Raw genomic sequence first — 57,671 nt, 5'->3', positions numbered from 1 at the left:
AATCTCCGTTTCAGCTACAATCGTTCCGGTGAATCTTGATAATGGGTATTTTACAAGCAACAAAATGAGCACAAAGCAGGCAGCCAACCCGATAACTGGTTTTAGGATTCGGATGATGGTTTTTCTGGTGCCGGGTTTCTCTTCCAATGCTGTGATCCGCGCATCGAGGCGGTCTTCGAATGTTTCGAAATAGCCAGTTGGAACGTCAAAAGGGGGCTTTTTACTTCCCTTCTGTTCCGGATTCCATATGTTGTTCGTGTCTTTCATCTATTCTTATTGACTTCAATTTTGACAAAAAGTTTAATTATCCCCGCAAATTCTATTCTAAGTTTTTTATGAACTCACTGATTTTTTTTACCGCATGGTGATAAGAGGCTTTCAACGCTCCTTCAGAGGTTTCTAAAATCTTTTCCATATCCTGATATTTAATATCGTCGTAGTAACGCATGTTGAAAACCAGTCGTTGCTTTTCAGGCAGGCGTGCGATTGCTGCCTGTAACTGTCGCTGCAATTCGTCGCCATTGAAGTAGGGATCGGCCTGAACGTTTTCAAGCAGATAGTCATTCAGGTCATCATCGGTTCCGTTGAACGTTTTTTTCTTTTTGTGGCTTAAGAAAGTCAGTGATTCGTTTGTCGCAATCCGATAAAGCCAGGTGTAAAGTCCCGATTCGGCGCGGAAGGAGTCGATGTTTCGCCATACTTTAATGAACACATTTTGCAGGATATCATCTGTGTCTTCGTGGTCGAGTACAATTTTACGGACATGCCAATATAGCCGTTCCTTATAGCAGCTAACTAAGGATCGGAATGCTGTTTGCTTAGTCGCATCGTGTTTTAAATCGGCTATAAGTTGCTGTTCGTCGATCATTCTTCCGGGCAAACGATTTTCAATTAAGACAGGTTTTTGTCCTTAAGGTTTAATATTCGGGCGATGAAATTAAGGGTTACATTCGGATAATTGGCTATTCAATTCGAAATTTTAATCCATCATTCTTAAGTTGATTGTAGACCTGTTCATCGAATCGGAAAAGTTTTGCTGCCCGGTGCGACACATTTTGTTGTTTTTCTCCGGTGTCGATCAACAATCCCATATTCGCAATTTTTTTGCGGAAGTTGCGTGTGTCCATTTTCTTGTCGAGGATAACTTCGTACAAGCTTTGGAATTCGGTTAAGGTGAACTTGTCGGGTAGGAGGTGAAAACCAACCGGATGGTATCGAACTTCCTGTCGTAAGTGTTCCAGTGCCTTGTTAATAATATACGGGTGGTCGAATACAAGTTTTGGGAGCCTATCCAGTTTAAACCACTTAAGATCATTTAGTTCGATCGACTTCTTTATGGTGTGGTGATTCGGATTAATCAGGGCGTAGTATCCAATTGTCAACACCCGATTATTAGGCACCCGGTCGGGCTTTCCAAAGCAATGAAACTGTTTCAGAAAAACATCGTTCATGCCTGTGGCCATATAAAGGAGCTCTTGGGCAAATTCATCCAGATCTTTCTCAACGGGTACGTGGGCTCCAAAAACATTCCAGGATTTCGGGTCAGTCAGCGACGGGTGATTTTCATACAGGTGTTTGATGTCTTCGAAGTCTTTCTGAGCTCTGATTGATTTTAGGGCATTTTCAGGGTTTTGCTGCGAAAGTAGTATGTTAAGCGAGATTCCGTCAAACCCAAAAATAACGCAGTCTATTGATACGGATTTTAAGATCATAGTTCGTTCGTTTTAATCGTGTGTGGTCGTTAGATTCAAAATCTTAGCGATGGTTTCCGACCTTCTAATAAATAAAGATAAGTCGAAAGACGTTTTGAGAAATTCAAAACTTGATATTGTCAACGGAATATAATCGTGTTCAATACCTGTATAGTCAAAAATAGGGAAAAAGGTTTAACTTTGCAGCGCAATTTTTAGAAACTAACAGAATGGCATTAAAGTGTGGTATTGTAGGGCTTCCAAACGTCGGGAAGTCAACGTTGTTTAATTGTTTGTCGAATGCGAAAGCGCAATCAGCAAACTTTCCGTTTTGCACCATCGAACCCAATGTGGGCGTGATTACAGTGCCGGACGAACGATTGAATAAGTTGTCCGAGTTTGTACACCCTGAGCGAATTGTTCCAACTACCGTTGAGATTGTAGATATCGCCGGGTTGGTTCGCGGTGCCAGCAAAGGTGAAGGATTGGGAAATAAGTTTTTGGGTAACATCCGCGAAACGGATGCCATTATTCATGTGTTGCGTTGTTTTGAAAACGATAATATTACCCATGTCGACACAACAATTAATCCGGTGCGCGACAAGGAAACCATTGACATCGAGTTGCAATTGAAAGACCTGGAGACGGTTGAGGCACGTCTTCAGAAAGTGGAAAAGCAGGCTAAAACCGGAAACGATCAGGAAGCAAAACGACTGGTGAAAATCTTGGTTGCCTACAAAGAGGCGTTGGTTCAAGGGAAATCTGCTCGAACAGTTGAAATTGATGACTTAGATATCAAATTGGCGAAAGATCTGCAATTGCTGACCAATAAGCCAATTTTATATGTCTGCAATGTAGACGAAGCTTCTGTACTTACAGGCAATGCATATGTTGATGCGGTAAAAGAAGCCGTTAAGGATGAAAGTGCAGAATTGCTGGTAATTGCTGCTGCAACCGAAGCCGATATAGCAGAGTTGGAAAGTTACGACGAACGTCAAATGTTTCTCGAAGATTTAGGCCTCAAGGAGTCAGGAGTGAACAAGTTGATTAAAACCGCCTATAAATTATTACAACTTGAAACCTACTTCACTGCGGGAGTCAAAGAGGTTCGTGCCTGGACCTATCATCGAGGATTTAAAGCCCCTCAGGCAGCCGGCGTGATTCATACCGACTTTGAAAAAGGTTTTATTCGTGCTGAAGTTATCAAATACAAGGATTTTATCAGCCTGGGGTCAGAGCAAGCCTGTAAAGAAGCAGGAAAAATGTCGGTTGAAGGGAAAGAATATGTGGTGCAGGATGGCGATATAATGCACTTCAGATTTAATGTATAGATACAATGTTTAATCATATTAATAGCAGTTTACTTTTAAACTGCTATTTTTTTTAGCAGTTTTATTTCAATCAGTAATTCATGCCGAACGAATAACCGAAAAGCATTTTTCCGGTTCGTGCCCCTTCTTTTGGGAGGGGTAGAGGTTGAAAAGTGGTTAATTTGGATGCAAGGCCACGATGAAGGAGGGGGTGGTTGGATGAAAATGAATTTCAAAAAGAAATCAAAAAATATCTAAATTAATTTATTTGCTTAAAATATGGAGGTATTGATAGAAAAGTGTCAGCTCTAGTTTTGAGATTAAAACAAATAGATTAATTTTGACGGTTACAATTTGTAGGCATAACACAATTAATTTTTGGCAATATGTGTGGAATAGTAGGCGTATTTGACTTAAAAGTTGATTCTCAGGAATTGAGAACTCAAGTATTAAAACAATCAAAAAGATTAAGACATCGCGGACCAGACTGGTCTGGAATTTACTGTGGCGAAAAAGCAATCATCGCGCACGAACGTTTGTCGATCGTTGACCCTGAATCAGGAGGTCAACCACTTTATAGCAAAGACAAAAAATTAATTCTCGGAGTCAATGGTGAAATTTATAATCATGCTGAAATCCGCGAGTTAACAAAAGATAAGTATGAATACCAAACCGGATCTGATTGTGAAGTTATTTTGGCTTTGTATCAGGAAAAAGGCGTCGATTTTCTCGACGATCTGAATGGTATATTCGGTTTTGTTTTATACGACGAAGAAAATGATTCCTATTTGGTTGGTCGCGACCATATTGGAATTATTCCGTTGTACATGGGCTGGGACGCGCGCGGACATTTTTATGTTGCTTCCGAGTTGAAAGCGCTGGAAGGTTACTGTACAAAAATTCAGGAGTTTCCACCCGCCAGTTATTTGTATAGCAAAGACGGCGAAATTAAACGCTGGTGGAACCGCGACTGGATGGATTACGAAAACGTAAAGGATAATACAACCAGTGTTGACGAACTTCGCGAAGCAATGGAAGCAGCAGTTCAGCGTCAGCTGATGTCTGATGTGCCTTACGGTGTATTGCTGTCCGGAGGATTGGATTCATCGGTAACTTCAGCATTGGCAAAAAAATTCTCCGGCAAACGTGTTGAAACGAATGGCGAACAAGATGCCTGGTGGCCTCAGTTGCACTCTTTCGTGATTGGCCTTGATGGATCGCCTGATTTAGCTGCAGCACGAAAAGTTGCCGATCATATCGGAACAATTCATCACGAAATTCACTATACGATTCAGGAAGGTTTGGATGCGATTCGCGATGTAATTTACCATATCGAAACGTACGACGTAACCACCATTCGTGCTTCCACTCCAATGTATTTGTTGTCGCGCGTTATTAAGTCGATGGGAATCAAAATGGTACTGACAGGCGAGGGAGCCGACGAAATCTTCGGTGGTTATCTGTATTTCCATAAAGCGCCGAATGCGGAAGAGTTTCATAAGGAAACGCTTCGCAAGATCAATAAACTGAACTTGTATGACTGCTTACGGGCGAATAAGTCGTTGGCAGCCTGGGGTGTTGAAGGTCGGGTGCCATTTCTGGACAAAGAATTTATGGATGTGGCCATGCGCTTGAATCCGGCAGATAAAATGGCTGGTAAAGGTAAAATTGAAAAGTATGTTGTTCGTAAAGCGTTCGAAGACATGTTGCCTGAAAGCGTTACCTGGCGCCAGAAAGAACAGTTCTCAGACGGAGTTGGCTATGGCTGGATTGATACATTGAAGCAAATAGCCACCGAAAAAGTAAGCGATGAAATGATGGCGAGTGCGCATTTCCGTTTCCCGGTGAATACGCCACGTTCAAAAGAAGAGTATTTGTACCGCTCAATCTTTGCCGAACATTTCCCATCCGATCAGGCGGCTGCTTGTGTGCCATCTGTTCCATCAATTGCTTGTAGTACTGCCGAAGCGTTGGCGTGGGATGCTTCCTTCCAGAATAACGTTGACCCATCGGGGCGCTCAATTTTGGGCGTTCACGAACACGATTTAGAGAAATAGGAGTTGGATTATAACCATTCAAGATAAAAAGACTGCACCGCAGTCAATCATTTTGCCAAAAATGAGTGTAAAACCAGTGTCGAAAGATGCTGGTTTTTTTTATTGGTTGTTTTGAGGAGCTTTTTACGTCTATTGAACCGACTGTAGTGCGTTCGGTTTATGGAGTTTACGTCCGGAGATTCGACTCAGCTGAAAGCAACTGGTTTAGCTATGGGCTGGAGAATTGAAGGATGATACAAAAAAAGACCGCTGGTGCGGCGGTCTTTTTAATCATGAGTAACAAAAAAAGTCGATTTTACTACTACGTGTATTGCCATTGACGGCAATAGCATCGAGTTTGAAAACATTACTTTGTTTGCTCTGTAAAGATAATTAATAACGGTTGCATATTGGTCATATCGCATTTTTTTTAGTCTGAACTATCTGTTCTGTAAAACACCACCACCTAAATCCTGTGACTTCGTCTTCCTGGCAAGTCTGAGGGAATACAAATAGCGCAATCCCTTTCTTTGCTTTTAAATGCTCCGATAAGTAGAGGGGATGGAGTGAGTCGGCTTTAGTAAATGCAGTTTGCATCGGGAAAATAGACGAGCATTGGAGATATTGTTTCCCGGCATTGGCGATTCAAACTAGTAAAATAGATTGCGGGATGGCAGGGTGCATGAGTAACATGTCTGACAAAACTTATTACTTTTGGTTCCACTAAAAGTGGATCAATCGCTTATTTATAGATTAACGCGCATGAATTATTTTGGAGAAATTGCAGCTTTGCTGACCGCCGTTTTCTGGACTGTTACCAGTATGGCATTCGAGTCGGCAGGGAAAAAAGTGGGCTCGCTGTCCGTAAATCTGATCAGGCTAATTATCGCCTTTGGCATTTATGCGATCTATACGCAGATTACCCGGGGAATGTGGTTTCCGTTTGATGCCGGAACCGAACGCTGGCTGTGGTTGGCCTTGTCGGGCATTGTCGGCTTTTTGATTGGTGATTTGCTCCTATTTCAGGCTTTTGTCGTGATCGGAGCGCGGGTTTCGATGCTGGTTATGGCAATGACACCGCCCTTTACCGCTTTCATTTCTTATTTCGTTTTGGATGAAGTGCTATCAGCCATGAATTGGGTCGGGATGGTTGTGACCTTAACCGGAATTAGTATGGTGATCCTGAAGCGCGGGAACAAGTCGATAGTGGGCGAGGAGAAGATCAGACGGAAGCTAAGTTCGGCCTACCCGGTTTACGGAGTTTTGTTGGCATTGGGTGGAGCCTTGGGGCAGGCTAGTGGCTTGGTGCTTAGTAAAAAAGGGATGGGCGACTATGATGCTTTTGCCGCGTCACAGATTCGTGTGTTTACCGGTTTGATAGGATTTACTATTCTGGTCATTTTTATGAAAAGATATCGGCGTTTATGGTCGGCAGTGACCGATTTATCCGCCATGAAGCGCATTGGTCTCGGCTCGTTTTTTGGCCCTTTTCTGGGCGTTGCTTTTTCGTTGTTGAGCATTCAGCATACGAAAGCCGGGGTTGCAGCTACGATTATGGCTATCGTGCCTGTAATGATTATTCCTCCGGCTATTTTAATTTTTAAAGAAAAAGTAAATACAAAAGAGGTTGTAGGCGCGTTTATAACTGTGGCGGGCGTTGGTATTTTTTTCCTGTAGATTGGGATCAAACTGAACTGAAAATTTTCATTGAAAGATAAAGCTTATGAATTCGCAATTAAAATCGTTAATCGCCCATTTTTCGTTGGTTGGTTGGGTGGTCGCTATAATTATGAATGACGCGGAGAAAGAGCCGCAATGCTCGTTTTACCTCAGGCAAACTCTTGGTATCTATCTTGTTGCGTTACTGGGTGCAATCGTTCCCGGTCTGCGGATTACGCTGGGGATTGTCGCAATTATTCTCTGGGTGGTTAGTTTGATCGGAGTCGTTCAGAATCGTGAAACTGAAATTCCGGTCTTAGGGGTTTACTTTCAGGAATGGTTTAAAGGGATTCGTTAGCAAGTGAAAAAAATAAAAGCCGCATTACGCGGCTTTATTTTTTTTATTTTAAGGTCGATTTAAGTAAGAAATATCCTCCGACTCCTGAAATCAATGAACCGATCAGGATTCCAATTTTTGAGGCATCAATGAAAAGCGGGTCTACAAATGCCAGGTTCGTTATGAACAGTGACATTGTGAATCCGACACCGCCAAGCAGTGCGGTGATGAATAACTGATTATAGCTGGTATTTGCCGGAAGACTAGCCAGATTTAGTTTGATCGCTACCCACGAGAACAAGCTAATACCAATTGTGTTACCGAAGACCAGAGCAGCAGCGATTACCATCGATAAATCGAATTGCGTAAAACTTTCCGCATTAATAAGTACTCCGGCGTTTGCAAAGGCGAAAATAGGCATAATCACATAGCCGACCCACCCGTGAAGTTTATGCTCGAGTGACTGGAGTGGCGATTGAACATGACTCGTCAACTCATCCATTCGGTTTACCGCGCCCATTTGGTCGTGCGTCAGAACATGTTTCGGGTTTTGTTTTCCATTAACCCGTTTGAATGATTGGATCGCCTCGTCCATGTTCTGCTGGAATTCTTTCAATTTAATTTTCTTGCCAATCGGGATGGCAAAAGCGACCAGCACTCCAGCCAACGTGGCATGTACTCCTGATTTGAGGAATAACACCCAGATAACTGCACTGACTACGAAGTACAAGTATTTGCTGTAAATTCCGAAATAATTTAGGGCAAGCAACACCAGGAACAGTCCAAGGGCGGCCATAATTAAGGTCATCTGGATGGAAGCGCTGTAGAAAACAGCGATAATGATAATCGCGCCCAAATCGTCGACAATCGCGAAGGCAGTTAAAAATACTTTCAATGCATAGGGGACACGTTTCCCCAGTAAATTCAAAATTCCCAAGGTAAAGGCAATGTCAGTTGCCATCGGAATAGCCCATCCGTGTGTGGTTTCCTTAGATGGATTAAGGAGCAAAAAAATAAGAACAGGGAATAGCATACCGCCTAAAGCGGCAAAGGCCGGAAGGCTTGCTTTTCGGACGCTGGAAAGCTCTCCGACAAGAACTTCGCGTTTGATTTCCAAGCCGATCAGAAAGAAGAAAACAGCCATCAACCCATCGTTGATCCAAAGAACCAGCGATTTTGACAACTCGAAGCTACCCATTGCAAAAGTTAATTTACTCTGAAGTAGTTCAAAATAGGGTTCGGCTAGCCCAACATTTACGGCCAGTAACGTTAGAACCGTAACTCCTAGCAGGACAATGCTTGACGAGCTTTCCTGTTTGATGAACCGGTCGAATGGTTCAGTAATGAATCTTTTAACTGGAGACATAAAGCTTATTGTTGTTATAATTTATCGGACCCACCAATATGAAGGTCTGACAAAATCAAGATTTACACAAAGTTCGCAAAATACATCGTTGGCCGGTAACTTTAAAATAAAAAAGATCGATTTAATGATTCCCTAACACTTCGCGAATCATTTGCGAGGCGAATTTTCCGCTAAAGTGCTGGTTTAATGAAGAAAGAGTTCTTCTGAATGAAAAACTCTTTCCGATAATCTATGTTTGTCGTGGCGTAAATTTTTAAGGCAACAGAACTTTGTCAATCACGTGAATGACACCGTTAGTAGCTTGAACATCAAGCAGCGTAGGAACAAGCCCCGATTCACGATTGTTAGCGTCCGTAATTTTCAGGGTCGAAGTATTTACGTTGAATGCTCCGTTCAGTGTTGTTACCGCTCCGGTGGTTAAATCAGAGCTAAATACACGACCGTCTACCACATGGTATAACAGCACTGCTTTCAATGTTGCGACATCAATGTCGTCCAGACTGTTGGCGTTTAACTCGGTCAACAAATTCGCAAATGCAGCGTTTGTAGGTGCAAAAACCGTAAACGGACCTCCGGTTTCAAGAGTCGTCTGCAAGTCGGCTTTAACAACAGCCTGCACTAATATCGAAAATTCAGGATCATAGCTTAAAGCGGTTTCAACCAGGTTCATCGACGGAGGTAACAGTACTTTGTCGATTATATGGATTACCCCATTCTTGGCACACAAATCGGCCAACATTACCATGGCGTTGTTAATCATTACATCACCGCTCAAGTCAACCATTAAGCCTGCACCGTTGATGGTGGACACGTAGCCATTCATTAGATCGGTAGACTTTACTTTGCCCGAAACAACGTGATAGAGTAAAATGGGCGTTAATTGGTCGGCTGTTAGGTCGTCGATACCATCAACTCCAAGAGTGGTAAACAGCATTTCGAACGCTTCATCGGTAGGTGCAAAAAGAGTAAGTTCTTCGGTTGCTACTGTAGTTGCTAAACCGGCTTTCACCACCGCTTGCGCCAGATGATTAAATTTTGGCATTTGGGCTTTGAGGACAGCGCTTTTCGCGTCATCGGTATAAAAATCACCAGGACTTGTTGTAATTTGTTCGAGTGAGGCTACAATATTGCCAGCTTCTTCCATCATGTCGTCCATGTCGTCATCGTCGTCGTCGCAACTCACTGTTCCAAAAGAAACAAATAGAACAGATAAGATCAGTAGGAAATAATTCCAATTCGATTGTTTTTTTACGATTGCTTTCATTGTGTTTTGTTTAAGTGTTTATAGGTAAAACGTAAACAAAACTAAATTGTTTAAGAAAAAACAATAAGAATTAAACAAAAATGAAAAATAAGAAGGAATTTTTGGCGAAATGATCGTTCCGTAAAAGCCAGACAGCCCGACAATAGGACTTTGTAGGCGATACGGAAAAAGAGAAATCTTTTATGAGATAATTAAGAAACTAATTGTTCGACAGTTGCATTACATATCCGAATCAGATCTTGGGGGTTCAGTTTTAATTGCGTGCCGCGTTTTCCGGCACTAACATAGATTGAGTTAAACTGCTGGCAGGAGTTGTGAATAAATACCGGGTAATTCTTTTTCATTCCGATAGGAGAGCACCCACCTCTGATGTAGCCCGTTAGAGGGAGAAGTTCTTTCATTGCGACCATTTCAGCCTTTTTGTTGCCCGAAGCTTTGGCCGCTAGTTTTAGGTCCAATTCTGTATCTCCCGGAATAACACAGACAAAAACTCCAGTGCTTGTTCCTCTTAATACCAGTGTTTTGAAAATCATCTTGATATTTTGTCCCATTTTTGCGGCTAAGGTTGTTGCACTCAGGTCTTGCTCGTCAACCTCATAGGTAATAAGTTCGTACTTTATTTTTTGCTTGTCGAGTAATCGTGATGCATTTGTTTTATCCGGGGTTTTCATTCAGAATTTTTTTGCAAAATTAAGAAACGAACACGTTGTTTTTAACACAAACACCAAATGAAAATAATTTTCAACAAGAAGTGAGTTCCATTTGGATTCAACAGAACGACAAATTTCACACGTAAGTAAATACAGCGAATGACCGGATCGTCAAAGCGCGTCAATATCGGGGGAGTTGATTCAGGGAGGAATGCTCTCTTTGTTCGGTGCTCAGGGCAATAGAGATTAAATGTCGAAATATTTGAGTATCTTTACGCATTAAGATTTGAAAATGGGTTTCCATCTGAGATGGTATTCGTTGATTCCCTCCTGTTGTCGTACTCTTTTTTGAATCCTTACATTGAATATTAACTTCGGGTTTTATTGGTTCGCCGATGGTCGCAAGATCATAATTTGAGCGAAGATATCCGGACTGTAACTTTTGGACCAAGTTCCTTACTTACTTCAAAGACAGGCCAAACCCGCCAAAAACGATAAATTATTTATGGGTAGATCACAAGAATCATTTCAAAAAAAAGAACTCCGTAACAAGAAAGAGAAAAAGAGAAAAGAAAAAGACGCAAAGCGATTAGCGCGTAAGGACAATGAAAAACCAAGCAGTCTGGATGATATGATTGCTTATGTTGATGAGAACGGCATGATTACAGATACTCCACCGGATCCGGATAAAAGGACTGAAATTAATGTGGAAGACATTGTCATTGGCGTTCCAAAAGAAGATCCAAATTTACAAGAAGATCCGATTCGAAAAGGTACGGTTACGTTCTTTAACGACGGCAAAGGGTTTGGTTTTATCCGTGATGGTGTAACACGTGAAAGTTTGTTTGTTCATGTCAACAACCTGATGGAACCAATCAAAGAAGGAAATGCCGTTTTGTACGAAATGGAAAGAGGCCCAAAAGGAATGGTCGCTGTTAACGTGAAAGTTGACCGAGGATAAAGAAGTTTAAAAGATACTAAATATAGGTCTTAAATTGAATTTAAGAAGGCAGGGCATTCGTTCTGCCTTTTTTGTTGCCTAAGGTTTTGTATACGTGAATGTTGGTTGTCGGCGATTTTTAACATGCCAATTTATGAGACAACGTTTTGCGTCGCTATTATTCGAATACTTTTCATCCTTTTCCAAGCCATTAAATTTCGTTTTTTATAAAACCATAGACAGCCCAGATCGAGCAAAAAGTAAAATAAACTGATGCCGCTGGGCGGGTTTGCACTCTTTAAAAATGGAATAACACCATAGGCCGTCTCTGGCCAACTCCAACATTTATAAGTTGTTCCTACTATTTCCAAAAAAGCAACCACCAAATACATGCTAAAGTAGAATAAACGTTCTCGCGGTTTATTCCGAAGAAGGTAGATCACGGCTAATGACATCAAAAAACCGAATACATCTTGCGCGAAAATCAAGAAAAGGGTGGAGTAAGCAACAATAAAAAAAGCGAGTATTTTTTCAAGTTGTTTACGATACGTTTTAACAATTGGTTTTTTGCAAAAATTCATCGTTGCGACTAGGACAATGGCATGTCCCAGAGGTACATAATGCGGCACATTGCCCAATCGGTAGGTGTACATCCCCAGAGCAATGGAAAACAAATATTCGCCCAGAAACCCGATAATTACCGCATAAAACATTTGCTCTCTGCTTCTTGAACCCGATCGGTAATATAAAAAGGCAAAAGCGAGTAGCATGACAATGGTTGCTAAATGCTGTTTGGGGACGTAAATATCTGGCATGAAATAGCTGTCCAAAAAAAGCCCGAACACAATAAATAGAAACAAATAACCCAGGGATTGAACGAAGGCTAAAAAAAGGCGTTTGGCTACAGAGATATCCATTTGGCAATAAAATACATGAATTTGCAATCTAGCAAAGCATAGGTGAGAGTTTACGAATCAACCTGAATGCTATAAAAGAGGCTACCCTTTCGGATAGCCTCTTCTGTGTTTTCGATGGAACAATTTACGCTTTTGCAATCCAGCCGGCGATCCAGTCGCCTACTTCCGATGTGCTATACGATTTTCCTTCAGCAATATCAACGGTAACAATTCCTTCAGCCATCGAAGCCGCAACAGCATCGCGAATTAGTTTTCCTTCGTCCATTAGGTTGAAGGCGTATTCAAACATCATAGCAGCAGAAAGGATTGTTGCAATAGGGTTCGCGATATTTTTACCTGCAGCTTGTGGGTAAGAACCGTGAATTGGTTCGAACACAGATGTGTGAATACCCATTGAAGCAGATGGTAACAAGCCTAGTGAACCCGTTATTACGCTGGCCTCGTCAGTCAGAATATCACCAAACATATTTTCGGTAACCATAACATCGAAGTTCTTCGGCCATTGAATAATCTGCATCGCGGCATTATCAACAAACATATATTCAGTGGTGATGTCCGGGTAGTTTGGCGCCATTTCCTGAGCTACTTCACGCCACAGGCGGGAGCTCTCCAAAACGTTGGCTTTGTCTACCACGGTTAATTTCTTGTTTCTTTTACCGGCGAATTCATATCCTAGTTTAAGAATACGTTCAACCTCTTCGCGCGTGTAGGTGCACGTGTCGAAAGCAGTATTGCCATTATCTTTCCGGCCTTTTTCTCCGAAGTAAATGCCACCGGTCAGCTCACGGATGGCCACAAAGTCAGCTCCTTCAACCAATTCGCGGCGCAGGGGTGATTTATGCAGCAATGACTCGAATGTTTCAACCGGACGAATGTTGGCATATAGGCCTAATTTCTTGCGCATCAACAAAAGTCCTTGTTCCGGACGAACGGTTGCTTTGGGATTATTGTCGAATTTAGGATCGCCAATTGCACCAAAAAGAACCGCGTCGGCTTTCATACAAACCTCGTGAGTCGTGTCAGGATATGGTTCACCAAGCTGATCGATTGCAGTTGCACCGGTTAGCGCAAACTCAAATTCCAATTCATGGTTGAATTTTTTAGCGATTGCTTTTACTGATTTCATGGCCTGATCAACAATCTCGGGGCCAATTCCGTCTCCGGGGAGAACAGCTAATTTTAACTTCATCTTTATCGGTGTTTCAAGTATATTTTTCGAATTATTCAACTTTATCGTTTACAGTATGCTCCAGTAAGTTGAGCATACGCATTGTTGCTTTGATAGCAGCCGCTGTTTGATCGGGTGCCAATCCGCGCGTTTTGAATTCCCGGTCTAACTCCCAAAGGATAACGGTTTCAACCAGAGCATCGGTATGCCCACCTGGGGGGATGGTGACCGAATAATCCAACAGGGTCGGGAACGGTTTCTTCAACTTTTTGTAGACACTTTTTACCGCTTTCATAAACGCGTCGTACAAACCATCGCCCGAGGAAAAGGCTTCGTATGATTTTCCGTTTATGTTGATACTAACCATTGCAGAGGGGCGCAGACCCATCGCATGCGTTAGGGCGTAGTTGTTAATGAAAATGCGTTGCTCAACGCTTTCCTGCAAAACATCGGCCACGATATAGGGGAGATCCTCTGCGGTAACAGTTTCTTTGTGGTCGGCCAGTTCAATAATGCGGTCTGTAACCTTTTTCAGCGCGTCCGGGCTTAGTTCAATTCCAAGGTCTTCAAGGTTTGCTTTTATGTTGGCTTTCCCCGAGGTTTTGCCCAGCGCATAACTGCGAATACGACCAAAACGTTCCGGAAGCAAGTCGTTGAAGTATAAGTTTTTCTTGTTGTCACCATCGGCATGGATGCCGCTGCATTGCGTGAACACAAACTCACCAATCAGCGGTTTGTTGGTTGGAATACGAATGCCTGAAAAGCTTTCCACTATTTTGGAGACACGATTCAGCATACTTTCGTTCACCTTGGTTTTCATGCCCATGTGATCCTTCACAGTCGCGATTACACTCGATAAGGGGGCATTCCCCGCGCGTTCGCCCAAGCCATTTACGGTGGTGTGCACGCAATCAATTCCGGCTTTAAGAGCGTGAAAGACGTTGGCAATAGCCAAATCGTAGTCGTTGTGCGCATGGAAATCAAATTTGACATCCGGGTAGGAGTCAATCATTTCTTTACAGAAGTCGTAAGTTTCGTCCGGATCCAGAATTCCAAGGGTGTCGGGCAGCATGATCCGCTGTATATTCATGTCTTTCAGTTTCGAAATCATGAAATGGACATACTCTCTGGAGTTACGCATTCCGTTTGACCAATCTTCCAGATAGACGTTGACCGTTATTCCCAGTTCAGTTGCGTAGTCAATTGATTTTTGAATATCGGCGATATGCTCTTCAGGAGTCTTTCGCAACTGGTGAGTCACGTGGTTTAACGACCCCTTGCACAATAGGTTGATTACTTTGCCTCCGGCCCGGTGAATCCAGTCCAGAGAGGTCTTCCCATCAACGAATCCCAGGATTTCGAGTCGGTTTAGATGACCTTTTTCCGCTCCCCATTGCATGATTCGTTGGGCTGCCTTGAATTCGCCTTCAGAAACCCTCGCTGAGGCAATTTCAATCCGGTCAACTTTCACGTCTTCCAATAGCACTTTGGCCACGCTGAGTTTCTCTGTATCGGAAAATGATACACCTGAAGTTTGCTCACCATCGCGCAAGGTGGTGTCCATAATCTGAAGTTGACGCTTGTCAATTGCGACTGATTTTACCATCGTGTTTGTGTGTTTTTCCGTTATGCCTTCAATTAACATTGTTCAAATTGGCGTGCCTAAAGCCAATTTGGAATAGAAAAGCAGAGATTGCCACAAGTTTAATGGGGGTATCTCTGCTTTTGGGAGCATTATTTTTCAAATGCAGTGATCTGGTCTTTCAGGCTGACAAGATAATCGATATCGTCGAGCCCGTTTTGCAGGCAATGCTTCTTGTAGGGGTTTATATCGAATGTTTCAGACTCTCCGGTTGCTTTAATCGTAAAGGTTTGGCTGGGGAGATCGACTTCGAATTCCGCTTTCGGATCCGCTTCGGTTGCTGCAAATATTTTTTCCAGAAAAGCAGGGCTAACCACGACCGGAAGTAGCCCGTTGTTGAGTGCATTTCCTTTGAAAATGTCGGCAAAAAAGCTGGAAACAACGACACGGAAGCCATAATCATAAATGGCCCAGGCAGCGTGTTCCCGACTCGATCCGCTTCCAAAGTTTTTTGCGCCAACCAAAATTTTGCCACGATACTTCGCATCGTTCAGCGGAAAATCTGCAATCGGTTGGTTGCTTTTGTCGTAACGCCAGTCGCGGAACAGGTTGTCACCAAATCCTTTGCGTTCAACAGCTTTAAGGAATCGTGCCGGAATAATCTGGTCAGTATCCACGTTTTCAATCGGCAGTGGAACAGCCGGAGATACTATTTTTGAAAATTTATCGTAAGCCATGTCTCAATATTAGAATGTTAGAATAAAAGACGATTAGGGTTTAGAATGATTTTTTATAAAACTCTAATCTTCTACAAAAATTCGCGTGGGTCGGTAATTACTCCGGTAATTGCTGCTGCTGCTGCAGTAAGCGGGCTTGCCAGCAAGGTGCGGGCTCCCGGTCCCTGGCGACCTTCGAAATTCCGGTTTGAAGTAGATACGGAGTATTTTCCTTCAGGAATTTTATCATCATTCATAGCCAAACAAGCTGAACATCCCGGTTGGCGTAAAGCCATTCCGGCTGCTTCGAAGATTTTATCCAATCCTTCAGCAATAATTTCTGATTCAACAGCTTTAGAACCCGGAACCAGCCAAACGATAACATTGTCAGCTTTTTGTTTGCCTTTCACGAATTCGGCGAAAGCGCGGAAGTCTTCGATACGACCATTCGTACAGCTTCCCAGGAAGACGTAGTCTACTTTTTTACCTTTCATCGCATCACCAGGGGTGAAATCCATATATTTCAATGATTTCAGGAAGGTTGTTTTGTCGGTTCCTTCCATATCGTTCCCGGTTGGGATGGTTTGGCTGATGCCAACGCCCATGCCCGGGTTTGTTCCATAGGTGATCATCGGTTCGATGTCGGCAGCATCAAATGTCATTTCGGTGTCGAATTTGGCACCTTCGTCCGATTTTAATGTTTCCCAGTATGCAACGGCTTTGTCCCACGCTTCGCCTTTTGGCGCAAACTGCCGTCCTTTTACGTAGTTGATGGTGGTCTCGTCCGGGGCGATCATACCGCCGCGGGCGCCACTTTCAATACTCAGGTTGCACAGCGTCATGCGGCCTTCCATGCTCAGGCTTGTAATCGCAGAGCCGGCGTATTCGATAAAGTGTCCGGTACCACCGCTGGTTGTAATTTTGGAGATAATATAAAGTGCAATGTCTTTAGCAGTTACCCCTTTGCTCAATGTTCCGTTAACGGTGATGCGCATTTTCTTAGGTTTTGGCTGCATAATACACTGGCTGGCTAATACCATTTCAACCTCGCTGGTGCCAATCCCGAAGGCAATAGCGCCGAAAGCACCATGAGTCGACGTGTGACTATCGCCGCAAACGATCGTCATTCCGGGTTGTGTTAAGCCCATTTCAGGCCCGATAATGTGCACAACGCCGTGACCATCGGTTCCGAGGCCGTAGTGTGTGATGCCACTTTCTTCGCAGTTTTTCTTCAGCATTTCAACCTGGTTGCGCGACAACTCATCTTTGATGCTCAAATTTTGATTGATAGTTGGTACGTTATGGTCGGGAGTTGCTGTGGTTTGATCCGGGCGGAACACTTTCAGTCCGCGGGTTTTTAGGCCCAAAAATGCGACAGGGCTGGTCACTTCATGGATAAAGTGACGGTCGATATATAATACATTTGGGCCACCTTCAACTTGCTTCACTACGTGAGCATCCCATATTTTATCAAATAATGTTTTAGCTTCCATAAAGTTATTTTTTCATCGTTGCTGCATCAGAAATGATGCAGCGCTCAAGAGTATTTATTTTTATTTGATGTAATTCTTACTTGACAACAATACTATACTTTCATCTTATTTACAGCATCTAAGAATGCTTCAACCGATGCAGTAATGATGTCAGTATGAGCTCCGAATCCGTAATATTTTACCCCATCGAAATCCAATTCCATATGAACTTTGCCGATATCGTCGCTTCCTTTGGTGATTGCCTGAATCAGAAATTCTTCCAAAACAACCTGACGTTTCACGATTTGCTTCACCGCGCTGATTGCAGCGTCAACCGGTCCGTTGCCGGAAGCAGTCGCGTCGAATTTTTCACCTGCGATATCCAGGCGTACTGAAGCCATTGGAGTTAAGGTTTTTCCGGTTACCACTTGTAAGAAATCCAGTTTAATTCGGCGGTCTTTTTTCTCGGTGTCGTCAATCAATAAGACAACATCGTCGTCGCGAATATCTTTTTTCTTGTCAGCCAGTTCCAAAAACTTCTCGTAAACTTCATCAAGTTTCTCTTTGTTCAGTTCGTATCCCAGCACTTCCATGCGGTGTTTCAGGGCTGCGCGTCCGCTACGGGCAGTCAGTACAATTGACGATTCGTTGATTCCAACCTCCACTGGGTCGATAATCTCGTAGTTTTCGCGGTTTTTCAAAACCCCGTCCTGGTGAATACCCGAAGAGTGCGCGAACGCGTTACGTCCAACAATCGCCTTGTTTGGCTGCACCGGCATATTCATCAGATTGGAAACCATGCGGCTGGTTTTGTATATGTTTTTCGTATTGATATTGGTGTCAATTCCCAATACTTTGTAGCGGCTTTTCAGAGTCATTACCACTTCTTCAAGCGACGTGTTTCCGGCACGTTCGCCAATACCGTTGATGGTAACTTCAGCCTGGCGGGCACCGTTAATAATTCCCGAAATCGTGTTGGCAGTAGCCATCCCCAAGTCGTTGTGACAGTGTGTAGCAATGATGGCGTTGTGAACTCCTTTCACATTGTCCATCAGGTATTTAATTTTTTCGCCGAACTCATAAGGCATGGTGTAGCCGGTCGTGTCCGGAATGTTCACAACAGTCGCTCCCGCTTTAATAACGGCTTCAACTACGCGGGCCAGATATTCGTTTTCAGTACGTCCCGCATCTTCAGCGTAAAACTCAACGTCTTCAACATATCTTTTGGCATATTTTACAGCACGAACAGCACGCTCAATAATTTCATCCTGATTGGAGTTGAGTTTGTGGTGAATGTGGTAGAATGAGGTTCCAATTCCGGTGTGAATACGACCTTTTTTGGCGTATTTGAGAGATTCGGCGGCAACATCAATATCTTTTTCTACTGCACGGGTTAGGGCGCAAATGGTTGGCCAGGTCACCGCTTTTGAAATTTCGACAACTGATTTGAAGTCTCCCGGGCTTGAAATCGGGAATCCAGCTTCAATCACGTCAACTCCTAATTCCTCCAACGCTCTGGCCACTTCAATCTTCTCAACTGTGTTTAACTGACACCCCGGGACTTGCTCCCCATCTCTTAATGTGGTATCAAAAATGTACAATCTGTCGCTCATGATGAAATGATTTGTTTTATAATCTGTTACTTATTTTTATACATCAAAAAAGCCACTCTCTGCTGAGAATGGCTCTATGTTATCTTTTATAATTAAATACACCCATACCATTCTCAATCGTGCATCCAGAGTAGAATACCGAGAAGAATACCGAGAATAGAAATGGTGCTAAATTTTGTCATCCTTGAAAAGATTTCGTGCAAATATGACAATTAAATTTTAAACTGAAAATATTTGCCTTGTTTATTTTATAATTCTAAAGAAAAAGATTCGAAAAACTTATGGCGCATAAACTGTTTGCGACCTGTAAATTTGCTAATCAGTTTGTATAAACGCTGGTGCCTGAAAAAAGTTTAATGCCGATCGAATCTTTTGTGACATTAATTTCTCAGGAAAGCCTTCAGTCTGTTAATTTTTCGGTTAAATACCATTGGAGCATCTATGTTCGGTATTGTGAATTTTATTTGAAGACCTTGTGTTCTGGCGTGGGTGAAAGTCCCCAGTTAACAGCCTTGCTTTGTTATATTGGCTAAGCTATAAAAGCAGCTGGTAAAACCGATATGTGGGTGGGACATCAAAAAAGCCCGCCAAAATATTGACGGGCTGAAGGATGTATTATATCGTGTGTCGCTTATTTAATTCCGTGCATCATTCGTTTCAGCCAAGGTGAAAGAATGACCAAAATAACCGCGATAACGGTAGATTGGATGGCAATTAGCCAGAATACCTGGATTTCGGTTCCTATGGCATCCTGAAGTTGCAGCGAGATTGCTTTCATTTGAGAAGCAACAAAGTTACCCGCAGCAAAAGAGCCCATCCAAACACCCATCATGGTTGAAACCAGTTTGGGAGGAGATAGTTTGGTTACCATTGAAAGGCCAATTGGAGACAGGCAAAGCTCACCAAAAGTGTGCAGCAGAAATACGAAGCACAACCAAAGCGGGCTAACCAATGTAACTTCATCACCCGACGTTGATTTGGTGTAGGCAATTGCCATGACAACAAAGCCAAGAGCAAGCATAATCATTCCCCAGGCAAACTTCATCGGGGTGTTCGGGTTTAATTTTCTCTTGTCCAGCACGGTCCATAAAATGCTGAAAATTGGTGCAAAGATTACAATGTAAATGGCATTGACACTTTGAAACCAGGTTGCCGGAATTTCCCAGCTACCAATCATTCGCTGGGTATTGTCGCGAGCAAAGATGTTAAATGTTGTACCAGCTTGTTCGAACCCACTCCAGAAGAAAATGTTGAACAGAGCTAATACCAGAATAACGCCAACCCGCGACCATTCCGTTTTTCCGGTTGTACCTTTAAAAATACTTGAAACCAGGTAGGCTAAAGCAGCTATTCCAACAACATAGATAATGGTTTTGCTTACGGCTGATGGCAGCGCATTCCATCCCAGTATAATAGCGAAGACCAGTGCAACAACACCGACAACATAGGTCAGGATGTTACCCCAGTCGGATAAGGCTAAACGAACGCGTTCTGATTTAACTTTCGGTGGCATTCCAATATGGCCCAAGGTATGACTGCGGAAAAAGAACCAAAGTGTACCGATCAGCATTCCAACTCCGGCTGAAAGGAAGCCATATTGCCACGCAACTTGTTCTCCCAGTTTCCCCGCAACAAGAGGCGATAGAAACGCGCCAATATTAATCCCCATGTAGAAGATGGTAAAACCACCGTCTTTTCGTGGGTCGTTGTTGTCGTACAATTCGCCCACCATGGTCGAAATGTTTGGTTTGAAGAATCCATTACCGGCAATTAAGATACCCAAGCCGGCAAAGAACAAAGTTTGACGGAATCCGGCATCAGCTCCATCGCCGTGAAGCCATGCACTGGCAGCCAGCAGCAACTGACCGATTGCCATCGTAATACCACCGATGTAGATGGATTTACGTTGTCCGAGTACTTTGTCGGCCAAAATACCGCCAATAATTGGGGTTACATAAACCAAGCCGGTGAAAATACCATAGATGGTAAATGCGTCAAGTTCGGCCATCTCGAATCCACCCGAGGCAAAAGTGGCCGTCAGGAAAAGGACCAATAAGGCTCTCATGCCGTAGTAGCTGAACCGTTCCCACATTTCACTGGCGAACAGTGTAGACAAACCAATCGGATGCCCAAAGAATGCTTTGCTCTTATCTAAACTCATATTTCAGGATAAATTTATTTTTAAAGGCTCAAAAATATTAATTAATGATCAGTAATTTGTTGAATGATGTCATGCTTTTTATATTCTTACAGGATAAAATGATCAGATTTAAAGATATTTTTCTGAATTTTGATAGAAGTAGTCCATTTTTAGTCGCAAGTTAATGCTTAATCGCACTGATGAACTGAGAACGTAAGGTCTACAAAAAGCTTAAATATTCCGGAACGATGAATAAACTATTTTCAAGTAATCAAATCGCTTCACTCGATCAATACACGATTCAGCATGAGCCGATCTCCGATATCGATTTAATGGAGCGGGCGTCGCTTCAAATTGTAAATTGGGTGATTCGGCAAATCTCAAATGAACGGACACTCTGCTTTTTTGCTGGCCCGGGTAATAATGGAGGAGATGCCATGGCCATTGCCCGTATATTGGCAGACCACGATTATGCTTGCCGACTTTTTTTGCTCGACTATGGAAAGCCGCTTAAAGGTGCTCCCGCGATCAACCTGGAACGGTTGCAAAAACAAGAAAAAGTTGAGGTTTCTGTTCTTCGTTCCGAAGACAATTTCCCGCTTATTGCAGGGGCGGATTTGATTGTCGATGGCTTGTTTGGGTCGGGCTTGAACCGGCCGTTGGAAGGTTTGGCAGCATCATTGGTTCGCCATTTAAATAGCTCAAAGGCTGAAAAACTTGCGATCGATATTCCCAGCGGTTTGTTTGGCGATAACAACAAGGGAAATAATTCGCTGAATATTGTTCATGCGGATTTTACGCTGAGTTTTCAGTTTCCGAAATTGAGTTTTTTGTTTGCCGAGAACGAACGATTTCTGGGACGGTGGGAGGTTTTGCCTATCGGATTACACCCCGAAGCGATTGATCGAACACAAACACCTTTCTATTTTTGCGATCAGGCGGATGTGGCGTCCTTGCTAAAAAGACGTTCGCGTTTTGCCCACAAAGGCACTTTTGGTCATGCTTTGTTGATTGCCGGCGCCTATGGGAAGATGGGGGCGGCTGTTCTGGCTTCCAAGGCCTGCTTGCGTTCCGGTGTTGGTTTGTTGACGGCACATGTTCCTCACTCCGGATTTCCAATCTTGCAAGTTGCTGTTCCCGAAGCAATGTGCTCGATTGACGCGTCCGATTTAATGTTTACTGAATTTCCAAGCCTTGCGCCATTTTCAGCCGTTGGAGTTGGGCCTGGCTTGGGTACTAAAAGCAACTCGCAGCGCGCTTTGCGTAACTTGTTGTTGGCAAAGCCCGCTGCATTGGTTTTGGATGCCGATGCGCTTAATATATTGGCGCTGCACCCCGATTGGTTTGAGTTACTGCCTGAAAATTGCATTCTGACTCCACATCCAAAAGAGTTCGAGCGCCTTGCCGGAAGCTCTGCCGATTCATATGAACAACTGGAAAAGCAACGTGCTTTTTCTGAAAGATATCGGGTAATCGTTGTGTTGAAAGGAGCATTCACTGCTGTAAGTTTCCCTGATGGGGAAGTTTTTTTCAACACAACCGGTAACAATGGAATGGCTACAGCTGGCAGCGGCGATGTGCTTACTGGTGTTATTCTGGGCTTGCTGGCTCAGGGATACGTTCCTAAAGATGCCGCTTTGTTGTCGGTTTTTTTACATGGAAGAGCAGGCGATATCGCAGCCGAATACTGCGGCCCCGAAGCGCTATTGTCGGGCGATATTACCGAGTGTTTGGGAGAAGCGTTTTTAAGCCTGAAGTCTTGATTTTATTCCGGTGGTTTGAGTCGAGAATATCGTCGTTGGTGCGTGCCAGACTTTCGATAGCCTGGATTTTCGCTCATTTATCTGTTTCGTGCTAACAAATTTTAAGAGAAAATTCTAGCACTTTTGGCAGGCTATTCACTACTTTTGGGCAACTTGCCGATGCTCAACAATGCGTTCTGTTCAATCTGCAATTGAATGTGGCTTTGGTTGAGGCACAGCAAAGAATTACCAGTTGGAAATAAGCATGATAAAAACAAGAAAACATGAAAGTCAGAATTAGTTTACTCTTCCTTTTTATTGCATTGGCGTTTCAATCCCAAGCGCAACGAACCGATAAAAATGTTGTTCCGGTAATGACTGATGGAATGGCCTACAGCCTTCCACGTACGGGAATCAGGATATATGTTACAGCAACCCGTGAAAAATTGATTGCCGGACCTTACGCTCAATATGCCGATGCCTTGTTGGGACTAAAGAATGCTCCGACTGCCGATAGTGAAAAGTGGAACATAACCGATGTGCAAATCGAGACGTTTAGTGAAGCCGATCCTCAGCAAACTTATAAAGCGAAAGGTTTGATCGGAGCACAGGTGAGTCTGACTGCCGATGGTTTATTGGCCGGAATAAACGCTCCGGCAGAAATAGGCAGTTCGTATGCTCCGGTGACAACGTTTTTGGAAGATCAGCCAATACCGGATTTTCCATTTACCGATTTGTCAATGAATCCGTTTTTTGAAAAACCTGATTCAGCCAGGGCCAATGTCATTGTCGCGAAATCATTGCAAATGAAAGCCGAAGAAGCAGCCCATAGTATTACAAAGTTGAGAAAACGTCGGTTTAAAACGTTGGCGAATGCCTATGATGAACAACTTCCTGATGGAGAAGCGTATGGCGTGATGGTGGAAGAGTTGGATAAGCTGGAGCAGGAATATGTCGGTCTTTTTATTGGTAAAACCTACTCCGGAACGTATCACTACGCTTTCGATTTTATTCCCGGCGAGAATTCGGTTTCAGGCGAAGTGGTGTTTCGCTTTTCGGAAAGCAAAGGCGTTTTGCCTAAAACAGACCTGACAGGCAAACCAATGCAAATAGAACTGAAGAAATTAGACGAGCTAAGCACAGCTCAGTCGAAGCTTAAGTCGAATGTTCCGGGTGCAGGCTCAAGTAGTATTTACTATCGTACGCCGGGGAAAGCCGAGTTGCGTTTAATGAACGGGGTCAGTTTAATTGCGCTCACGCGGTTGGATATTGCCCAGTTTGGAACTGTTTTGCCTGTGCCGGAAGAATTGCTTGATGGTTCGTATTCCATAAAATTTCACCCAAGTACCGGAGCCATAAAAAGTATTGGTGCAAAATAAACTGAACCGGATGCCCGGTTCTTGGTTTTATTTGTTGTAGTTCGGAGAGGTATTCATTAATTATTTGAAAAAAAAACAGAGCGTGATGGATTTAATTCAGCCAGTCGATTTCCCGATTAACTAGTGAAGGTCCTGTTTTGCCGGTATTCTTCGAACATAAAATTAAAAATCAAAAAAAACATATACCATGAATAATGAAATCAGTAATCTCGAACCCAAAGCGCTATGGGAAAATTTTTATGCGTTGACACAAATTCCGCGCCCTTCACATTACGAAGAAAAAGTACAGGAGTTTGTTTTCAATTTTGGCGTGAATTTAGGGTTGGAAACGCTGAAAGATGATAGTGGAAATATTATCATTCGAAAGCCTGCTACTGCCGGGTTTGAAGATCGCAAAGGGGTAATACTGCAAGCCCATTTGGATATGGTGCCCCAAAAAAACAGCGATAAGAAACACGATTTTGCGACTGACCCGATTGAAACCTATGTGGATGAAGATTGGGTGAAAGCAAATGGGACAACCTTGGGTGCCGATAATGGAATTGGAGCAGCTGCTGCTATGGCCGTTTTAGCTGCAAAAAATCTGGAACATGGGCCAATTGAGGCACTATTTACCGCGACTGAAGAGACGGGAATGGACGGTGCTGAAGGATTGAAAGCCGGCATTATGCAAGGTGAAATTATGCTGAACACAGATTCAGAAGATGAAGGTGAATTATATGTGGGATGTGCCGGTGGCGAAGATTTAACGGTCGAATTTCAATATAAGAAGAAAGAGATGCCTAAGAATCTGATTGGAGGCCGCTTGAGTGTAACAGGACTGAAGGGAGGTCACTCCGGGATGGATATTATTTTGCAGCGCGCCAATGCCAATAAGGTTTTTTTCCGCCTACTAAACATTGCACACGAAAAATGTGGTGTCCGCTTAATTAGCATCGATGGAGGTAGTTTGCGCAACGCCATCCCCCGCGAAGCATTTGGGCTTGTCGCGGTGAAAAAGAAAAAATGGGAAAAGCTTGTCCGTTTGGTGAAAAAAGAAGCCAAAATCATTTGCAAAGAATTTGAGTTGACCGAACCGGACATGAAGATTCTGTTGGAGCCTGAAGATGCCATTGCCAAATTAATTGACAAACGTACCCAAATTCACCTGACTAAATCAATTTTAGCCTGCCCAAATGGGGTTATTCGTATGTCGGATGGCATGCCCGGATTGGTGGAAACCTCGACCAATTTGGCTGTAGTGAAATCGGATGCCAAACACAAAACAATTCGTTTGCAGTTTTTAATGCGTAGCTCTGTCGATAGCGTTAAAGCCGATTTGGGAAATCGAATGAAAGCCCTTTTCTCTCTGGCGGGAGGCAAGGTTAAGTTTAGCGGAGCTTATCCGGGATGGAACCCCAATATGGAGTCTCCAATCCTTAAGACAATGCTGGCTACGTATGAGAAAAAGTATGGCAAAGTGCCGGAAATTAAGGCGATTCATGCCGGCCTGGAGTGTGGTATTTTGGGCGGAACATACCCAAACTGGGATATGATCTCCTTTGGGCCTACAATTCGTTTTCCACATTCGCCCGATGAGAAGGTGAATATTCCATCGGTTGCCAAGTTCTGGGATTTTCTGGTTGAGACCTTAAAAAATATTCCGGTAAAGGACGTTGAAATAGCCACCAAAGAGGATTCGGAGGAAGATGAGGATTCTGAAGTTTAACGAACAAAATTGAAATAAATAGCAAGTGATCCGGCCACCTTTGGTCGGATCACTTCTTGTTTTGACCTACTATTAAATTCATCGTTGGAAAGCGGAAGCCAATTCCCCAGAGGACTTAAATTGGGCAAAACGAACCGCCTTGGGTAACAGGGAAATAAATGCCAAAGCCAACAGGGCAATTCCAATCGTTCCCGGCGTAACTCCGAACAAACAATCTGTGGCAATGACTAGACCGACAGCTAAGTGAGCTGTTGGATCTGTTAAGATGATGTTGTCCTAGTAAGGATCGCTGGAATTGTGATTGTTTGCCTGCGATCGACCATTCCTTTTTAAGTCGATAGGTTCCCTCCCAAAATGTGCCTTTTCACGAAATGAGAGAATTAATAGACTGTCTTTTTTCGGGATTGGAACTAATAGGTTCCAGCCCGTTTTTAGTCGTTGAAAATGAAGAATCCAAGTCCTCCCGGGTCGCGGATGATGATGTTGTCAACAATACCTTTTTCATTGAAGGCAGTGATTTCCTCGGTGATCGGAATCTTTAGTTCGCGAATTTGTTGAATGATTTCCGGGTTGCTTTCGCCGTTAAAGTAACTCAGCGAGGGGTTAAAGAAGAGGTGAGGGCAGTTTAGAACTTTTAAGATTGAGACTGGAAATCCATCTTTGCTGATCAAGCTAATCCATCCCTGAGTAGCGGATTTGTGTTGTATCTTGAATCCGATTTTTAGCCAAATAGCCAGCGACTTTTCAATGTCAGTAGTTTCCAACGTTAATCCTGCGAAATTTCCCAGTACAGATGGTTGCACGGCTGTTGTATCGTATCCCCGGGGCGCATCACATTCTTCAAGGTAAATCATGCATCCCGATGTGTCGCTCAATAGAAAGCCTGTTTGGGTCTGAATCACATTGGTTATTTCCTGCAGTTCATTGGCGATCGAACGCCAGTTCTCGGCGAAGATTCTGATGCCTGCTCTTGCATATCGATCCGGGTTGATTTCAATGATGACCTTCCCGTCGGTGAAAGCTGCAATGTTGTTCAGGTCGATTAAATCGAACTTTAACTGCGAATAAAATTCAATACTGTCCGCCAGTTTATTTGTTGGTGTTTGAATCGTACATCTCATAATGTTAGAGCTTTGTATTTGAGGAAAAGCGTTGTTTGGAATGAAACCACCGGCAGATACTGAAAGTTCAGCTATAAGTTTTTTATTTCACTCACCAGTTTTTGCAGTGTGTCTTTCGCGTTTCCAAAGAGCAATCGGGTTTTTTCGCCAAAAAAAAGTTCGTTTTCAATGCCTGCATATCCTTTTCCGCGTCCGCGTTTCATAACGATTATGTTTTTTGCTTCATGCGCACGTATGATGGGCATTCCGGCAATTGGACTTCCGGGATCGTTTATCGCGGCCGGGTTCACCACATCGTTGGCTCCAATTACAATCACCACATCAGTGTTGGGCAAGTCCGGGTTAATGGTTTCCATTTCGACTAATTGACCATAGGGAACATCGGCTTCAGCCAACAAAACATTCATATGGCCCGGCATTCGACCGGCTACGGGGTGGATGGCATAGCGAACATTGACACCTTTGTTGGACAGCAGTGAGTCCAGCTCGTGGCAAACATGTTGAGCCTGAGCAACCGCCAAGCCGTATCCCGGAACTATGACCACCGATTGGGAGTAGCTCATTAATACAGCAGCATCGCTGAGTGTCATTTCCTTCATCTCTCCCTGATCGGTCGTTGCCGCTGAAGTTCCACCACCGAAAGCGCCGATGATTACATTCAAAAGTGAGCGATTCATAGCTTTACACATCAAAACAGTGAGGATTGTTCCGGCAGCACCAACCAATATGCCACCTAAAATCATGGCTTGGTTGTGGTAAATAAATCCGGCCATGGCAGCAGCAATTCCCGTAAAACTATTCAGTAATGAAATGACGACCGGCATGTCGGCTCCGCCAATGGGCATCACGAACAGAATGCCGTAAAGTAACGAAAGTACCATCAATAAATAGATGGCCCAATTGAGAGCAGAAGGTGTTTGGTTCGAAAAAAGCATCCATGTCGCCAGGCCGAACGTAACGGCCATTAGCAGCATATTGACATATTTCATCAATCCGGAACGAATGTCACCAATTTTGCCATCCAGTTTCCCAAATGCGATCATGCTACCACTGAATGCGACAGCTCCGATGATCATGCCCAGCAAGGTCACTAAAACTGAGCCTTTGTGGCTCATGTCGACATTCGGAAATTCGAGCAAAGCAACCAACATGGAGGCTGCACCACCCGTGGCATTATAGAGTGAAACCAATTGAGGCATGGCTGTCATCTTAATTTTTCGGGCAACAATCCAACCAATGACAGAGCCAAGTCCAATCGCGGCCAAAATTATCCAGACATTCGCCATAGGAATCGCCCGACCACTATCTGTTTTGTGAAGCAGTAAGGTTGTCAGCATTCCCAGAAGCATACCGGCAGCAGCCCACAAATTTCCGCGGCGCGCTGTTTCGGGGTGGCTAAGTAATTTTAGTCCAAACACAAACATAAGAGCAGCAACCAGGTAGCTTAGTTCGAGTATTGTTTCGCCCAAGGTAAAAGGTGTACCATTTAGCGTTCTGATTATTTGATCCATACCGCCTCCTATTTTTTCTTCTTTTTGAACATTTCGAGCATACGATCGGTCACCACAAAACCACCAACTACGTTGAGGGTGGCAAACAAAATGGCGAGAATTCCGAGGATGAGCTCCAGCGAAATTTTGCCGGCGTCGGCATGTCCAACTAAAATAATACCGCCGATAATAATAACTCCGCTGATGGCATTGGCTCCCGACATGAGTGGCGTATGCAAAACGGAAGGTACGTTGGAGATTACTTCAATGCCCAGAAAAACGGAGAGGGCAATGATGAAAATGGCTTCCTTATAGGTAAAGAAAAATTGAAGTACTGATTCCATGATTAGTCGATTACCGATTTAATACGTTCGTTTATTAGTTCACCTTCGTGGGTGATGCAGGTTCCTCTGACGATCTCATCGTCAAAATCAAGTTTGAGGTTTCCTTCTTCGTCGATGAGTAGTTCAAGAAAATTACTGACATTTTTGCCAAACATTTTGCTGGCATCTTTAGGCATTTGCGCTGCGTAGTTGGATTGGCCGATGATGGAGACACCATGTTTTACCACCAGTTTGTTGTCTTCGCTAAGTTCGCAATTGCCACCTGTTGACGAAGCTAAATCGATGATTACAGAGCCTGGCTGCATGCTGGCTACAACGTCCTTTGAAATAAGCAACGGCGCTTTTCGCCCGGGGATCTGGGCGGTGCAGATCACCACATTGGCTTTGGCTGCATGCCGGTTGATTGCCTCCTGCTGCTTACGCTTGTAAGCTTCAGATTGCTCAACGGCATAACCTCCAGCCGCTGCATCTTCTGTTGCCCCTTCAACTTCGACAAAACGAGCCCCCAGACTCATCACCTCTTCTTTTACTGCCGACCGAACATCGAATGCTTCGACTTGCGCGCCTAATTTTCGGGCAATGGCAATGGCTTGCAATCCGGCAACTCCGGCTCCCAGAATGAGCACATTCGCCGGGCGGATGGTTCCGGCAGCCGATATAAACATGGGGAAGAAAGAGGGGAGGTGATTGGCTGCTTCCAGCACCGATTTGTACCCGGCAATGGTGGCCATCGACGATAGCACATCCATGGCCTGTGCCCGGGTTGTTCGGGGAACAGCATCCATGCTGAAACTGGTGATGCCCGCTTTTTGAAATTCTTTGACGAGATTCTTATTCCACAGAGGTTTGTATTCACTCAGCCAAACCTGGCCTTTCTTAAGCTGTTTAATGAGCGAGAGCTCCGGTTCGCCCACAAGAACCAGCAGATCGGCTTTGTCAATGACTTGCTCACGGGCCAGAACTTCAGCTCCGGCTTCGGTGAATTCACTGTCGGTTGCAAAGGCTTCGGTTCCGGCTCCGCTTTCAAGTACGACCTTTGCCTTGCGGGCTACGAGCATTTTGATGTTTTCAGGCAGAAGTGCCACCCGGCGTTCAGGTAAGGCATCTTTTAGGACTCCAATAATCATAGGCTTGAATCTTAAAGTTGCGAAATTGTGTCCGTTGCAGATTGATTCTACTAATTTAACGAACCTTGAGGAGTAGGCAAATCTTTACGGCTGCTGTTCAGCTACTTTTCAACCGATATATTTGCTCAGAAAAACTTAAAAACCGGATTTTTGTGGATAATTAATCTTGAAAAAGGGGAGCTTAGTCGACAAAGAAAATATCTTTGTGAGCTGATTAAAAAAGAATAACATGCAAACTTGGTTCGAAGTAAAAGTTAAATATGTGAAGGTTGATCAGGATGGACGTGAACGCAAAGTGGGCGAGTCGTACCTGGTTGACGCGGTGTCATTTACCGATGCCGAAGCACGGATTATTCAGCAAATGCAGCAGATTATCCGTGGTGAGTTTCAGATTGACAACATCAAAAAATCAAATATCGTTGAGATCTATCCGGCTGAAAGCGGGGAGTTTTGGTACAAAGCGCGCATAGCCATTGTAACAATCGATGAGAAAGCGGGAAAAGAGAAGAAGGTGAATAACTACTTCCTGGTAGCTGCCGACGATTTTAAAGAAGCGCTTCAGCGGCTCGAAGAAGGTCTGTCGTACATTTTGGTTCCTTATCACACCACATCGATGACTTTGAGTAATATCGTTGATGTGTTCCCTTATTTTGCAGATGACCAGAAGCAGCAAGTTCCGCCACATTTGAAACCGGTTGCCCCGCAAAAGGAATCAATTGATGACTTGTTGGCCTCTGAAGAATTTGAAGAAAGTGAAGAGGATGATGAGGCTAATTTCGACGATGATCCGCCGATAGCTGATGGCGAAATCGATGACGATAATAACGCGTAAAAATACAGACCCGTCTGATTCTCTCAGGCGGGTCTGCTTTTTTAGAGGTTACCACAGAATAAATATTGCTGCATAAATGCAGTTCTTTCGTTTAGTCCACAGTTTTATGTACGTCGTTTCTTCAATTGGGTTTTCGAAAACGAACAAAAAGGAAAGCGATTAAAGTCATTTTGCAGACTTTAATCGCTTTTATCTTGCGTACTGATCGTTGTCAGTACTTGACTATCGATTAGTAGAGGATTTTTCCGCCACGTTTGCGTTCGGCTTCTTTCAGCCAAATTTTCCGCATACGAAGTGACTTTGGCGTTACTTCCAGGTATTCGTCGTTGCCAATGTATTCGAGCGCTTCTTCCAGACTGAATACAGTTGGGGGAGCTAAACGAACTTTATCGTCAGATCCTGACGCACGCATGTTAGTCAGCTTTTTCGATTGAGTTACGTTCACCACGATATCGTCGGCACGGCTATTTTCGCCAATAACCATTCCTTCGTACACCTCGGCACCCGGTTCAATGAAGAATTTACCACGATCCTGCAACTTGCCAAGTGCGTAGGCGAATGTTGTTCCAGGTTCTTTTGCAATCAACGATCCGTTGCTACGGCCATCAATTGTCCCTTTCATGGGTTGGTATTCAATAAATCGGTGAGTCATGACAGCTTCACCGGCTGTTGCTGTTAACATGTTGGTACGCAGGCCGATGATACCACGTGAAGGAATCAAAAATTCCAGGTGGATACGGTCGCCTTTGCGTTCCATATTTTGCATTTCACCTTTGCGGATCGTTACCATCTCTACAACTTTACCGCTGTACTCGTCCGGAACGTCAACGTGCATTTCTTCGATTGGCTCACATTTGATGCCGCCAATTTCTTTGAACAACACTTTAGGTTGACCAACCTGAATTTCATATCCTTCACGGCGCATGGTTTCAATTAAAACCGATAAGTGAAGAACACCGCGACCATAAACAGTAAAAGAGTCGGCTGTTTCAGATTGTTGAACGCGCAGAGCCAGGTTTTTTTCCAGCTCTTTTTCCAAACGGTCTTTCAAGTGACGTGAAGTCACAAATTTTCCTTCTTTACCAAAGAATGGAGAATCATTGATGGTGAAAACCATGCTCATTGTTGGTTCGTCTACTGCAATCGGATCCAATGGTTCCGGATTTTCAATATCGCAGATTGAATCGCCAATGTCGAATCCTTCGATTCCAACTAAGGCACAAATGTCACCATCGTGCATTGATTGCACTTTCTGACGACCTAAGCCGGAGAATGTATGGATTTCTTTAATCCGGCTACGTTTTACCGAGCCGTCGCGTTTTGCCAGGGCAACTTGCATGCCTTCTTTCAACTCTCCACGGTGAATACGGCCAATCGCAATACGGCCAACGTAGGATGAGTAATCCAAAGAAGTAATCAGCATTTGGGGTGTCCCCATGTTTTCTTTCGGAGCGGGAATATATTCCAGGATCGCGTCAAGCAATGGCTCAATGCTGTCAGTCTTCACGGCTAAATCATTGGTCATCCAGCCTTCTTTTGCCGATCCGTAGATGGTTGGGAAATCCAACTGTTCTTCGGTTGCATCCAAGCTAAACATCAGGTCGAAAACCTGTTCGTGAACTTCGTCAGGGCGACAGTTTGGCTTGTCAACCTTATTAACAACAACGATTGGTTTAAGTCCAAGCGCTAAGGCTTTCGACAATACAAATCGGGTTTGTGGCATTGTACCTTCAAAGGCATCGGCCAGCAAAAGTACACCATCGGCCATATTCAACACACGCTCAACCTCTCCGCCAAAGTCGGCGTGGCCAGGGGTGTCAATAATGTTAATCTTGATATCTTTGTAAGTCACCGAAACGTTCTTTGCCAGAATTGTAATTCCGCGTTCGCGTTCCAGGTCATTATTATCAAGGATCAGGTCGTCATGTTTTTCATGAGCCTTTACGATGTTACAATAGTAAATCATTTTGTCGACCAGTGTAGTTTTCCCGTGGTCAACGTGCGCGATAATCGCGATGTTTCTAATCTTCTGCATATAATCTCCAAAATTGGTGGCGCAAAGATAGTTTTATTTCGATAGCAGCTACTTTGCTTGAATATTTATTGACACTAACTTAACAGGTTGAACGAAATATGGGTTATAATCGATTTCTCGCACGGTTCGGGTGGGTAATTCATCGGCTTTTTGATCTGTTCCTACCATCCTAAATACGTCCGGTTTAACGCGTTGCTGTCGTACGCAATTCAGATCGCTATCAATAGTGTCCGGATAATGGAGGAGACGTATTATTTAAATAGCTCTTCCGGACTCACCGGAGGTGGAACCACATTGCGGATTGGTTTGGTGCTTTTTAGGTAGGTATACATTGCTTTCAGATCCTCGTCGGAAAGGTTGGCGTAATTTTGCCAAGGCATCGGAGGTAGCAGTTTGCGCGTTCCCGCAAGACCTTTAAATTGACCTTCGCGCATGGCCATGACAAATTGTTCTTCAGTCCAGGTTCCAATTCCCGAATCGTCGGATGAGATGTTTCCGGCATAGGAGATTCCCCACGGTCCGACGGCTGCAGTAAAGCTCAAGTTAAAAAGAGCCCAGTCTGCAAGAGCATCGTTATTTACTTTAGCGGTGAGATCACCTTCAATATGGCCGGCAAAACGGGTTGCCGGATCCGGAATCAAGCCCTGATCCGTCATCATTTTCGGGCTGTGGCAATCGTCGCATCCAATGCTTGAAACCAGATAACGACCTCTTTCAATCAATTCTAATTCAGTTAAGGATTCATCATTCAGTTCTTTCTTTTCGCTCTGAGACGTGCAGCTGGTTAATCCGATTAGGAGTAACATGGTTGATATTAGCAGTTTCATAGATCGTGTAATTTAAGTGAAGTATTCAAATAAAAAGTAATCGACAGATTATTCGGATGTTAGACGTCCGAATAAGAGATGGTATTGTCTGCTAATACGTTCGAATTAGAATGAAGTTATCCAGGAGCGGAAATTATATTCGGTTGGTTTGAAAAAGGAAGGGGTATACGAACGTTAAAATTCAGAAAAAAAACCGTTCTGGTTGGGCAAATAGCGGATGCAGGAGCATGTAAGTTCGCTTTCGTGTTTTGAACCGGTAGTCCGAAGAATTGGAACAAACAGTCGAAAATGGCAGCGGTTCTAAAATGAACCCGCTTTATGAGGTTCAAAAAGCTTCAGCGCCTCGGTGCCGGGAGTGGCTAAATCCAGGCCGGCTAATTGGATTTTTTCGATTGGTTTTACCGAATTTTCATCTTCCTCGTTTAATGGGCGACGGGTAAACTGCGAAAGCCAGGTGTAAAGTTCGTTGTCGTCATACACCCGATGCAGGTCGTGGCCCTTCGCCGAAAGGCGGGAGTATTTTATCAGCGAATCATGCTCTTTAATCGCGTTTACCATTTGATCGGAGCGAAGAACAGGAACCAATCGATCCTGAACGCCATGAAATACCCAGATTGGAATGTGAAAAAGATTCTCAGCCCATTCGGTTTTTCCACCGCCACACAAGGGGGCAATGGCTGCAAAACGGTTTGGATAACGGTTGGCCAACTCCCAGGTACCGAATCCGCCCAAACTCATTCCGGTGAGATAAATCCGGTCGTTGTCAACCCGGTATTGGGTATTTAGTTCTGTCATTAGGGTATCCATCCAATTTTCGCTGGCCCAGTTCTTTCCCCAGGGGCATTGCGGTGCAATCACAATAAAGTCGAGTTTTTTCCCGCGGTCGAGAAAGAAAGGTAAGCCGTAGGTTCTCACTCGGTTAAGGTTAGAGCCAGACACAGATCGCCCGTGTAAGTATATAATTACCGGGTATAAGTCACTTTTCGTACTATCGTAGCTTGCGGGTATATAGGTAAGGTAGTTGTATCTGACTTTATTTTCCGATGATTGTGCAGACAGTTCTACAACAGCAACAACCAGAAATAGAAGAAGGCAGAGATTGAACTTTAGGAAACTCATTTTCATATAAATGATCTGTTTTATCTGGAGACGAAAATAGTAAACGAATCAATTGGCAAATCGACATTAACAATCATTAGCTAAAAATACCTTTTAAATTTCCTGCTGACTTGTGTTAAGTGTCAGTATAATAGGGTTTTGGGGGTCGGTATTCTTGTGCTCATATTTTTTACAATTTGATTGTCAGCTCAAAAATGTTTGTACATTTGCCCCCATTCATGTCTATCTTTTTTCGTTCTGGATGTTTGGTCAAGTGTCAGTAGTACAGATAGATATGTGTTTTTGTTTTTTCCGGAAGTAGTATTGTTTACATGAAAGGAGATCGGGAAATGAGATCGAAGTTTTTTGTTGTTTTGTTTCTAGTGTTAATCATTATTATTGGTTGTGCCAGTAAAACGGTTGAAGAACGAGCAATTCATAATGCGTTGGGACTCCCCATATACACTAGAGACAAGGAGTTTAAGCCTCTACACGAGCTGAAGAATACGACTTTACAACGCAGCCTTGAAAATAAGCTGAAAAAGAACGCTAAATGGAGCCGGCTATTAGAGACTAAAAAAATGGCTGTGGGGCTGGTTGATCTGAGCGATATGAACAACATTCGTTTTGCCAGCGTCAATGGCGACAATATTATGTATGCGGCCAGTTTGCCGAAAATTGCTGTTTTGCTGGCGATGACCGACGCGTTGGAAAAAGGAGAAGTCGAAGAAACGGCTGATAATTTAAAAGATATGCGGCTGATGATTAGTCGATCGAATAATGAAGCAACCACCCGTTTAATCGATTTATTGGGCTATGAGAAAATAAAAAGCGTGGTGACCGATGCGGCTTACAAGCTATACGATGAAGATCAGGGCGGTGGTTTATGGGTTGGAAAAAGATATGCAAAAACCGGAGCTCGTTATCCGGAACCAATCAAAGGGCTTAGTCACGCTGCAACAGCCGATCAGGTGTGTCGGTTCTACTATTTGCTGATTCACGGAAAATTGGTAAGTCCGGAGCGATCTCAGCAAATGTTGGATATGCTGATTGATCCGGAGATTCATCATAAGTTTGTAAACTCAATTGAAAAATTAAGACCCAATGCCAAGTTATTCCGTAAATCGGGGACATGGCAAAATTATCATGCCGATTCCATTTTGGTTTGGGGGAAAGAAGAGAAGTTTATTTTGGTTGGCCTGCTGCAGGATGACGATGGCGAACGTATTTTACGACAACTTATTTTTACCGTTGAAGATGTTTTGGATGAGACTGATAAAGATTTAACTTTATCAAAATAGCATCCATTAACAATGAGAAATTTTGAAAGTTCGGTCAGGAATGTGTTCCGGGAAGCTTTCCAGTATTTTTTGAACAAGTCATTTGATATTCGTGTGGGCGAATACCGGAGAGTATTGTATATGCAGCTCAATATTTTCCTGATCATTTCAACCTTGCTTATTGTCAAACCGATCGTAAACTCACTCTTTCTTTCCTCGTTTGGCTACTCCTATTTGCCAACCGCCTTTATGTTGGTGGCTGTTACGGCTATTGGCGTTTCCTGGGCTTATTCCCGTTTGTTATCAAAGTATTCCTTTCAAAAAATCATGACCCGCAGCCTGATCGCGTCAGTGATCGCGTTATTTTTATTCGGTGTTCTGTTGCGGTTAAATGTGCTGGTTCAAATAGTCCTTTTGCTGTTTTACATCTGGGTGGCTTTATTTGCAGTGGTTTCGTCATCGCAATTTTGGGTATTAGCTAATATGGTTTTTAATCCGCGCGAAGCAAAACGTGTGTTCGGGTTTATTGGAGCAGGTGCAATTGCAGGTGGCATTTTCGGTGGCTATCTGACCTCGATTATGGCGCCAATTATTGGGAGTGAGAATCTTATCTTTTTCAGTATGTTGGTTTTGCTGCCAACGATTTGGATTACTAAGCTGGTTTGGAATGAGAAAGAAGGCAGTATTCAATTAGGACCGCAGCAGCTGAAGCCGGAGAACAGTTTGTCTGAGAACCCCTACCAGTTAATCCGAAAATCACGGCATCTGACATTTATGGCTGGGATTATAGGTGTGAGCGTTATTGTGGCTAAATTGGTTGATTACCAATTTAGTGCTATCGCGTCGCTGGCGATCCCGGATCCGGACCGGCTGACCGCCTTTTTTGGCTTTTGGTTTTCCAACTTCAACTTACTTTCGCTGGTCATTCAATTGTTTATTACCCGACGTGTGGTAGGTGTGTTTGGCGTTGGTACATCGTTGCTGTTTTTGCCTGGCGCCATTTTCTTTGGAGCTGTTGCCATGCTTTTTTTTCCGGTGTTGGGGGCAGCAGTATTTATAAAACTGAGCGATGGCAGTTTGAAGCAGTCAATCAATAAATCGGCTACCGAGTTGCTGGCATTGCCAATTCCTTTCGAAATAAAGAACAAAACCAAGTCGTTTATCGACGTTTTTGTCGATAGTGCCGCAACTGGTGTTGGTGGCCTGATTCTGATATTTTTGGTCAACGGGTTGAACCTGTCAACGAATTGGATTAGTTTGATGATTATTGGGTTGTTGCTAATCTGGGCTTATTTCGCGCAACAGGTTCGCAAGGAGTACCTGAAGTCGTTTAAGATGAAGATCAGTATGAAAACGAACAGGAAGAAACCCGACAATAAAAAGGCTTCAGAGGAATCGGTTATCGGAGGGTTATTGAAGCAACTGGAAACAGGGAATGAACGGCAGCTGCTCTATGTACTTCAGAAGATTAGGGAAGTTCCCAATGAACGTTTCTACCTGGGCTTGAAGAAATTGCTGAATCATAAGTCGGCCAAAGTCAGAGCGGAGGTAATAAGCAACCTTCGAACCTATTTGAATCATAATCTCTCGGGCGACATGCTGAGTTTGATTACCGATCCGGATCAGCAGGTGCGTGTGAGTGCTTTTGAATATTTGCTGGCGCTGGCTCCTGGCAATCGGGTTGAATTTATTGAGTCGTATTTAGTGCATCCCGATGCGAAAATAAGTGAGGCAGCTCTCATTGCTTTGGCATGGGAAACAAGGGGCAATCACGAACTCCAGAATTGGTTTTCATTCGGGAATCGAATTCAGGATCGGATTCGCCAAATGAATGAAAGTACAGATCCGGAAGCGACCAAAGAGCTTCAGATGCTTCTAATCGAAGTCGTTGGAATTTCCGAGGCTACTGGTTATTTCCGTTATATTGAAGATGGATTTCATTCGGAAGATTCGGATATTGTACTGAAGTCGATTGATGCAGCAGGCAACTCGGTTCATCCCCAGTTTATTAGTCAACTGGTTGAGTTCCTGAATGTCAGTCAGTACAGGCATGCCGCACAGCGAGCTCTTTCCGGCTACGGGATTCAAGTGTTTCCATTCTTCTTTAAACTAATCCATTCATCCGGTGTGTCGTTCGATTTGGTCCGCAAGTTACCGGCAGTGGCCGAAACAATCGACAGTCAGCGAGCGATCGAGTTTCTATTCGATCTGTTGGATTATGAAGACTATCTGGTGCATCTTGAAAGTTTGAAAGCACTGAACAATATTAAGCAGCGTTTTCCTCATCTGTATTTCGATAAGCGTTTGGTCATGAGTCGAATTGTGGAGGAAGCAAATCTGTATCAGAACAGTTTGGTAGTTTTGAAGATGAGATTGGTCAATCCGGTTGAAAATAGTCCGGAATCACCGGCAATTACCGATGCGCGAAAAAGTCTGATTGATTTGCTGGAGCGTCGGCTGGACGGAAGTTTGGAGCGGATTTTCAGATTGCTGGAACTTCGGTATCCGCCCGAAGATATCCTGACCGTTTACAAAGGCATTCAAAGCGACAAGGCTGATCTTAGGATGAACGCCGTTGAGTTTCTCGATAACCTACTGGAGACCCGTTTGAAAAAGGTGTTGATCCCTATTTTGGAGACTGCAATCATGAACCCCATGACAGAGCCCGCTTTGGGCTTATTTGCTGATAAACGTCCGGATGAAACAGCTTGCTACCAAATGTTGCTTGAAGGCATTGACGTAAAATTAAAGCTTGCTGTATTTCATTTGCTGGAACGGTTGGCCGACCCCAAGCATATGCTGTTGGTTAAGCCCTATTTAGGCGCTCAAAATCCCAAAGTGAGAGATTTTGCAGACCGGGCTTTCCGTTCGATGACCAAAGGTGCTTAACGCTATTTCTTCCGAATCAGGTCGTCAATACTGCTGCCCAAGCCAAGGTGATCGAGGTTGGAGTTTTTTCGAAGTACATTCGACATCAAGGCGATCATGTAGGTCGTTCCATCAGGTTGTTCAACAATCACCACCGAGTTCATAAAGTTCTCGACGTTTCCCATGTACTTTTTGCATTCAAAACCTTCCTCTGGTTTGCACTTGTAAAGGCTCCCCGATTTAAAATAGATGGCTGCATTGGTTAGGCGAGGCGACGAGCCATAACGAATACGCCGGTCGGTCATGTACAGCAGACGTTTGATTTCCAGACTCGATTGCCGGTCGACCAGCTTGCCACGCTCCATAGCAACCAAAAATTTCATCATTCCGCGAGGCGTGCCAATGCTCCCTCCTTCGCCGGGGACAATTTGTTTTGCTCCCTGAGTAAACATACTGCCCAAACGCCATTCTTCTTTCGTAATACCGATTTGTTGCAACGGCTCGTTTACAAGCTCTACCGCCAAGGTTTTTAGGCTTGTTTTGGGTGTTTTTGAAAAATAGTCATTTGCCTGTTCCTCGCTCAGTGTTGGATATGCTTTTCCAAAAGCGCGCATGAGTATTACTTCGCGCCACAATATGCTGGCAGCTCCGTTGTTACTCACTGAAACCATGTGATCAGCCCATTCATACAAGGAAAAAACATCGTCTTCACGAACGGTTCGTTTGAAAAAATCGCCAGTTTCCGGATTGAAAAATGGAACGGTGTGCGAGTCGACGTTGCCCCATTTGCCGGCACGTACAAAACGGGTTTTCAACAATTCTATTCGCTTTTCGAACGAGTTTGGATAGATATTAGCCAACTCGGTGAAGAGTCCGGCCATAACAGCCAGTTTGCCCACACTGCCGGGTTGAAAACCCTTTGTCTCCTGGCGGGACGCATACCTCATTTTGCGCCCGGGAGTAATGTCGAGCAGCGAGATCGAATAGCTTTCGTCTAAATTTGGGAAAAGGCTATTCAACTGTTGCTGTAGTTTTTTGTCCGGAACGGGAAGTGTTTCTAAGCTATCGCCTCGTTCGCCTACCAGATTTAGTTTGATGTCTTTGATCGATTTTAAGGCACCCGGAATGGGCTTGGTATCTTTGATCTCACCGTCAATTATTTTTTGCAAACGGGCCAGTCGTCTGATGTTGGTCGATTTATAGCCATCAATTGGATATTGGTTCTGTTTTCCTTCAGCAATACCAGCGAAAGCAAAAATCAGAAGCAGAAGTATTGCGGTATATTTAATTTTGATCATTTTAAAATGCTATTAAGTGATACGGTTTTGGGAGCACTGCTGTCTTGCGAAATAGACTGCAGGTAATTCGACGATTTTGCCTGCTTGTTTTCAACAAACGGCCGAACCTGGAATAACCAAAGTTTGTCGTTTTTAAATCCCAGTTCAACATCCCAGGGGCCATTACCCGATATGCCTTGGCTGTCTTTAAGTTGCAGATCCAATTTGTTGGCAAAAAATCGTATCGCCTGTAAGTTTTCGTTTGTCAGAATGGGCGTTTCGAAGGTGCAATGCACCTTTAAAGTTCCACCGCTTGCCGGAAGACTGGTATAATGAGGCTCGCGAGCGGGTGAAATTAGCTGGTTGGTTCCGTTGGGCTCCAGCACGTGCGATTCTGCTGACTGCCCGTCAACAGCTCCTCCGGCACCCCGACTGAAGGCAATTGTCAGTTCGTCAGTCTTGCCGGATTGTACTCCTTTGGTGATAAGCACGCCCGAATAGTCGACATCCACACTTGGGATAATCAAAATGGAAGGGAAAACATTTTCAGGATTCAGGAGGTAACTTTGACGCCATTTGTAGCTTCTTTCAGAATAGGGTGAGGCCCAAACGTCTTTGATTCCCTGAATAATTTTTTCACTTTCCAGAACATTAAATAAGGTTAGGTTTAGGCCTGCTCCTGTAAAATCTTTCAGGTCTTCCATGTTGGTGTCGCTGCGCAGGAATACCGGAATTTGTCCCAGTGGTTTTCCTAATACCGATTGAAATTGCTTTTTCAGGTCTTCTTTAAGTGCGGGCAGCAGGTCCATTTTTTTTATGGCTTCGCGCAAGGTCGCTAATTGGGAAAGAACGAATGTGTCGATTTCACTCAGGGCAATGCCGGAATTTCGTTTTTCTGCCGCTACTTTGAATGTCTCGTTCAGAAATTTCCAGTACGATCCGGATGTTCCGGGCATGGGCAGATCCATATGCTGGCGGAAGATTCCAAAGGGAACCACCAGCCCTTCGACAACATGATCGGGAAAAAGCTGTTTAAGTTGCCCCAGATTGGCTGCCTTTGGGCCACATAGTTTGCCCGAGTTTGTGGCGTTCACTTGCCGTAGATTGACTAATTTGGTTTCTTTCAATTCAATTCGTTCAACCGGGATCGCAATTTTTTCGTCACTTCGTTTCTTTACATCAAACAATTTCTTCTCTTCAGGACTCATTTGTAATTCCGGCTTTATAATTACTTTCCCTTTGGGCGAAACAGCATAAAAAACAGTCGTTCCGTTGTATTTTTTTAAATCAGCCAGGTTTTGCATTGAAAGAACTGCGTTCGGGATTCCAAGATTTCGGGCCAGCAGTTGCACATGCGAAACCATATTTCCTTCGGAAACAGTGGCGATTCCGGCTACAGGTTTTAAGTCGGATGGTGGTTTGCTAAACAGGTATATTTTATCACGCGATACGTCGAGTTGCTCAGCATTTCCATCAATAACCACCAGTTCTCCTTTGGCATAGCCCGGGTTTAACCCTCTGAAATGGCTTTGGTTGTCGATATCCATAACTTGGTTCGACTGGTTGGAAATTGTATAGATGAAATCGCCCAGCCGACTAACTGTTGCCCCCAGTGGCAGCAGGATCGATGAGCGGATACGGTCGTCGGTGAAATGATAGGCCAGTGGTTCAAATGCACCGAAATGATCCAGCGTTTCAGAAAATACAGCCCGGTTCATTCCTGTTCCCCATTCAATAATGCCACGCGCCGCATCGTGCAGTTTTTGCAGGGTAGCCATTGGTAGTTCGTTAGTTCCCTCAGGTTGAAGTTGTTTTTGTACAAGCTGCCATTCCCACTGTTCAATATATCCGCACGCCGCCGCTGCCTTGGCGAGTATGGCGTTCAGGCTAATCACTCCCTTTAAGTTTGTGGGTTTGTAGTTAGTGAGTTCGGTGAACAAAAACTCCTCCAGTCGGGTTGAAACGTCGAGAAAAGCCAGTCGGGTTGCCGGTTTTTCGGTGAGCAGGTTTTCCCGAATGGCATACATCATGTCGCTAATGGCACGTATGCGTTGTTCGCCCCGACTGTTAGCATGTTCTTTCGTGAATGTAAACAAAGTTGACCGTAGCGGAGAGCCGGGAGGCACTTTCCCCACAAAGCTTTCCAACTCCTTGAGATTGATGGGTTGATAATAGTTCTCCAGCTCCGCAATTAATTTGTTAATCTGATCCTGACTGGCACTACTAAGTTTTCCGTTGTTTTTCGCTTTGAATGATTTGACTCGTTCAATATCAGTTTGATCGGGTTGCCCGTGAATTTTAACCCGCAAGTCCATAAACTCGGGGTAGCCTTCAGCAACCATCACTGCTAGCGAACGAATGTTTTGCAATCCTTTTGTCTCCTGTGCGTGAGGAATCGTTTTTGTGGCTTCGCGAATAAGGAAGTAGTTGGTTCGTAGTAGCTCGTCATCAGCCAGGAGCCAATTGAAAAACTTGATTCCCCAGGCGCTTTCATCTTCTGCCTGAATGGCTCCACGATAAAATTGAGCACGGCGAAGCACCCAGCCCTGATCGATACTTTGAAGGTATTTTTCGAGCAGGTACTGTTTCAACCGGGAATGGTTATTTGCCGAATCCCAAAAGTCTTCGAAGGGAGTTGTCGATAGAATCTGGCCTAGAAAAACATGATTTGTTTTCGCCAGATTAATAACTTCCGCCTTGTATTTTGCACGTTGTACTCCGCCGGGTTGCGGGCATCGTTCCTTCGGTAATACGGTCGATCCGTCGGGACAAAACCACAAAATTTGTTGGTAAGGTCCTTTCGGATCTTTTTTAAAGCTCTCCACGAGTTTTTGTATCACTTCATTCGATACCGGTTGTGCAAACACAGATATTCCGCTGGCAAAAAACAGGAAAACGGAAATAATTACTCGAATTGTCATATCGTATTTCATTAGTAGATCAGACTAAAGTAACAATTTCCAGTGGCCAAATAAATAGTTGAGGATCAATTTATTTGTAGGTTGGGAAAAAAGGGGTGAGTGTTTTCTGAGGTGGAAGATGAAAAACAGAAAGCCGGCCATTGTATTTTGATCGGCTTTCTGTTCCTTCGATGGGGGACTATTTGTGGCGTTTTTTCAGTTCACGGGCCAAATCTTCAATTCGGTAACCTTTGTGCGTTAGCAGCACAATGAGGTGGTAAAGTAGGTCGGCACCTTCGTACAGAAAGTTTTCGTCGTCGTTGGCCATTGCGCCAATAATGGTTTCTACCGCTTCTTCGCCCACCTTTTGGGTTATTGTGCGGGTTCCGCGTTCGAACAGCGAAGTGGTGTACGAACCTTCGGGCATTTCAGCTTTCCGTTTGTCGATAAAGTCTTGCAGATGTTTCAGGAACATCACATCATCGCCGCTGTTGGTTTCATCCCAGCAGGTATCGCTTCCCGTGTGGCAAACCGGGCCAACCGGATTTACTTTTATCAGTAAGGTGTCGTTGTCACAGTCCGAAGCAATAGAAACGACATTTAGAAAGTTACCACTTTCCTCGCCTTTAGTCCACAGGCGGTTTTTTGTGCGGCTGAAGAACGTAACTTTGCCAAGCTCCTCTGTCTTGGTCAGAGCCTCTTCGTTCATAAAACCCAACATCAAAACTTTGTTGGTGTTGTTGTCCTGAATGATGGCCGGAACCAGACCATTGCTCATTTTGTTGAAATCTACTTGAGTCATTGTGCGTTATTTTAATTTCATTTTTTCCAGTAATTTGTATTTGGTCGGATTTCCGAACCAGTTGTAAGAGAGGGTGAACGATAGGTAATTCCCACTCAAATCAGTGCCTCGTTTATTGTTAAAGTTGATGAGGTTGTACTTTCCATGCAAGCCGATGTAGTTCATGTTTTTAAGATAAAAGCGGTAGCCCAGACCACAATTAAAATTGAATGACACAAGTGTTTTGCTATCGTCAGTAACATCCGGATCGCCGGAAATTACATCCATGAAGTCGGCTCCAATTCCCCATTCCAAATCAAGTTCCCGCTTGAAATTATTGGTGAGCTCCCGGGCAAAATCAAGTCCGATATAGCCACCCAGATGATCACGGGTTGGAAATGTCTGGCCTTGAAAATACACATCGTAATATTCTTTCGCGTTGCCGGGACGAAACGACATCGTTAAATCCAGTTGTGTTTTTTTCACTTTAGCTCCCAGCTGAAAACCGAAGATTGGTTTCACTCCAATCACGTCGTTTAAACTCGAACTTGGAACAAAAACTCCGCTGAAAAAATTGAGGTGCCCATCCCATAAATTTTCAACACGTTCTTTCTCGCTGTTATATCGATCGGCCAATTTACTACCTTGCATGTCGCTTGATTGCAGATAGTTCCAAAACTCATCCGTTTGGTTTGAATAAAGCAGGCAGTAGGCTTTTTCAGATGGCGAAAGGTCGGTGTTGTCCTCCAACAGGCTGGTTGCCCAAGCTACTGTTGTGAGGTCGAAATCTGAATTCAGCGGAACATAGCCCAAATAGAATTTGTAGTATTCATATAGCTGATGGTAATTCTTTTCGGCCGCCAAATCCTTTCGATCCAGGTAATTGATGATCAGATTCATCTCGGTTTCGCGTTCCGAAATTTGGTCTTCGCTGAAGGTCGCCAATGTAATGTTGGTGAGCACTTTAACCCGGAAAAGCGGTTCTGTTTCGCCACAAAATTCGTCCCATTTATTAACCACCAGACTGATCGAATCTATGTTAGATTGGTCGAAATAGCGATTAATCAACTTCGTAGAATTGAACGCCACACTTTCGCAGTTCGGGGTTTGTTTTAGCAGTTGCGCGTCCAGATCGTCCTGAGCGAACAGCGACGATACGATCAGCATACAAAAGAACAGTAGGGTTAGTCGTTTTTGCATATGGTTAGAGCATTGGTTTTACAGTCGAATGGGGATGCCTTTTTCGCTCAGATAATGTTTCAAATCAGGTATTCCAATTTCCTTGTAGTGGAAAATACTTGCGGCCAGCCCGGCATCGGCTTTCCCGGTGGTGAAAACATCTACAAAGTGATCCATGTTTCCGGCACCACCCGAAGCGATAATCGGGATTTTCAGCATATCTGCCATTTTTGCCAGCTCGACATTGGCAAACCCGGCTTTGGTGCCATCGTGATCCATCGAGGTGAACAGAATTTCTCCGGCGCCTCGATCTTCGGCTTCTTTAGCCCAGCTGAACAATTCCTTGTCCGTTGGAATGCGCCCGCCATTAACCGTCACTGTCCAGCGGCCATCGTAGTTTTTGGCGTCGATGGCAACCACCACAAACTGGGTTCCGAAGTTGAGTGCCAGATCATCAATCAGTTTTGGATTACGTACAGCCGATGAGTTGATGCTTATTTTATCGGCTCCGGCACTCAACAAGGCTTCAGCGTCTTTTATTTCGCTGATTCCGCCACCAACGGTAAACGGAATGTTGATTTCGCGGGCAATGCGTTTTACTAAATCCACGAAGGTTTTACGGCCTTCGTGCGTAGCGGTGATGTCGAGGAAAACCAGTTCGTCGGCTCCCTGCTCGGCATACATGGCACCCAGTTCAACCGGGTCGCCAACGGTCTTTATATTTACAAAGTTGATGCCTTTAACGGTCTGACCGTCTTTGATATCCAGGCATGGTATGATTCGTTTTGCTAACATTTCTTCAAATTCCAAGGTTCAAAATCCAAATCATGACAAGATAAACTTGCTGATTTCCTCCAGACTAATTCGATTTTCATAAATGGCTTTGCCGGTAATAACACCCGGAACGCCCATTTCATCGAGTTCAATAATATCTTGCATGGTCGCTATTCCGCCGCTGGCAATCAGTTCGAGCGTGGGAAATTGCGCCATAATTTCGGTATACAATTCGATGCTGGGGCCGCTGAGCATGCCATCGCGGGCAATATCGGTCGAGATCACCTTTTGAATGCCTTTGCTGGTATAACTTTCAATAAAGTCAATAATTGGCAACTCCGACACTTCCTGCCATCCGCTCACAGCAATCATTTTATCTTTGGCATCGGCACCTAAAATAATCTTTCCGGCTCCGTAGCTTTCAATCCAGCTCAGAAACGTTTCGCGGTCTTTTACGGCAATGCTGCCACCCGTTACCATTTGGGCACCGCTTTCGAAGGCTATTTTCAAATCTTCGTCCGATTTTAGCCCACCGCCAAAATCAATCACCAAATTCGTTTTCGAAGCAATCGTTTCCAATACTTTGTAATTGACAATATGCTTGGCTTTCGCGCCATCCAAATCAACCAGGTGCAGGCGTGTTATACCGGCGTCCTCGAACATTTTGGCTACTTCGAGCGGGTTTTCGTTGTAAACCGTTTTTTGGTTGTAGTCGCCTTGCGACAAGCGAACGCATTTGGCGTCAATCAGGTCGATGGCAGGAATTATTGTGATCATATATTGGCCTCCCCCTGGCTCCCTCCGTTGGTGAGGAAATCAGATTTTGCTGGTTATTATATAGTGTTTAATTCGCTCTCCTTCTTCATTCCTCCCCTCGGGGAGGTTAGGAGGGGCTTAAATTTTTAAAAAATTCTCGAGTATTTTCGCCCCAATAGGTCCGCTTTTCTCGGGGTGGAATTGGGTCGCGTAAAAGTTGTCCTTTTGCAAGGCGGCACTAAACGGGTTGATGTAATTTCCCACAGCGGCAGTGTGCTCACCAACGGTGGCATAGTACGAATGAACAAAGTACACAAATTGCTCATTCAGCGACTCGTCGAACAAAGCGCTCTTTAAGTCTGTAATGGTGTTCCAGCCCATGTGTGGTACTTTGGTTACGAATTCCATTCCGGCTTTGGGTTGAAAACGTCTCACCTGTTCGTCAAAAATTCCGAGGCAGGCCGTGTCGCCCTCTTCAGAATAGCTGCACATAAGCTGCAAACCCAGACAGATGCCTAAAACCGGCTGAGTGAGGGAAGGAATCAACTGGTCGAGTCCTTCTTTTTTTAGAAAAGCCATGGTGGTACTGGCCTCGCCAACTCCCGGAAAAATCACTTTGTCGGCGGCTTTAATCTTTTCGTGATCGCCGGTTATTTCGGCCGAAACACCCAAACGTTGAAGGGCGTTATTGACCGATTCAATATTTCCGGCGTTGTATTTAATGATGATTAAGTTCATAATTGATTGTTCAAGAGTTCATTTATTTTTTCCTTCATTTTCTCAAACTCTTCTTGTTTGAATAAACGAGTCAGAAAAACAATCTTTCCTTCCTGGTCGATGATCACATTGCGGGTGACTCCGGCTCCTTTTTCGGCATAGCTATAAAATATGCCACCTTTCGGATCGAGCAAAAGCGGGTAGCTCACCGGAATTTGTTTGGCAAAGGAAGCTACTATTTCCAGAGGTTCGTCCAGGTCGACTCCAAACAAGGCAAAGTTCGGATTGTCTTTGTGTTTGTTCCAAATGTCAGACTCAATGTGGGGCATTTCCTTACGGCAAACACTACACCAACTAGCTGTAAACTGAAGCATTACAACTTTGCCCTTCAAATCGGAAAGCTTTACTTTTTGGCCATCCGGGGTAGTCGTTTCAAAATCAGGTGCCTGATCACCAAGCTTTACAAGGTAGCCGTAATCGTCCTGTCCGCATGCCTGAAAGCCAATTAGAGCGAACAGTAGGGCACAAAGGGTTTTTATTTTGAATGATTTTCGAATCATTATCCGCAAGTTTTAGCTGAAAACAACTGTTTTGTTTTTGTAGACCAAAATCTTTCGTTGAAGATGTTTGAATACAGCCTGCGATAGGACGATTTTTTCCAAATCGCGACCTTTGCGTACCAACCGTTCAATGGTATCGATGTGACTGCAGCGAGTCACATCCTGTTCAATTATTGGTCCTCCATCCAGATCGCTGGTCACGTAATGGCTGGTTGCTCCAATAATTTTCACTCCACGCTCGTGTGCCGCATGATACGGTTTGGCCCCCGCAAAAGCAGGTAAAAAAGAGTGGTGAATGTTGATGATTTTATTTGGATACTGACTGACAAAATCGGCCGAAAGAACCTGCATGTATCGAGCCAGTACGATAAAATCAACCTTGTATTTCGCCAGCAGCTCAATTTCACGGGCTTCCTGTTCCGCTTTGTTTTCCTTGGTCACCGGAATGTATTCAAAATCAATATCGAAACGACGGGCAACGGGTTCCAGATCTTTGTGATTACTGATTATAACGGGAATTTCAACATCCCACTCACCGGCAGTGTAGCGAGAAAGAATATCGAACAGGCAATGCGACATTTTCGATACGAAAATAGCCATACGTGGAATTTGCTTCGAAAAATGGATTGAATAGTTCATTTCCAGTTTCGAGGCAATCAAAGTGTCGAAGTACTCACGAAACTTATCCGCCGGAATTGCAAACCCTTCCAGTTCCCATTCAACCCGCATATAGAAAATCTTCTCAACGCGGTCGACATATTGATCCAGGTAAATGATATTGCCATTGTTTTCGTTCAGAAATTCGGTAACTGTTGCCAAAATTCCTTGTTTATCAGGACAGTGAATCAAAAGAATGGCAGTGTTCTTTTTTTCACGAAGTTGTTTTATGCTTTTCATATTTTGGTTTTTACAACATAAACGGCTCTAAGTTTTTTCACGAAGAACTCAAAGCTGTTCAGGATTTTCTCGTTTGATACCTTCTTTGTGGTTTGTTTTACTAGAGTGTTCCTTTAGTTGAAGGAAGTTCAAAGTTAAACACATCTTTTCTGATTGCCATTTTTAGTGCACGGGCAAGTGCTTTGAAAATACCTTCAATTTTATGGTGTTCATTGTCCCCTTCAGCTTTCAAATTGAGGTTCGAAAGCGAGGTGTCGGAAAATGATTTGAAGAAATGGAAGAACATTTCGGTTGGCATATCGCCAACTTTTTCGCGTTTGAATTCGGCATCCCAGATAATCCATGGGCGGCCGCCAAAATCGATCGCGCACTGAGCCAGACAATCGTCCATTGGCAAGCAGTAGCCGTAGCGTTCGATACCTCGTTTGTCGCCCAAAGCTAGTTTGAAAGCTTCTCCTAATGCCAGTCCGGTGTCTTCGATCGTGTGATGCTCGTCAACCTGTAAATCTCCACTTACCTGAATGGTCAGATCAACTCCGGCATGGCGGGCAATCTGGTCGAGCATGTGGTCGAAGAACCCCAGTCCGGTACTAATGTTACCTTTTCCGGTTCCATCCAAATTCAGCTCAACCAGTATTTTTGTTTCTTTGGTGTCGCGTTGCACACGGGCAGTTCGCTCCGGTGCGGCTACTTTGGCGTAAATATCGTCCCAGTCGGTTGTAATCAGCGCGCAGAAGGGTTCTAGCTGCATCGCTTTCATTTCATTAACCAACGATCCGTCGTTGATCAGGATGCCCTTTGCTCCCAGGTTTTTGGCCAGCATAATGTCTGTCAATCGGTCGCCAATAACAAAGCTGTTTGCCAGATCGTAGCTGCCATCCATGTATTTGCCCATCAGTCCGGTTCCCGGTTTGCGGGTCGGCGCGTTGTCATGCGGGAAATGGCGATCGATAAGAATATCATCGAATACGATGCCTTCATTTTCCAACGCTTTCAGCATTTTGTTGTGTGCCGGCCAAAAGGTGTCTTCCGGAAACGAATTGGTTCCCAGGCCATCCTGATTTGTGACCATCACCAGCTCGTAGCCGAGATTTTTGGCGATGAAATGCATATTCCGAAAAACCTTGGGCAGAAACTCCAGCTTTTCAAGCGAATCAATCTGTTCGTCAGCCGGTTCAATGATCAAGGTTCCGTCTCTATCGATGAATAAAGCTTTTTTCATGGTAAATGTATTGGAAACCAAATAGGTACATGGGGCATAGGTGTTCGTTTATTCTTCTATGTATTCTCAGTACCGATGTGGTTCTTTAAATCAATTCTTTTAGTTTCGCTATTAAAATTTCGTTTTCCTCGGGAGAGCCAACTGTGATTCGCAGGCTGTCGTCGCACAAAATTACTTTCGAGCGGTCGCGGACAATAATCCCGTTTTCCATCAGGTAGTCGTAGATGCCTCTTGCATCGTACATTTTCACCAGTAAAAAATTCGCGTCTGAAGGGTAAACTTTAACCACGAACGGAAAGGTTTCCAGTTGCACGGCCAGTTTGCTGCGTTCTTCGATCAGCAATTCGACCCACGCTTGTTTTTCGTTTTCCTGTGTAATGAGTTCAATGGCTTTTTTTTGCGTGAGAATGTTGATGTTATAGGGGTATTTTATTTTGTTGAAGATGCGAATGATTTCAGGCGATGCAAAAGCCATGCCCAGTCGGATTCCTGCCATTCCCCATGCTTTGGAGAAAGTTTGCAAGATCACCAGATTCGGATACTGGTCGAGTTCGTCCAACAGGCTTGCGCCCGGTGCAAAATCAATATAGGCTTCGTCGACAACAACCAAGCCGTTGAAATTATGAATGAGTTTCAACATCTCCGATTTATCCATCAGGTTGGCGGTTGGATTGTTGGGAGAACAAACAAAGATCAATTTTGTACGACTGTCGGCGGCAGTCAACAGCTCGTCGGCAACAAAGCTGTAGTCTTCCTTTAGCTTCAATTTGCGCACCTCAATGTTATTAATATCGGCTGCAACCTGATACATGCCATAAGTTGGGTCGATGGAGACGATGTTATCGGCTCCCGGCTCGCAGAAAGCACGGAACAACAGGTCGATTGGTTCGTCGCTTCCGTTGCCCAGAAAGATACGATCAGCCGGGCAGTTTTTGATGCCTGCAATTTTGTCTTTCAATTCGCGCTGAAGGGGGTCGGGGTATCGGTTGTAAGGCGCGTTGAAGGGGTTTTCGTTGGCGTCCAGAAAAACCATCGCTTCACCTGAAAACTCATCGCGGGCTGATGAATAGGGTTTCAGGTTTTTTATATTGGCTCGTAATAGCAGTTCAAGATTCATGATTCCAGGTTCTTATTTTTTGTTTTTGATTTCTTCCAATCTCAAGGTAACCGCATTTTTGTGCGCATCAAGTTGCTCGGCAGCAGCCATAATTTCGATGACTGGTCCAAGATTCTGAATGCCATTTCTTGATATTTCCTGAAAGGTAATTTTCCGGATGAAGCTGTCGAGGTTAACTCCGCTGAACGAACGAGCCCAGCCGTTGGTGGGTAATGTGTGGTTAGTTCCCGATGCGTAGTCGCCAGCGCTTTCTGGTGTGTAATTTCCCAGGAAAACCGAGCCTGCATTTGTGATTTTGTCAGCCACTTCAAGGTAATTGTTCATGGAAATAATCAGGTGTTCCGGTGCGTATTCGTTGATCATTTCGATCATTTCGAACTCAGAATTCAATACAATGGCAACGCTGTTTTGCAGTGCTTTTACAGCAATTTCAGCTCGGCTTAGTTCGTTCAGCTGTTTTTCCAATTCGACTTCAACCTCGGAAATAAGTTTCTCTGATTTGCTCACCAGTATCACTTGTGAGTCAGGCCCATGTTCGGCTTGCGACAGCAGGTCGGACGCGACGAAGGCAGCGTTGGCCGAGTCGTCAGCCATAACTGCAACCTCGGAAGGCCCGGCAGGCATGTCGATGGCGACATCGCTAATGCTGACAAGTTGTTTGGCTGCCATCACATATTGGTTTCCCGGGCCGAAAATTTTGTTGACTTTCGGCACATCTCCAGCTCCGTAGGCCATTGCTCCAATGGCTTGCACGCCTCCAAGCTTGAAAATTTTAGTGACACCGACCAATTTGGCTGCAAATAAAATGGCGGGGTTAATCTTGCCATCCTTTCCGGGGGGCGTGCAAAGTACGATCTCGCGGCAACCGGCAATTTTTGCTGGAAGTGCCAACATTAAGACCGTTGAAAAAAGTGGCGCCGAACCTCCCGGAATATATAATCCTACCTTTTCAATCGCAACCGATTTTTGCCAGCAAATGACACCCGGGCTGGTTTCAACTTTGGTCAGTTCCTGCATTTGTTGTGCATGAAAGCGAAGAATGTTTGCCGCTGCGTTTTCAATCGCTGATTTCAACTCCGGATCAGTCAACCCGACCGCCTCGTCTATCTCAGCTTCGCTTACAGTCAGGTCTTGAAGAACCACACCATCGAATTGCTCGGTGTATTTGCGGACAGCCGTTTCGCCTTCCGCTTTAATTTCATCTAAAATGCCTTGCACCCGTCCGGCAAGATCGGTCGCATTAAACAATGGCCTTTTTAGTATTTCCGGCCACTCTTCAGGTGATGGATTGATATAGCGTTTCATGCACGAATTTGAATCAAAAATTTATACTTCAGAGATTGGGTTGGGACTAGAAAATCATCTTTTCGATTGGCATGACCAAAATTCCTTGGGCACCCGCAGTCTTTAGTTTTCCAATAATCTCCCAAAATTCCTTTTCTGCAATAACCGACGACATAGAAACCCAGCCTTCTTCAGCTAAATTTGTTACCGTAGGACTTTTCATTCCCGGCAAGATAGCTGATATTTCGGCTACTTTATCTTTCGGAGCGTTTAGTACAATGTACTTTTTCCCTTCGGCGCGTTGTACCGATTCCAAACGGAAAATAAGTTCATCTAAAATAGCTTGTTTTTCGGCACTCAGGTTTGGAGTAGCGATTAACAAGGCTTCAGAGGGCGTAACTACTTCCACTTCTTTCAAACGGTTACTTACCAGGGTTGATCCCGATGAAACGATGTCGAAAATCGCATCAGCCAAACCAATTCCGGGGGCAATTTCAACCGATCCGTTGATTACGTGAATTTCAGCTTTTATCTGGTGTTTATCAAGGAAGTCCTGAAGGATTACCGGGTACGAAGTCGCAATTTTTTTGCCGATGAAATATTCAACACCGTTGTACTCGTCCGATTTTGGAATTGCCAGTGATAGGCGGCATTTGCTAAAGCCGAGTCTTTTGGCAATCACTACATCCATCTTTTTTTCGAGCACTTCATTTTCACCTACGATGCCAATATCGGAAACGCCATCGGCAACGGTTTGCGGGATGTCGTCATCACGCAGGAAAAGGGCATCCATCGGAAAGTTTTTGGCTGAAGCCACCAGTACACGGCTACTGCCTAATGAAAATTTGATTCCGGTTTCTTTAATTAATGCCATAGAATCTTCAAACAAACGTCCTTTGTTTTGGACTGCAATCTTCAATTGTGTCATGATCGGTAATTAAAAATAAAGAAGGCCTACCTTGCGGTAAGCCTTCTTTGGGTTAATATTTTTTTGCTTCAATAAGGACAAAAGAATTACGGCCTACCTTGTACTAAGATATGGTGATGGTGGCCGTGATGTCCGTAATTGAGATTCATTTCTTTTATTTTGGTGTTGCAAGTATAATTATAAATTGAAAGGCGAGCAAAGAATTTCCTGTTAATTTAAAATTAAGAAATGATTTTTGTTGGTTTTTTGACGGAAATGCGATATCGAGTTTATTTCAGTGTAAAAATATCGGTTTGTATGGAAACAAAAAAACCTCCTGTAGCAGGAGGTTTTTGAATGTTATCATCGCGTATTTTTATTCAAAAATGTCACGCATTTTCTCGAAGAAGTTTTTATCTCCTTCTCCTGGGACAGCTTGGAAGTTTGCCGATTGTTGCAACTTTTCAAGCATTTTCTTTTCATCCGAACTTATTTTTTTCGGCGTCCAGGCATGTATGCGAACCAACAGGTCTCCCTTGCCATAGCCATTTACATCCGGCAAACCCTTGCCGCGCAGGCGGAGGATTTTTTCCGGCTGCGTTCCGGCTTCAATCTTCACTTTTACTTTATTTTCGATCGTCGGGATTTCGGAAGTTGTCCCCAAAATGAAATCCGGCATGCTTAAAAATAAATTGTAGATCAGATTGTTGCCATCGCGAATGAGATCCGGGTGTTGTTCTTCCTGGATCACCACCTGCAGATCGCCGTTTACTCCACCACGACGTCCGGCATTTCCTTTTCCGGAAACATTCAATTGCATTCCTTCGGCAACACCGGCTGGGATTCTAAAACTAACAACTTCTTCGCCACGAACCACACCTTCGCCATGACAGCTGGTGCATTTATTTTTAATGATCTGGCCTTCGCCGTTACAAGTCGGACAGGCAGAACTGGTTTGCATTTGTCCGAGCATGGTGTTGGTTATGCGGGTAACATGTCCGCTCCCATGGCAGGTTGAACAGGTTGTGTAGTCTGATCCACCGGCAGCTCCTGAACCATGACAGGTGTCGCAGGGAATGTATTTTTTTAGTTTGAGCTTTTTGTCGACCCCTTCGGCAACATCTTTTAGGCTGAGGGAAACTTTAACACGAAGGTCGGAACCACGGTGTACCCGGCGTCCCTGACTGCGTCCGCCGCCGCCAAAACCACCAAAGCCGCTAAATCCACCGCCAGAAAATCCACCACCAAAGATATCGCCGAACATTGAAAAGATATCGTCCATCGACATGTCGTGACCACCGAATCCACCTCCGGCAGCACCACCAACTCCTGCATGACCATATTGGTCGTAGCGTTGCTTCTTTTGCGGGTTGCTCAGCACTTCGTATGCTTCAGCCGCCTCTTTAAATTTTTCTTCCGCTTCGTGGTCGCCCGGGTTTTTGTCCGGGTGAAATTGAATCGCTTTTTTGCGGTAAGCTTTCTTTATTTCTTCAGCCGAAGCACTTTTGCTAACGCCTAAAATTTCATAAAAATCTCTTTTTGTCATGCTCTTCCTGGTTTTGCTCTATTTATTCGCCAATTACAACTTTGGCAAAGCGAATAACTTTTTCATGTAACAGGTATCCTTTTTGTACCACATCAACAACTTTGCCTTTTAGTTCTTCTGTTGGAGCCGGAATTTTAACGATGGCCTCATGAAGGTCGGTGTCAAAGTCTTTTTCTTTCGCTTCAATCTCTTTGATTCCATTTTGCTTCAGGAATTCCTGAAACTTATTGTAAATCAATGTTACTCCCTGTTTCAGCGGGTTTTCATCTTCAATTTCGCTGAAGGCAGCTAGGGCACGATCCAAATCATCTACGACGGGAATGATATTCATCAGGACAGTTTCTCCGCCTGATTTCATTAATTCCATCTTTTCTTTCAATGTGCGTTTCCGGAAATTGTCGAACTCAGCCTGCAAACGGATGTGTTTGTCCTTCATGTCGGCTACTTCATTTTCCAATTTCTCGATCTGCTCGTGCGTTTTATCTTTCTTTGACTTTTTGTCGTGTTTGTCTTCTTTTTTAGCAGTTTCTTCAGGTGCCTCTTTTTGGTCCTTTACAAGTTCATCTGCACCTTGTTCTTGCTCATTTACAATCTTTTCTTCTGCCATGCGGTTTAAAATTTTAATTTAACAGTCTGACAAATTACAAAAATGCTGCCAGTCATTATTTGGGACAATTTGACATTTGCCGATCCTTAAAAGCTGACAAAATTATAAAAAGAAAGGCAGTACGCAGTACCACCTTTCTGATTTATTGCGATGTTAGCAATTATTTCACTAATTCTTTCAACGCTGCTTCGAGCTGCGGACCACGAAGATTGCGGCCGACAATAATTCCTTCACCATCGATTAGGAAATTCGCCGGAATGCTTCGTACGCCGTATATTGCTGCGTATTTGGCGTTCCATCCGTTCAGGTCACTTACGTGGTTCTCCCAAACCAGATGATCGTCATTTATTGCTTTTTGCCAAGCTTCCTTTGATTTGTCGAGCGAAATGCTATAAACGGTAAAACCTTTTCCGTTTTCGAATTTCTGGTCTTTGTAGGCTTCATATGCTGCGACAACTGTTGGGTTTTCGCGGCGGCAAGGGCCACACCACGATGCCCAGAAGTCGATCAATACGACCTGGCCTTTTAGTGATGATAGTTTAAGCTCGTCACCTTTGACTGTTTTTTCGATGATTTCAGGTGCTTTATCTCCCACGTTGGTTCCAATTTTTGCCTGTGCCTGAGCCATCGAAGGCGCGAGAAGTCCTACAAATAAGAGAACTGCGAGTATCAATTTTTGATTCATACGGTAACTTTTTAAATGTATAAAAGATGCTAATCGAACAAAATCAACAAAATTCAAGCCTAAAGGATTGCTGTTGGATTTTTATTTAGAAACTTTAACAAAACCTACTGCATGTCGCTTCGCGTGATCGAAGCACCAATCGCGTTTAATCGTGTGTCAATTTCCTCATACCCGCGGTCGATTTGTTCGATGTTCGAAATTCTGGAACTCCCTTGAGCCGATAGCGCTGCAATCAACAAGGAAACCCCTGCACGAATGTCGGGTGAGGTCATGGTCGTGCCTCGTAGCTGAACTTTTTTGTTCAATCCAATTACGGTGGCCCGGTGTGGGTCGCATAGAATAATTTGCGCACCCATGTCTATCAGTTTATCGACAAAGAACAGACGGCTTTCGAACATTTTTTGGTGAATCAATACGGCTCCCTTGGCTTGAGTGGCTACCACCAAAAAAATACTCAGTAAGTCGGGAGTCAATCCCGGCCATGGCGCATCAGCAATTGTCATGATTGACCCATCGATGAAGGTCTCAATCTCGTACTCCTCCTGTACTGGAATGTGAATGTTGTCGCCTTGTATTTCGAGTTTTATTCCCAGTCGTTTAAACGAATCAGGGATGATTCCCAGATGTTCAATTCCGGCATTTGGGATCGTGATTTCAGAGCCGGTCATAGCTGCAAGACCAATGAAGCTACCGACCTCAATCATGTCAGGCAGGATTCGGTGGTCGCATCCGTTTAAGCTCGAAACCCCTTCGATATGGAGCAGGTTTGATCCTATCCCGGTAATTTTCGCGCCCATGGCAACCAGCATTCTGCAGAGTTGTTGCAAATAGGGTTCGCAGGCTGCGTTATAAATTGTTGTTTGTCCTTCGGCCAGAACTGCAGCCATTAAAATATTGGCGGTGCCGGTTACCGAGGCTTCATCGAGCAGCATGTACTTGCCATGCAGTTTTGAAGCACGCACACTGAAAAAATGTTTTTCAGAATCGTAGACAAACTGGGCGCCCAGTTTCTGCAGGCCGACAAAGTGAGTGTCTAATCGGCGGCGCCCGATTTTATCTCCCCCCGGTTGTGGGATATAAGCCTCACCGAATCGAGCCAGCATTGGGCCGACGATCATTATTGATCCACGGAGGCTGATGGCTTGTTGTGCAAATCGCTTGGTTTGCATGTAAGCCAGGTCGACCTCGTCTGCTTGAAAACTATAAGAACCTTTTGCCAGACGTTCGGTTTTAACGCCCAGTTCGGATAGTAATTCGATAAGTTTGATCACATCCCTTATTTCTGGAATGTTACTAATTGTAATTTTTTTCGGGCTAAGCAATGTCGCACAGATTACCTGCAAAGCTTCGTTTTTAGCGCCTTGCGGTTCAAGTGTACCCTTTAGTTTCTTGCCCCCTTCAATATGAAATGTTGCCATCTCCGGAGTGGTAGATTAATCGTGTTTACGGTGTTTCTTTTGGTTGCGGTTGTTGCTTGCTGGCACAACTTTTTTTCTGTTTCGGAAGAGAATTTCCTTTGTTTCAGTCAGATCCAAGTCGGTGCGTTGGATCTTTCCTTTGGAAAGAATGTCCAAATCATCGTAGATTTTCTCATCGTCCACTGCATCTTTATTCCAGGCCAAATAACTTTTTTTCATGTGGTTGGCCAACAGTTTGATTAGGACTTCTTTTTCCTCGCCCGATTCGAAGTTGCTGGCTTTGGTTACCAATGATTCCAGTATTTTACCATAATGGCGAAGTTTGATTCTTC

At 44.1% G+C, this 57,671-nt stretch carries 49 protein-coding genes (1 of these 49 running past the window's edge); 11 read left to right on the top strand and 38 right to left on the bottom strand.

What is annotated here, in order from left to right:
- The 3 genes from ABZD21_RS10605 to ABZD21_RS10595 form a co-directional block, all read right to left on the bottom strand.
- On the bottom strand, nucleotides 1-267 hold the 5' portion of the coding sequence (locus ABZD21_RS10605; RefSeq protein ID WP_372774959.1) for a hypothetical protein. Its footprint begins 189 nt before the window's first position; 267 of the gene's 456 nt are visible here — the first part of the coding sequence; it begins with the start codon at nucleotides 265-267; the stop codon falls past the left edge of the window.
- Between the two features lie 52 nt (nucleotides 268-319).
- Nucleotides 320-868 (bottom strand): RNA polymerase sigma factor, encoded by a 549-nt coding sequence (locus ABZD21_RS10600; RefSeq protein WP_372774958.1) that lies wholly within the window; start codon nucleotides 866-868, stop codon nucleotides 320-322.
- A 94-nt stretch (nucleotides 869-962) separates the two neighbouring features.
- The gene (locus ABZD21_RS10595) at nucleotides 963-1,712 is read right to left on the bottom strand and encodes an NUDIX hydrolase (RefSeq protein ID WP_372774957.1); all 750 of its coding nucleotides are present in this window, start codon (nucleotides 1,710-1,712) and stop codon (nucleotides 963-965) included.
- A gap of 209 nt (nucleotides 1,713-1,921) precedes the next feature.
- Here ABZD21_RS10595 and ychF point away from each other — a divergent pair, with 209 nt between their 5' ends.
- The 4 genes from ychF (at nucleotide 1,922) to ABZD21_RS10575 (ending at nucleotide 7,054) form a co-directional block, all read left to right on the top strand.
- Nucleotides 1,922-3,022 (top strand): redox-regulated ATPase YchF, encoded by a 1,101-nt coding sequence (ychF, locus tag ABZD21_RS10590; protein WP_372774956.1) that lies wholly within the window; start codon nucleotides 1,922-1,924, stop codon nucleotides 3,020-3,022.
- Between the two features lie 365 nt (nucleotides 3,023-3,387).
- A complete protein-coding gene (asnB, locus tag ABZD21_RS10585; RefSeq protein ID WP_372774955.1) occupies nucleotides 3,388-5,058 on the top strand; it encodes an asparagine synthase B in 1,671 nt (556 codons plus the stop codon).
- A 741-nt stretch (nucleotides 5,059-5,799) separates the two neighbouring features.
- Nucleotides 5,800-6,714 (top strand): DMT family transporter, encoded by a 915-nt coding sequence (locus ABZD21_RS10580; RefSeq protein WP_372774954.1) that lies wholly within the window; start codon nucleotides 5,800-5,802, stop codon nucleotides 6,712-6,714.
- Nucleotides 6,715-6,760: 46 nt separating this feature from the next.
- Entirely contained in the window at nucleotides 6,761-7,054 is a 294-nt protein-coding gene (locus ABZD21_RS10575) for a hypothetical protein (RefSeq protein ID WP_372774953.1), read from the top strand.
- A gap of 43 nt (nucleotides 7,055-7,097) precedes the next feature.
- On the opposite strand, the gene nhaA is transcribed toward ABZD21_RS10575, so the two are convergent.
- The 3 genes from nhaA to ybaK form a co-directional block, all read right to left on the bottom strand.
- Nucleotides 7,098-8,399 carry a Na+/H+ antiporter NhaA gene (gene nhaA, locus ABZD21_RS10570; RefSeq protein WP_372774952.1) on the bottom strand — a complete coding sequence of 434 codons (1,302 nt, stop codon included), beginning with the start codon at nucleotides 8,397-8,399 and terminating at the stop codon, nucleotides 7,098-7,100.
- 253 nt (nucleotides 8,400-8,652) lie between these two features.
- On the bottom strand, nucleotides 8,653-9,663 hold the full coding sequence (locus ABZD21_RS10565) for a fasciclin domain-containing protein (RefSeq protein ID WP_372774951.1): 1,011 nt from the start codon (nucleotides 9,661-9,663) through the stop codon (nucleotides 8,653-8,655).
- Nucleotides 9,664-9,854: 191 nt separating this feature from the next.
- Nucleotides 9,855-10,334 carry a Cys-tRNA(Pro) deacylase gene (ybaK, locus tag ABZD21_RS10560; protein ID WP_372774950.1) on the bottom strand — a complete coding sequence of 160 codons (480 nt, stop codon included), beginning with the start codon at nucleotides 10,332-10,334 and terminating at the stop codon, nucleotides 9,855-9,857.
- A gap of 421 nt (nucleotides 10,335-10,755) precedes the next feature.
- On the opposite strand from ybaK, the gene ABZD21_RS10555 reads away from it, so the two are divergent.
- Entirely contained in the window at nucleotides 10,756-11,274 is a 519-nt protein-coding gene (locus tag ABZD21_RS10555) for a cold-shock protein (protein ID WP_372774949.1), read from the top strand.
- 131 nt (nucleotides 11,275-11,405) lie between these two features.
- On the opposite strand, the gene ABZD21_RS10550 is transcribed toward ABZD21_RS10555, so the two are convergent.
- The 7 genes from ABZD21_RS10550 to ABZD21_RS10520 all read right to left on the bottom strand — a co-directional run bounded on the left by ABZD21_RS10550 (nucleotide 11,406) and on the right by ABZD21_RS10520 (nucleotide 20,882).
- Nucleotides 11,406-12,170, bottom strand: a complete 765-nt coding sequence (locus ABZD21_RS10550) for a hypothetical protein (protein WP_372774948.1) — start codon at nucleotides 12,168-12,170, stop codon at nucleotides 11,406-11,408.
- Between the two features lie 124 nt (nucleotides 12,171-12,294).
- Nucleotides 12,295-13,359 carry a 3-isopropylmalate dehydrogenase gene (leuB, locus tag ABZD21_RS10545; protein ID WP_372774947.1) on the bottom strand — a complete coding sequence of 355 codons (1,065 nt, stop codon included), beginning with the start codon at nucleotides 13,357-13,359 and terminating at the stop codon, nucleotides 12,295-12,297.
- 31 nt (nucleotides 13,360-13,390) lie between these two features.
- Nucleotides 13,391-14,944, bottom strand: coding sequence for an alpha-isopropylmalate synthase regulatory domain-containing protein (locus tag ABZD21_RS10540; RefSeq protein ID WP_372774946.1), 1,554 nt, complete (start codon nucleotides 14,942-14,944; stop codon nucleotides 13,391-13,393).
- A gap of 128 nt (nucleotides 14,945-15,072) precedes the next feature.
- The gene (gene leuD / locus ABZD21_RS10535; RefSeq protein WP_372774945.1) at nucleotides 15,073-15,657 is read right to left on the bottom strand and encodes a 3-isopropylmalate dehydratase small subunit; all 585 of its coding nucleotides are present in this window, start codon (nucleotides 15,655-15,657) and stop codon (nucleotides 15,073-15,075) included.
- 71 nt (nucleotides 15,658-15,728) lie between these two features.
- The gene (leuC, locus tag ABZD21_RS10530) at nucleotides 15,729-17,129 is read right to left on the bottom strand and encodes a 3-isopropylmalate dehydratase large subunit (protein ID WP_372774944.1); all 1,401 of its coding nucleotides are present in this window, start codon (nucleotides 17,127-17,129) and stop codon (nucleotides 15,729-15,731) included.
- A 92-nt stretch (nucleotides 17,130-17,221) separates the two neighbouring features.
- Nucleotides 17,222-18,721, bottom strand: a complete 1,500-nt coding sequence (locus ABZD21_RS10525) for a 2-isopropylmalate synthase (RefSeq protein WP_372774943.1) — start codon at nucleotides 18,719-18,721, stop codon at nucleotides 17,222-17,224.
- Between the two features lie 631 nt (nucleotides 18,722-19,352).
- Nucleotides 19,353-20,882 (bottom strand): peptide MFS transporter, encoded by a 1,530-nt coding sequence (locus ABZD21_RS10520; protein WP_372774942.1) that lies wholly within the window; start codon nucleotides 20,880-20,882, stop codon nucleotides 19,353-19,355.
- Nucleotides 20,883-21,109: 227 nt separating this feature from the next.
- Between ABZD21_RS10520 and ABZD21_RS10515 the strand changes: the two genes are divergently transcribed.
- The 3 genes from ABZD21_RS10515 (at nucleotide 21,110) to ABZD21_RS10505 (ending at nucleotide 25,690) form a co-directional block, all read left to right on the top strand.
- Complete coding sequence (locus ABZD21_RS10515) at nucleotides 21,110-22,624, top strand: NAD(P)H-hydrate dehydratase (RefSeq protein ID WP_372774941.1); 1,515 nt, start codon at nucleotides 21,110-21,112, stop codon at nucleotides 22,622-22,624.
- A 263-nt stretch (nucleotides 22,625-22,887) separates the two neighbouring features.
- Entirely contained in the window at nucleotides 22,888-23,982 is a 1,095-nt protein-coding gene (locus tag ABZD21_RS10510) for a DUF4831 family protein (protein ID WP_372774940.1), read from the top strand.
- Between the two features lie 187 nt (nucleotides 23,983-24,169).
- Entirely contained in the window at nucleotides 24,170-25,690 is a 1,521-nt protein-coding gene (locus tag ABZD21_RS10505) for an aminoacyl-histidine dipeptidase (protein WP_372774939.1), read from the top strand.
- Between the two features lie 431 nt (nucleotides 25,691-26,121).
- On the opposite strand, the gene ABZD21_RS10500 is transcribed toward ABZD21_RS10505, so the two are convergent.
- The 4 genes from ABZD21_RS10500 to ABZD21_RS10485 all read right to left on the bottom strand — a co-directional run bounded on the left by ABZD21_RS10500 (nucleotide 26,122) and on the right by ABZD21_RS10485 (nucleotide 29,772).
- Entirely contained in the window at nucleotides 26,122-26,811 is a 690-nt protein-coding gene (locus ABZD21_RS10500; RefSeq protein ID WP_372774938.1) for a hypothetical protein, read from the bottom strand.
- A 71-nt stretch (nucleotides 26,812-26,882) separates the two neighbouring features.
- Complete coding sequence (locus ABZD21_RS10495; protein WP_372774937.1) at nucleotides 26,883-28,322, bottom strand: NAD(P)(+) transhydrogenase (Re/Si-specific) subunit beta; 1,440 nt, start codon at nucleotides 28,320-28,322, stop codon at nucleotides 26,883-26,885.
- Nucleotides 28,323-28,330: 8 nt separating this feature from the next.
- Complete coding sequence (locus ABZD21_RS10490) at nucleotides 28,331-28,645, bottom strand: NAD(P) transhydrogenase subunit alpha (RefSeq protein WP_372774936.1); 315 nt, start codon at nucleotides 28,643-28,645, stop codon at nucleotides 28,331-28,333.
- 2 nt (nucleotides 28,646-28,647) lie between these two features.
- Entirely contained in the window at nucleotides 28,648-29,772 is a 1,125-nt protein-coding gene (locus tag ABZD21_RS10485) for a Re/Si-specific NAD(P)(+) transhydrogenase subunit alpha (protein WP_372774935.1), read from the bottom strand.
- 229 nt (nucleotides 29,773-30,001) lie between these two features.
- Here ABZD21_RS10485 and ABZD21_RS10480 point away from each other — a divergent pair, with 229 nt between their 5' ends.
- Nucleotides 30,002-30,604, top strand: coding sequence for a DUF4494 domain-containing protein (locus ABZD21_RS10480; protein WP_372774934.1), 603 nt, complete (start codon nucleotides 30,002-30,004; stop codon nucleotides 30,602-30,604).
- Between the two features lie 229 nt (nucleotides 30,605-30,833).
- Here ABZD21_RS10480 and typA read toward each other — a convergent pair whose 3' ends face one another.
- The 3 genes from typA to ABZD21_RS10465 all read right to left on the bottom strand — a co-directional run bounded on the left by typA (nucleotide 30,834) and on the right by ABZD21_RS10465 (nucleotide 34,591).
- Nucleotides 30,834-32,639 carry a translational GTPase TypA gene (typA, locus tag ABZD21_RS10475; protein WP_372774933.1) on the bottom strand — a complete coding sequence of 602 codons (1,806 nt, stop codon included), beginning with the start codon at nucleotides 32,637-32,639 and terminating at the stop codon, nucleotides 30,834-30,836.
- A 251-nt stretch (nucleotides 32,640-32,890) separates the two neighbouring features.
- On the bottom strand, nucleotides 32,891-33,466 hold the full coding sequence (locus tag ABZD21_RS10470; protein WP_372774932.1) for a hypothetical protein: 576 nt from the start codon (nucleotides 33,464-33,466) through the stop codon (nucleotides 32,891-32,893).
- 300 nt (nucleotides 33,467-33,766) lie between these two features.
- Nucleotides 33,767-34,591, bottom strand: a complete 825-nt coding sequence (locus ABZD21_RS10465) for an alpha/beta hydrolase-fold protein (protein WP_372774931.1) — start codon at nucleotides 34,589-34,591, stop codon at nucleotides 33,767-33,769.
- Between the two features lie 323 nt (nucleotides 34,592-34,914).
- On the opposite strand from ABZD21_RS10465, the gene ABZD21_RS10460 reads away from it, so the two are divergent.
- Together ABZD21_RS10460 and ABZD21_RS10455 are read left to right on the top strand one after the other, a co-directional pair.
- The gene (locus ABZD21_RS10460; protein WP_372774930.1) at nucleotides 34,915-35,865 is read left to right on the top strand and encodes a serine hydrolase; all 951 of its coding nucleotides are present in this window, start codon (nucleotides 34,915-34,917) and stop codon (nucleotides 35,863-35,865) included.
- A 12-nt stretch (nucleotides 35,866-35,877) separates the two neighbouring features.
- On the top strand, nucleotides 35,878-38,733 hold the full coding sequence (locus ABZD21_RS10455) for a hypothetical protein (protein WP_372774929.1): 2,856 nt from the start codon (nucleotides 35,878-35,880) through the stop codon (nucleotides 38,731-38,733).
- A gap of 2 nt (nucleotides 38,734-38,735) precedes the next feature.
- On the opposite strand, the gene ABZD21_RS10450 is transcribed toward ABZD21_RS10455, so the two are convergent.
- The 18 genes from ABZD21_RS10450 to ABZD21_RS10365 form a co-directional block, all read right to left on the bottom strand.
- Nucleotides 38,736-40,010, bottom strand: coding sequence for a serine hydrolase (locus tag ABZD21_RS10450; protein WP_372774928.1), 1,275 nt, complete (start codon nucleotides 40,008-40,010; stop codon nucleotides 38,736-38,738).
- A complete protein-coding gene (locus ABZD21_RS10445) occupies nucleotides 40,007-42,910 on the bottom strand; it encodes a PEP/pyruvate-binding domain-containing protein (protein ID WP_372774927.1) in 2,904 nt (967 codons plus the stop codon). The genes ABZD21_RS10450 and ABZD21_RS10445 overlap by 4 nt, the downstream gene beginning before the upstream one ends.
- Before the next feature lie 178 nt (nucleotides 42,911-43,088).
- On the bottom strand, nucleotides 43,089-43,691 hold the full coding sequence (gene hisIE / locus ABZD21_RS10440; RefSeq protein WP_372774926.1) for a bifunctional phosphoribosyl-AMP cyclohydrolase/phosphoribosyl-ATP diphosphatase HisIE: 603 nt from the start codon (nucleotides 43,689-43,691) through the stop codon (nucleotides 43,089-43,091).
- Nucleotides 43,692-43,697: 6 nt separating this feature from the next.
- Nucleotides 43,698-44,870, bottom strand: a complete 1,173-nt coding sequence (locus tag ABZD21_RS10435) for a hypothetical protein (RefSeq protein ID WP_372774925.1) — start codon at nucleotides 44,868-44,870, stop codon at nucleotides 43,698-43,700.
- A gap of 18 nt (nucleotides 44,871-44,888) precedes the next feature.
- Nucleotides 44,889-45,644, bottom strand: a complete 756-nt coding sequence (gene hisF, locus ABZD21_RS10430; RefSeq protein WP_372774924.1) for an imidazole glycerol phosphate synthase subunit HisF — start codon at nucleotides 45,642-45,644, stop codon at nucleotides 44,889-44,891.
- A 30-nt stretch (nucleotides 45,645-45,674) separates the two neighbouring features.
- Nucleotides 45,675-46,400 (bottom strand): 1-(5-phosphoribosyl)-5-[(5-phosphoribosylamino)methylideneamino]imidazole-4-carboxamide isomerase, encoded by a 726-nt coding sequence (gene hisA / locus ABZD21_RS10425; RefSeq protein ID WP_372774923.1) that lies wholly within the window; start codon nucleotides 46,398-46,400, stop codon nucleotides 45,675-45,677.
- Nucleotides 46,401-46,517: 117 nt separating this feature from the next.
- On the bottom strand, nucleotides 46,518-47,117 hold the full coding sequence (gene hisH / locus ABZD21_RS10420; protein ID WP_372774922.1) for an imidazole glycerol phosphate synthase subunit HisH: 600 nt from the start codon (nucleotides 47,115-47,117) through the stop codon (nucleotides 46,518-46,520).
- Complete coding sequence (locus ABZD21_RS10415) at nucleotides 47,114-47,656, bottom strand: TlpA family protein disulfide reductase (protein WP_372774921.1); 543 nt, start codon at nucleotides 47,654-47,656, stop codon at nucleotides 47,114-47,116. The genes hisH and ABZD21_RS10415 overlap by 4 nt, the downstream gene beginning before the upstream one ends.
- 12 nt (nucleotides 47,657-47,668) lie before the next feature.
- Nucleotides 47,669-48,553: a formyltetrahydrofolate deformylase gene (gene purU / locus ABZD21_RS10410; protein ID WP_372774920.1), complete on the bottom strand. Its 885-nt coding sequence runs from the start codon at nucleotides 48,551-48,553 to the stop codon at nucleotides 47,669-47,671.
- Nucleotides 48,554-48,653: 100 nt separating this feature from the next.
- Nucleotides 48,654-49,775 carry a bifunctional histidinol-phosphatase/imidazoleglycerol-phosphate dehydratase HisB gene (gene hisB, locus ABZD21_RS10405; RefSeq protein ID WP_372774919.1) on the bottom strand — a complete coding sequence of 374 codons (1,122 nt, stop codon included), beginning with the start codon at nucleotides 49,773-49,775 and terminating at the stop codon, nucleotides 48,654-48,656.
- An 85-nt stretch (nucleotides 49,776-49,860) separates the two neighbouring features.
- A complete protein-coding gene (hisC, locus tag ABZD21_RS10400; protein ID WP_372774918.1) occupies nucleotides 49,861-50,892 on the bottom strand; it encodes a histidinol-phosphate transaminase in 1,032 nt (343 codons plus the stop codon).
- 12 nt (nucleotides 50,893-50,904) lie between these two features.
- The gene (hisD, locus tag ABZD21_RS10395; protein ID WP_372774917.1) at nucleotides 50,905-52,197 is read right to left on the bottom strand and encodes a histidinol dehydrogenase; all 1,293 of its coding nucleotides are present in this window, start codon (nucleotides 52,195-52,197) and stop codon (nucleotides 50,905-50,907) included.
- Nucleotides 52,198-52,243: 46 nt separating this feature from the next.
- On the bottom strand, nucleotides 52,244-53,104 hold the full coding sequence (gene hisG / locus ABZD21_RS10390) for an ATP phosphoribosyltransferase (protein ID WP_372774916.1): 861 nt from the start codon (nucleotides 53,102-53,104) through the stop codon (nucleotides 52,244-52,246).
- Between the two features lie 355 nt (nucleotides 53,105-53,459).
- Nucleotides 53,460-54,629, bottom strand: coding sequence for a molecular chaperone DnaJ (dnaJ, locus tag ABZD21_RS10385; RefSeq protein WP_372774915.1), 1,170 nt, complete (start codon nucleotides 54,627-54,629; stop codon nucleotides 53,460-53,462).
- Nucleotides 54,630-54,651: 22 nt separating this feature from the next.
- Nucleotides 54,652-55,236, bottom strand: a complete 585-nt coding sequence (locus tag ABZD21_RS10380; protein WP_372774914.1) for a nucleotide exchange factor GrpE — start codon at nucleotides 55,234-55,236, stop codon at nucleotides 54,652-54,654.
- A 160-nt stretch (nucleotides 55,237-55,396) separates the two neighbouring features.
- The gene (locus ABZD21_RS10375) at nucleotides 55,397-55,921 is read right to left on the bottom strand and encodes a TlpA family protein disulfide reductase (protein ID WP_372774913.1); all 525 of its coding nucleotides are present in this window, start codon (nucleotides 55,919-55,921) and stop codon (nucleotides 55,397-55,399) included.
- A 104-nt stretch (nucleotides 55,922-56,025) separates the two neighbouring features.
- Complete coding sequence (gene murA / locus ABZD21_RS10370; protein ID WP_372774912.1) at nucleotides 56,026-57,339, bottom strand: UDP-N-acetylglucosamine 1-carboxyvinyltransferase; 1,314 nt, start codon at nucleotides 57,337-57,339, stop codon at nucleotides 56,026-56,028.
- Between the two features lie 15 nt (nucleotides 57,340-57,354).
- Nucleotides 57,355-57,671 (bottom strand): DUF4290 domain-containing protein (locus ABZD21_RS10365; RefSeq protein ID WP_372774911.1); only part of this gene is annotated, 317 nt, incomplete at its 5' end.

This window comes from Mangrovibacterium sp. (assembly GCF_041596335.1).
Lineage (GTDB): Bacteria > Bacteroidota > Bacteroidia > Bacteroidales > Prolixibacteraceae > Mangrovibacterium.
Note: the sequence above shows the minus strand (reverse complement) of the source record. Positions and strands in the feature narration are given on the sequence as shown.

What these genes read in the sequence shown, in the direction of transcription:
- hisD (WP_372774917.1), bottom strand. Translation starts at nt 52,197, where the DNA reads ATGAAACGCTATATCAATCCATCACCTGAAGAGTGGCCGGAAATACTA.
- ABZD21_RS10575 (WP_372774953.1), top strand. Translation starts at nt 6,761, where the DNA reads ATGAATTCGCAATTAAAATCGTTAATCGCCCATTTTTCGTTGGTTGGT.
- ABZD21_RS10525 (WP_372774943.1), bottom strand. Translation starts at nt 18,721, where the DNA reads ATGAGCGACAGATTGTACATTTTTGATACCACATTAAGAGATGGGGAG.
- ABZD21_RS10600 (WP_372774958.1), bottom strand. Translation starts at nt 868, where the DNA reads ATGATCGACGAACAGCAACTTATAGCCGATTTAAAACACGATGCGACT.
- purU (WP_372774920.1), bottom strand. Translation starts at nt 48,553, where the DNA reads ATGAAAAGCATAAAACAACTTCGTGAAAAAAAGAACACTGCCATTCTT.
- hisC (WP_372774918.1), bottom strand. Translation starts at nt 50,892, where the DNA reads ATGAATCTTGAACTGCTATTACGAGCCAATATAAAAAACCTGAAACCC.
- ABZD21_RS10510 (WP_372774940.1), top strand. Translation starts at nt 22,888, where the DNA reads ATGAAAGTCAGAATTAGTTTACTCTTCCTTTTTATTGCATTGGCGTTT.
- ABZD21_RS10415 (WP_372774921.1), bottom strand. Translation starts at nt 47,656, where the DNA reads ATGATTCGAAAATCATTCAAAATAAAAACCCTTTGTGCCCTACTGTTC.
- ABZD21_RS10455 (WP_372774929.1), top strand. Translation starts at nt 35,878, where the DNA reads ATGAGAAATTTTGAAAGTTCGGTCAGGAATGTGTTCCGGGAAGCTTTC.
- hisA (WP_372774923.1), bottom strand. Translation starts at nt 46,400, where the DNA reads ATGATCACAATAATTCCTGCCATCGACCTGATTGACGCCAAATGCGTT.
- ABZD21_RS10435 (WP_372774925.1), bottom strand. Translation starts at nt 44,870, where the DNA reads ATGCAAAAACGACTAACCCTACTGTTCTTTTGTATGCTGATCGTATCG.
- ABZD21_RS10460 (WP_372774930.1), top strand. Translation starts at nt 34,915, where the DNA reads ATGAGATCGAAGTTTTTTGTTGTTTTGTTTCTAGTGTTAATCATTATT.
- leuC (WP_372774944.1), bottom strand. Translation starts at nt 17,129, where the DNA reads ATGGAAGCTAAAACATTATTTGATAAAATATGGGATGCTCACGTAGTG.
- murA (WP_372774912.1), bottom strand. Translation starts at nt 57,339, where the DNA reads ATGGCAACATTTCATATTGAAGGGGGCAAGAAACTAAAGGGTACACTT.
- ABZD21_RS10470 (WP_372774932.1), bottom strand. Translation starts at nt 33,466, where the DNA reads ATGAAACTGCTAATATCAACCATGTTACTCCTAATCGGATTAACCAGC.
- ABZD21_RS10375 (WP_372774913.1), bottom strand. Translation starts at nt 55,921, where the DNA reads ATGAATCAAAAATTGATACTCGCAGTTCTCTTATTTGTAGGACTTCTC.
- hisG (WP_372774916.1), bottom strand. Translation starts at nt 53,104, where the DNA reads ATGACACAATTGAAGATTGCAGTCCAAAACAAAGGACGTTTGTTTGAA.
- ybaK (WP_372774950.1), bottom strand. Translation starts at nt 10,334, where the DNA reads ATGAAAACCCCGGATAAAACAAATGCATCACGATTACTCGACAAGCAA.
- ABZD21_RS10485 (WP_372774935.1), bottom strand. Translation starts at nt 29,772, where the DNA reads ATGATTATTGGAGTCCTAAAAGATGCCTTACCTGAACGCCGGGTGGCA.
- hisIE (WP_372774926.1), bottom strand. Translation starts at nt 43,691, where the DNA reads ATGACTCAAGTAGATTTCAACAAAATGAGCAATGGTCTGGTTCCGGCC.
- ABZD21_RS10480 (WP_372774934.1), top strand. Translation starts at nt 30,002, where the DNA reads ATGCAAACTTGGTTCGAAGTAAAAGTTAAATATGTGAAGGTTGATCAG.
- ABZD21_RS10550 (WP_372774948.1), bottom strand. Translation starts at nt 12,170, where the DNA reads ATGGATATCTCTGTAGCCAAACGCCTTTTTTTAGCCTTCGTTCAATCC.
- ABZD21_RS10580 (WP_372774954.1), top strand. Translation starts at nt 5,800, where the DNA reads ATGAATTATTTTGGAGAAATTGCAGCTTTGCTGACCGCCGTTTTCTGG.
- dnaJ (WP_372774915.1), bottom strand. Translation starts at nt 54,629, where the DNA reads ATGACAAAAAGAGATTTTTATGAAATTTTAGGCGTTAGCAAAAGTGCT.
- leuB (WP_372774947.1), bottom strand. Translation starts at nt 13,359, where the DNA reads ATGAAGTTAAAATTAGCTGTTCTCCCCGGAGACGGAATTGGCCCCGAG.
- hisH (WP_372774922.1), bottom strand. Translation starts at nt 47,117, where the DNA reads ATGAACTTAATCATCATTAAATACAACGCCGGAAATATTGAATCGGTC.
- ABZD21_RS10380 (WP_372774914.1), bottom strand. Translation starts at nt 55,236, where the DNA reads ATGGCAGAAGAAAAGATTGTAAATGAGCAAGAACAAGGTGCAGATGAA.
- ABZD21_RS10595 (WP_372774957.1), bottom strand. Translation starts at nt 1,712, where the DNA reads ATGATCTTAAAATCCGTATCAATAGACTGCGTTATTTTTGGGTTTGAC.
- ABZD21_RS10490 (WP_372774936.1), bottom strand. Translation starts at nt 28,645, where the DNA reads ATGGAATCAGTACTTCAATTTTTCTTTACCTATAAGGAAGCCATTTTC.
- ABZD21_RS10465 (WP_372774931.1), bottom strand. Translation starts at nt 34,591, where the DNA reads ATGAAAATGAGTTTCCTAAAGTTCAATCTCTGCCTTCTTCTATTTCTG.
- ABZD21_RS10520 (WP_372774942.1), bottom strand. Translation starts at nt 20,882, where the DNA reads ATGAGTTTAGATAAGAGCAAAGCATTCTTTGGGCATCCGATTGGTTTG.
- hisF (WP_372774924.1), bottom strand. Translation starts at nt 45,644, where the DNA reads ATGTTAGCAAAACGAATCATACCATGCCTGGATATCAAAGACGGTCAG.
- ABZD21_RS10505 (WP_372774939.1), top strand. Translation starts at nt 24,170, where the DNA reads ATGAATAATGAAATCAGTAATCTCGAACCCAAAGCGCTATGGGAAAAT.
- ABZD21_RS10500 (WP_372774938.1), bottom strand. Translation starts at nt 26,811, where the DNA reads ATGAGATGTACGATTCAAACACCAACAAATAAACTGGCGGACAGTATT.
- ABZD21_RS10445 (WP_372774927.1), bottom strand. Translation starts at nt 42,910, where the DNA reads ATGACAATTCGAGTAATTATTTCCGTTTTCCTGTTTTTTGCCAGCGGA.
- ABZD21_RS10540 (WP_372774946.1), bottom strand. Translation starts at nt 14,944, where the DNA reads ATGGTAAAATCAGTCGCAATTGACAAGCGTCAACTTCAGATTATGGAC.
- ABZD21_RS10515 (WP_372774941.1), top strand. Translation starts at nt 21,110, where the DNA reads ATGAATAAACTATTTTCAAGTAATCAAATCGCTTCACTCGATCAATAC.
- hisB (WP_372774919.1), bottom strand. Translation starts at nt 49,775, where the DNA reads ATGAAAAAAGCTTTATTCATCGATAGAGACGGAACCTTGATCATTGAA.
- nhaA (WP_372774952.1), bottom strand. Translation starts at nt 8,399, where the DNA reads ATGTCTCCAGTTAAAAGATTCATTACTGAACCATTCGACCGGTTCATC.
- asnB (WP_372774955.1), top strand. Translation starts at nt 3,388, where the DNA reads ATGTGTGGAATAGTAGGCGTATTTGACTTAAAAGTTGATTCTCAGGAA.
- typA (WP_372774933.1), bottom strand. Translation starts at nt 32,639, where the DNA reads ATGCAGAAGATTAGAAACATCGCGATTATCGCGCACGTTGACCACGGG.
- leuD (WP_372774945.1), bottom strand. Translation starts at nt 15,657, where the DNA reads ATGGCTTACGATAAATTTTCAAAAATAGTATCTCCGGCTGTTCCACTG.
- ABZD21_RS10565 (WP_372774951.1), bottom strand. Translation starts at nt 9,663, where the DNA reads ATGAAAGCAATCGTAAAAAAACAATCGAATTGGAATTATTTCCTACTG.
- ABZD21_RS10450 (WP_372774928.1), bottom strand. Translation starts at nt 40,010, where the DNA reads ATGATCAAAATTAAATATACCGCAATACTTCTGCTTCTGATTTTTGCT.
- ychF (WP_372774956.1), top strand. Translation starts at nt 1,922, where the DNA reads ATGGCATTAAAGTGTGGTATTGTAGGGCTTCCAAACGTCGGGAAGTCA.
- ABZD21_RS10495 (WP_372774937.1), bottom strand. Translation starts at nt 28,322, where the DNA reads ATGGATCAAATAATCAGAACGCTAAATGGTACACCTTTTACCTTGGGC.